A 57,671-nucleotide genomic window follows, 5' to 3' on the forward strand; every position below is an offset into this window, starting at 1 on the left:
GTTGAGTCTTTTGATTTAATACCAAAAAATCCAGCTCTCCTAGCGTTATCGCGCCAGAAATGATCTGAATACTATGTCCAAGTAATTGATAATGGTGGTAATCACTATCGAGTAACCAAAACCATAATAAATTTTCAAAACGTAAGCCCAAACGAGTACTTTTAAGTCTAGCGAGAAAGTCAATCAAAGGCTGGGGGGAAAGATCAAGTTCGAATAAGCGAGGTTCATACTTTTGATAAAGTGATTGCCAGTGCGTAGAATCATGCAACTCAAAAGCATTTTTTATTATTAATTCTTGCGGGAGCTTTGCCAAAATACTTGGACTGGCGATACTAAAAGCGAGTTGTCTAACGATAGGGGTTTTAAACTGTAACCAAGGTTCAAAATAAGCAACAGCTTTAGTCATCATTTAACCCAATCACAGAAATAAGTAAGCTAAGTTTAAGAAAGCAGATAAAAAACACTTTATACTAGCATGCTTGTGTTGACGTATTGGTTAATTGCTAAATGAAAACTTTGTTTTGGCGGAGTCTAGTTGTAATTTTTATTACGCTAGGAATTATTGGCGCGATATTGCCAGGAATGCCAACAACAGTCTTTCTTATTTTAGCCGCATGGGCCGCATCTAAAGGATGGCCTCAAATGGATGCTTGGTTATTGAATCATCCTAAATACGGACCGACATTGCGTAACTGGCGTGAAAATGGGACTGTTCCCCGTAAAGCCAAATGGATTGCAAGTATCATGATACTGTTGAGCGGTATTTTAATGCTGTTTACCAATGCTCCCTTTCTCGTCAAAATTTTTACTGATGTCACTATGTTTATTGTTGCTGCCTGGCTATGGATGCGTCCCGAACCACGATAGGAAAAGGGCATTTACTGATTATTTAGGCATATAGTAAATGCTGCCCATTTGAATATTTTAAGTTGAAAACAAAAAAAACTACTGAAAAATACAAGAAATAGAGAATACGCTATGGTGAAATAATAGGATTCATCTAATACCGAGATAAAAATGGCGCATACACTTGAGCAAGCAGATGTTGTTATTGATTTAGCACAACAAACTTTAAGTTTACCTAAACATAATAAGTTTTATGTGATCTCATCTGGCAAAAATGGTATTGGAGAACAAGAAAATAGTGGGAAAACCCCACGCGGATGGCATCGAGTTGCACAGAAAATTGGTAAAAATGCGCCACAAAATTCAGTATTCATTGCGCGTCAGCTGACAGGCGAAGTTTATGACCAGCAACTTGCTCAACAATTCCCTCAAAGAGATTGGATTTTATCTCGTATTTTATGGCTAGATGGTTTAGAGCAGGGTTTCAATCACGGAGAGGGATGCGATACATTTAAACGATATATCTATATTCATGGTACTCCTGATACTGAACCAATGGGAATTCCAATGTCGCATGGTTGTATCAGAATGAAGAATGACGAAATTATCGAGTTGTTTGATCTCATTTCTGAAGATGCCTTGGTCTATATTTCTGAACATTCGTTAGAAAAGGAAGTTCTAAAATGGAAATAAGTGCTTAAATAAAATACGGAAATATCGGTTTTTTCAAAGAATTACTTATTTTTTAATCATTCGTACGCTTTTTTAGGAAAAGATTGGGAAAAGCGTTTGACAGGCTGTAAAGATTCTCTATAATGCACCTCACAAACGATGAAGACGTTAAGGGCGCTTAGCTCAGTTGGTAGAGCGTCTGCCTTACAAGCAGAATGTCGGCGGTTCGATCCCGTCAGCGCCCACCAAGCCTTTACGTTAAGACTCAAGTGCAGCGGTAGTTCAGTTGGTTAGAATACCGGCCTGTCACGCCGGGGGTCGCGGGTTCGAGCCCCGTCCGCTGCGCCACTTAAGTTTTAATAATCGTTTACCCCATAATTGCAAAATTATAGTGCAGCGGTAGTTCAGTTGGTTAGAATACCGGCCTGTCACGCCGGGGGTCGCGGGTTCGAGCCCCGTCCGCTGCGCCACTTTAAATTTGCATGCTAGGGTTGAGTTGAGTTTTTTACTCAGACAAAGTATTCTTTGTTACCTTGCTCAGGGCGCTTAGCTCAGTTGGTAGAGCGTCTGCCTTACAAGCAGAATGTCGGCGGTTCGATCCCGTCAGCGCCCACCATAATTTGTGACATTTACTTCTCTATAGAAGTAATACCAGTGCAGCGGTAGTTCAGTTGGTTAGAATACCGGCCTGTCACGCCGGGGGTCGCGGGTTCGAGCCCCGTCCGCTGCGCCATTTTCATGATACCTTTTCAAGAAAATATTAGTTTTAACAAGTATCTTAATACTTGATCTCTGATACGAGATGCCATTAGGGATATTGATAATTTTCCTTTTGTGCTTAGACAAAGTTTCGCTTTGTTTATACTCGCTCAGGGCGCTTAGCTCAGTTGGTAGAGCGTCTGCCTTACAAGCAGAATGTCGGCGGTTCGATCCCGTCAGCGCCCACCATATCTCTTCTTAAAAAGCTCAAATCATTGTAATCAAATTGAAATTATCTTATTATTTGCGTCAATAATGATTCTAATATTGAAGTAATTTATGAGAAATCCATATCAACGCAAGGCTGCGTCGAAATCTCAAACTACAATCACAAATACATCTCCAAAAGATGCTTATCGTCAATTTATAGAAAATATTGTTATGCAACGTCAAGTGATTGCTTTGTATCACGATGGTTGGGCTTTGTGTGCGACACCTTCAGGTCAGCATGCCTTATCTATTTGGCAGAGTAAGGGATTGGCTAAATTATTGATGAAAGACAGTTGGGCGAATTATTCAGTCCAAGAAATATCATTAATGAGTCTAATACAGAAGATGATTCCCTTTTTAAAAGAGAACAATACGATTTTATCTCTAGACTTAACACCAGAAGGCAATAACCTCCTTGTTGCCCCTGATGCATTTTTATTAGATATCAAAAATTTTTTATATCAAGTTTATTTACAACGCCCAGAAGTGTTCGCTGAGCTAAAATTACCTTTACCACGAGAAATTAGATTGCATAATTAAATGCAATCAATTTTAGGTGATAGGTGCGCATCAATATTCATTGAGTGCCCAACCACTGACATAAGCAAAATACTCTCTGAGCCAAGCGTTGTAGCGAGTTTCCAAAGGTGTTGTTGCCCCAAGCATTGTGATATTTGTATAACCTTGTTTCTTTGCAATTGCAGCTGCACGTAATGTGTGGAAGTCACTGGTGACGATCGCGATAGGTTGTTGAATCATGATATTTCGTGCGTTTAGAAGCAGTTGGCTATTTTTTAAGTTCAGTTCGGTACTAGTGCTTTGTTCTTCTAAGATAATTTGTGATGCTGGGATGCGATAGTGTTGTTGAAGATATTGAGACATCGCTTTCGCTTCACTGATTGTCTCGCCAAAATCGACTCCACCTGAAACGACGACTTTCGCGTTTGGCTGGGCAAGGGCGATTGGAGCTGCTCGATCTAGGCGTTTTGCTAGTGTAGCTGAAGGTTGACCATTTTCAATGCCGCTACCTAAAACAATAATGGCTTTGACTGGTGCAATATTCTGAGCTTGCGTATTGTTTTTAGACAGATAATTAAAAAAATAGCCTAAGCTAATTAACCAAATCCAAAAACATAACCACCCAAAACGCCAAACTGAATGCCAGCGGAAATGGTAAAAAAAGAAGCGTTCAATATGATAGTAAAATGCAGCATAAATACAAAAAAACAGTCCGAGTAGGAAGGGGATAACCGTTCCAATATGAATTTTCTTCAATGCAATCAGAATTGCCCCATCCAAAAATAATACTGAACCAATGAGGGCTAAAAAAATACGAACCCAAGTACTTATTTGCATAATCTTAATCGTTGTCGATTTGAACGCTGCTAAGTTTATGCAAAATTATGAGAAAGGCAAATCGTAGAGTAAAAAAACGAGTGAAAGTTCACTCGTTTTTATAGGGCTTATAGTGAATTAATAGACATCTCGGCGATAGCGACCTGATTGGCGAAGTTGATCAACTGTTTCGTCACCTAAAATGTCAATCAGTGCTTGTTCAACACCTGATGCCATTCCTTCAATACTACCGCATACGTAGATAACAGCTCCTTGATTGATCCATTTGCTGAGTTCATCCGCATTTGTACGTAAAAGATCTTGTACATAAATTCGTTGTTCTTGGTCTCTTGAGAAGGCTAAATCAACACGTTTTAATGTACCCATATTTTTCCAAGCATCAATGGTTTCTTTATAGAAGAAATCACATTCACGTTGGCGTTCACCAAAGATAAGCCAGTTTTCAACGTAGTTTTGACGATTACGCTGCTGTAATAGACTCATCAGACCAGCAATGCCTGTTCCATTACCAATACAAATAATTGGTCGGTTGTCGTCAATTAAGTGGAATGATTCATTGGTCCGAATACGTAAAGCCACTTTCTCTTTAAGCTGAGCGAATTCTGTAAGCCATCCAGAACCTAAGCCTAAGTGACCCTGAGTATCGCTTTTTTGACGCACGACAAGACGAAGAACTTGCTGAGAAGGAATACTTGCAATCGAGTATTCACGCGTAGGAAGGCGAGGAAGTTGTTCAACCAAAGTTTCAAGATTGGTAAATGGTTTTATTTCAACACGTAGATTCTTATCCCAAAGTGTTTCTTCAATCGTTTGATTCGATGATTTTACAAGTGTTTGAGCGGGAATCTGATGTTTTTCTAAGAAAGTCTGGATTTCCGTTCTAGCATTAGCAGGTTGAATTTCTGCAATATCACCAGCGTGCCAAGTGATATCGTAAGGTGCTGTTAATTCAATGTTATATGCGGGTTGTCCTAAACTATTTGGATTTAAAACAGAACGTTCGGTGAGTGTCCATTGATCAAATACTTTTTCGATGTTCATCGCATGAAGTTCATGCTGAGTCACGTCTGAGAGAGCTTGATTCCAGCGCTGGATGTCTGCAGCGTTAGCATTATCGACTTCAATTAATTCAAATAGTGATTGTGCATTGGATTGTTTTAACCATTGATCCACTGCATGACCAAAACTGCAATAGCTATCTGAATATTCTTTAGATCCAAGTGCTAAAACAGCGTATTGCATGTTGTTCAGATCTAATTTTTGTTGCATCAATTTTTTACTAAAGCTGGTTGCAAGATCTGGAGCTTCACCTGTTCCATACGTACTGATCACAAATAGCATTTGTTCAGCTTGGAGCAAGTCCTGTTCTGTGAGCTGTTGAATCGGTTTTACGGTTGTTGGTTGTTGAGCTTCTTGCAGGCTAGTTGCTGTACGCCATGCGAGTTGTTCAGCTACACCTGTTTGAGATGCATAAGTAATCAGCCAAGGCTTTGCATTTGGGTCAATTTGCTGTGTATTCAGCGATTGGCGAGCGGCTTGGGTTAATTTTTTCTGCTTGCGACGTTTAAGATAAAGCATCCAACCTGTTACAAAGAACAGTGGCATTGCCAATGATGCGAGCATCGCAATAAATTGATAAGTTGAACCGAAGAAACTACCACGATGTACAGGTAGCATACTGCTCATAATTTTTTCATTAAGCTTTTTATCTTCATATAGTTCAAATTTCTCGAACTTATTGTCTTGGTAATTGTATACAGCTTGGTTACGTGCGCGTTCGTGCTGTGGAATTGCATCGACAAATGATAATTCGATTTTTGCATTATCATGTTTTGGAATGTTCAATGTAAGGCTTGAATATTCACGTCCGATTTGTGCATTTACGCCTGTCCAAGTTTGGGTCAGGATAGTATTCACCTGTTGTTGAGCCAATTCAGGTTGTTTATTTTTTCTATTCTTAGGTTCATTCTGTTGTTGATTGCGCTGTGGCTGCTCAACCCCCATGACTTTAAACATACCAGCTCGCCACCAGTCATAAGACCAATATAAGCCTGTACATGCAAATAACAGGTAAAAAATAATGACCCATGTTCCAATGACTGCATGTAAATCCCATATAAAGTTGCGTCCTTTTAATTTTGGTTTGATAAAAAACCATTGTTTAAAAGAATGCTTTTTAGGGAATCTTAAGTAAATTCCACTGAGTACAAAGAAAATCAGTATCAGTGTAGATGCACCTGTAATCTGTGCACCAAATTCACCAGCGGTTAAATTGCGATGGAGTCGTTGAATAAACTGTAAAGTATCTCGACCTCTGATTTCAGGCAGAACTTCTGCTGTGTATGGATTGACCATCATATTATAGCCACGACGCGCACCTTCTTTTTTAATGTTGATGGTGGAGGAGGCTGTCGGATCAGAGGCGATGGTAATGCTATTAATTTCAATCTCTGGTTGCTGTTGATTGAAATGTTGATAAAGCTGAGCAGGGGTTAATTTAGGTGTAGTTGCAACTTCAACAACATAGCTGTCTTGATTGAGCCAGTTTAGAATTTGTTGATCGTATGAGTAAATTGCGCCAGTGACTCCCATAAGAGAGAGAATCAAACCTGCGGTAACCCCTAAAAACCAATGGATTTGGAAGAAGACTTTTTTAATCATGGTTGAAGAATGAAAAGATGGTTAAGTTCATGTAAAAAATTATAACTCAAGATTAAGAATATAATATGGATTTTGTAGGTAATATTGATTTTGATTCTCATTTATTTTAACTTTTTAATAATTATCAGACACAAATGCTTATACGTATATCATCTATGTGTTTTAAGGGGGCACTTTTAAAAGATAGAGGCTCTATTTATGTCAGCAACATCAATTTGATATTTTGCCAAAATTTTTTCTAATTGCTCTGCTCCATGTTCTGCTGCATATCGACATTCTGCTTCAGAAATAGGCACTGCTAAAAGCCAAGCTACAGTTTTGGTTTCTAAATTCAACGTTTTAACTGATCTTCCCAAAGAAATGGATCAGTAAAGAATAGATGTTGCATTGTCTGAGAGCAGTCATACATACTTAGAATATTAGGAAAAATTGAAGTAGGGTAGCAGGGCCACTGTGAATTTATGATACAAAAAGCAGCCGTGCTTAAAACATTCGCAAAACTCTCTGAATCATTTAAACAAATTCCAATGATTTCCACGCGTATATCAAGCTTATTCGAGCCAACCAAATTTGGAAAATCAGATAATCCTATTGTTGCGTAAGCTGTAAGTTCTGGACTCAAACAACCTGTACTAATAAAGATATCGATAAAGTTTTCTTTAGGTTCATCCCAGTATCTAAAAATACTTGGTGTACCATTGAATACATGAGTTAGAGTTTCAGCAATTTTTTTATTTTCAAGAAAATTCTGTTGCATAGTTATGTTATGAATATTAAAGCTTTAAATATTGATTGGAAGAATGCATGATTTATAAAATAATTAAAAGTACCTAGAGATTAATTTTAATGACATAAAAAAAACCTCTCATTTTGAGAGGTTTTTTTTTAATTAGAAGTTAAATTGACTTCGGTGCGCCTACAACTTCATTTAAATGTTTACGTACAGTATTGAAAGAGAAGTTCTTAGAATCCATACGCTTTGGCAAGATATAAGCACCTTGTTGTTCTTCGCCTTTAGGAGTTTTTACTTTAAAGTTCACCAAAATGAAATCTGGAGAGCTATACCACTCGTAAATATCTTTCCAGCCAATCGTTGCTGTACCTTCTTGTAGTCCAACTTTTTGACGCATTACGATGCCGTGTGGTTGTACGCCTAAACGAATACCTTTAATTTCCTGAACCGGAAATTCATTCATTTTGCGTTTTACATACCACTCGAGACCAAATCTTTTTACTAGGTAGAAGAGGGCTACAGAGATGATCACGACCCAACAAATAACTGTTGAATAAGTCGAATAATATTTAATGAGTCCAGCACCGATCAAAGAGAGAGCAACGAGTGCAATCATGATCATCCATGTTTTGCGACTAAATTTGTTAGTACTACGCCAAATCATAAGTTGGGCTTGACGTTGTTCAACTTCAGAAACTTCGTAAGGAACAGGTTGTAGCGTATAAGCGTATAGCGTTTTGGCGGTCATAGTATAAAAAATGAGTTTAGAACTAGGTTAAGTTTAACACCAATTAGCATGCAAAGATATTATGCAAATGGCTGATAAGTTAGAGAGAAGCAAACTCAGTGCCATCCTCATTTGGCTCATGATGTAGACTTTGTTTAAGCATACTTAAACGAGGCAGAATACTGAGCATTAAAGAAAGTTGCTGCAAGATAATCAATGATTTTTGATCATTTTCATCATTACGGCTTAGGCGCTGTCGGATCGTACTCAACATATTTTGTGCTGATAAATCAGGTACTTCATCTCTTAAGAGCGCACCTTGAATATCATCGAGTGCTTGATCCAGTAAGGAAAGAACTTCCTGATCTTGAATTTGTTCACGATGTGCTCCGAGTGCTGCAACATAACTCAGGAACGTATGGCTCAGACATAGAAACTCAAAAGCCAAAGTCTTTTGTGTTGGGTCAATATTGGGTTCAGTGGCAAGTGTGGAAATTAAAGAGGCAACTTCGGCATCATTATTATGCGCAGCTCGTCTGACGACACGATAGTTCAAGGCGTTATTACGACCTTGGTGATATTGCATTACGACTTCAGCTAAATATTGGCATTGAGCTTGTAACGATCTTTGGATAGTACGTGGGAGACGACGGAATTTCCAATCGGGCCAGATAAAGCTGACACCAAACCATGCCAATGCACAGCCAATAACAGTATCGACGAATCGAGGTAAACCCGCAGCAAAAGCAGAACCATCAAGATTAAAATTGATCAGTGCCAGAATGGTAATAAAGGCAGTGGCCTGAGCATACTGTTTACTGCGTAGCTCGAAAAATAACACACCACTCAATACCAGCATGACTAATTGACCTTCGAGGGAAGGGATAAAATAAATCACAGCTAAACCAACGATGATGCCGATCAAAGTACCAATAATACGAAGATAGAGGCGACGTTTGGTGGCGTTGAAGTTTGGTTGGCAGACAAATAGTGCCGTTAATAGAATCCAGTAACCATACGAAATATTTGTCAGTTGAATAAAGACATAGCCGATAAATAACACGATCGATAAACGAACCGCATGACGGAATAGCACTGACTCAGGCGATAAGTGTTGTTTAATCCGAATAATGATGTCATTTACACCTTTGAGATCATCATCTTTGAGTTGGTTTTCAGCTTGTTGTGCATTGATTAACTGTAAGTTACGTTCGGTCTCAAGGTTTTGTAGTTGAGCATCAATTGATTTGAGGTTTTGATAAAGTGCAAATAATGCATTAATCCTGACCTGATCATAAAGATTATCTTCGCGGAGCTTTTCAAGTGACAGTCGTAAGTTTTCAAAGCTGTGCTTAAAGCGTTTGTTATGGGTATATCGTGTTCGATGTCGGATACATTGAGCCAAGTCCTGACATGCTTTTCCTTGAATAGTTAAAATACGCTGGAAGCGGAACAAAATATCACTGTGCTGAAAGACTTTGGCAAGCTTTTGATAGTCAATGTGGGCAGAGTCAGCACGTTCATGAATATCTTGGGCAACAAAATAATATTGCAGACTACGACGCGTATCTTTCTGTCCTCTGTCACCCTTGAGCCGAGTAACTAATGCGACACGCAGATTATTAAAAAGGGAAATTAATTTTCCATTTTCCAAGGCCAAATCAATCATACTTTGCTGGTAACTTGCAGGTGTCATATCGACATCAAACAAATTGGATTTTGCAAATAAAAAGCTACCCAAGGCATTGTATGAAGATGAAAGTTGATCTTGTAATTGTCGTACTGGGAATAGTAAAAAACTAATGGTTGAGATCAGTCCATACCATGCTGCACCAATCACCAATAAGGCAGGTTGAAGATACCAATCTTCAAATAGATGAACACCTAGCATGGTATATACGGAAACGACTAAACACCCATAAGCAATGGTTGCATAACGTCTGCCGAGAGAACCTAATAAAATCCATCCAAGACAAGAGGCAATCAATCCAATTGCAAAAGCAAAGGGATAAGGGAATAGCAGTTGAACAGAGGCAGCTGTGATGAAGAACCCAATATAAGTATAAATCAGGTTCATGATTCGTACTGAAAAGCGATCATCGATATCGCTAATACCTGCTGCGACGACACCAAGTGTAAGAGGAATGGTCGCCAATTGAAAATCAAGCAAATAGGGTACAAAGGCAGTACCTATAAAGGCGATTAACATCCGCACGTTATACATAAACGTGGTGTTATAGGTGAGCTGTTTAAATCGTCCGAACCAAGGATTCAAGTGCTGTCCTTTTTGTATTTGCAATTGATATATAGGAGGACTGGTAACCTTTTTAAAGTGTTAGCAGGCTTTTAATATTATGCACAAATTAGGACGAGAATGTTAAGCTAAGACGATCAATAAACTTGAAAAGTGCAGCATTATGAAGGTTGAGCAATCTAATTCACGACAGTATTCAACAGCTTGGATTATGTTGCTTGCACTTTTAACCGCTTTAGGCCCTTTATCAATTGATATGTATTTACCCGCATTGCCACAAATGGCAGATGAATTTGGGGTAAGTACACAAATGATTGCCAATACTTTACCTGCATATTTCTTAGGGCTTGCGATTGGACAGTTAATTTATGGGCCAGTCAGTGACCGTATTGGACGCAAAACACCTTTATATTTTGGTTTAGCGCTTTATGTCGTTGCAAGTTTAGCTTGCGTTTTTGTGACTAACGAATGGGCGTTAATTGCAGCACGTATTTTTCAGGCACTGGGTGGTTGTGTCGGTGTGGTGATTGCTCGTGCTGCTATTCGTGATCGTTTGGATGTACAAGGATCAGCGCAGGCCTTTTCTAGCATGATGATTGTGATGGGGCTTGCACCAATTCTTGCACCGATGTTTGGGGCGTGGATTTTAAGCTTTTTCCCATGGCAGATGATTTTTGCTGCCTTAGCGATTATCGGTGTGATCTGCTGGTTCTGTGTGCATTTCTTTTTTAAAGAGTCGCTGCCCGTAGAGCGACGTTTAAAATTGTCTGCTTATCAGGTCACAACTTTATATGCAGCAATTCTGAAAGATGAAAGCTTTAGAGTGCCAATGTTTGCTGGTTGCTTAACGGGAGCTGCATTATTTTGCTATATCAGTTCAGCATCAGCTGTTTTCATGGGGCAATACCACTTATCTCAACAACATTTCTCCTATGCATTTGCGCTCAATGCCGCTGGGATTATGTTGATGTCATCATTAAATAAACATTTAAATACGCGGATGGGGATTTTCCCACGCTTACGCTTAGGCGGATCGATTCAGTGTTTTGGTGCTTTAGTGGTGGTTAGTGCAGGCTTAATGCATGACGCGCCGTTATGGTTTTTGATGTCTGGTTTGTTCTTAGTGGTTTCAGGAATTGGTTTGACTGGCCCAAATGCGATGGCTTTGGCAATGTCGAAACAGGGTGCCCGAGCTGGAACTGCGAGTGCGATCATGGGCAGTATGCAATTTGCCTGTGGTTTGCTTGGTGGGGTGATTTTGAATTTTCTTATTTGGAAAGCATCGCTGAATATGGGCATCATGATGCTGCTTTTTACCAGTGCTGGTTTATTTGCAATCTTTAAGGTTGGAAAACAGCAAAACAGTATCTCTGCTTAGAGATACTGTTAAAAGAGATTTAATCCATAAATACAGTGAAATCTTCTACAGATAATCGAGGTGTAATGAAGGTATTTACAATATGGTCGGGATCTGCATAACCTAAAGCAATAGTACACACTAATTCTTCATCATCAGGTGCATTCAGCACATCTAAAACGATTGGATGAAAATGGTTCCACGCCGCTTGTGGGCAAGTATCCAATCCACGAGCTTTTGCTGCAATCATGACATTTTGAATCATCATGGAAATATCCATTTTTGAACCAATCCCCATGGCTTTATTGACTGTGAAATAAAGTGCAACAGGCGCATCAAATAATTGGAAATTGCGTAATTGCTGTGCCGCCATTTTCTCTTTTTCACCTTTTTGGATGTTCAGTAAGCCATAAAGGCCCCAGCCATTTTCACGGCGACGATCAATAAATGGCGAAATCCAAGTCTCAGGGTAGTAGGCAAAAGTTTCTTTATACTGATCAGAAAGTTCGGGCTTTTGATGTAGTTCAATTTGTGCTGCACATACACGATCAATCATCTCAGCACGTTTTTGACCTGTAACGACATAAACTTTCCAAGGTTGCGTGTTCGTTCCAGAAGGTGCTCGGCTTGAAACTGCCAAAATATCTTTAATCGTTTGAACGTCAACAGGCGTATCTAAAAATGCGCGTACAGAGTGACGTGAAGTAATGGCATCATCAACGTGGCGGACTTGTTCCGTGTTCATAAAAGCTCCTCATCTTTTCTGATCTTTCTCACTGCTTGAGACTATAAAGGAATTCATATTTTTTGCGGATGATTTTTTAGTCGTAGACTTGGGTTTGGGTGAAAAGTAAGCATTTGTACGCGATTCATACAGCATGAAAATAATTTTTTAGAGGGTGTTTTTGTTATGTGAAAAAGAAATATATTTATAACACAATGAAATAGAAATGATATTTACTTGGAAGTGTGAGGCGTAGTACTTGCGACTCAAATAAAAAAATACACACAATATTCCAAATTTATGCATAATACGCCCTTTTTAAAAAATTGATTAGGCTTTCCTTACTGTTAGGGTGAGGGGAATTTTCTATGACAAGCATACAAAATTTACCCAATTTTATGCTTGTGGAAAATGTTGAAATATACACCAATACAGGAGCTTCTCATGAGTTTATCTCTCATCCGTAAGCCGTTCGTAATTCAGGGATTGGCGTTTACCGTTGCTGCCTTAATGATGAACAATGCTCAGGCCGCTAGTGAGCAAGAACAGATTCAACAACTTCGTGATGAAGTAAAAGAACTACGCGCTTTACTTGAACAATATGTTCCGCAATCAAAACAAAAAAATGATCTTCCTCAAGTTGCTGCAACACCAGCGACGACTGTTGTAAACGCACCAAATTCTCAAGCGGTTGCTGTTACTGAATCATCTCAGAAATCACCATTGGGCTTTAGCACTGCTTCGGGCGCACAAGTTCAGCTCTATGGATTCTTACGTGGCGATGCTTCTTATCAAGCCAAAGGTGGTGATGGCATTTTCAACCGTATCAACAAGGTTGATCTTGAAAATAATGAGAAAAATAGCGACCGATTCTACAGCACTGCGACAGTGACTCGTTTTGGCCTAGATTTCAAAGCACCTGTCCAAGGTGCAGACGTTGGTGGTAAATTAGAAGTTGATTTCCGTGGCGGTAGTAGCAATGACACGATTCGTATTCGTCATGCGTATCTCACATATAACGACTGGTTATTTGGTCAAACAACATCAACTTTCTTGGCAACAGACGTACAGCCAGAAATGCTTGATTTTAACTCACCATTAGGGATTGGTACTTACCGTACGCCTATGGTTCGTTATAGTACTCAATTAAACCCTACAACAACTTATGCTGTTGCCTTAGAAAAAGGTAATGATGACAATCGAGCGCCTACTTTGACGACGAAATTGAAATATGATTTTGCCGAAGGTAAGGGGACAACATCAGCGCGTGCGTTATTGACAGAAGCTCGCAGTAAAGAAAGTTTTGCTAACGATGATAAACAACTAAGTGCGAATGAATCTGCACTCGGTTGGGGCGTTGCAATTGGTGCAAAATATAAATTCACTGATTCATTACAGGCGATGATTGATTATTCGCATGTTAAAGGTGACAGCAAATTCTTGCTTTATACCAACAATGCTTTCAATGTAAATCCAAATAATTTTGATTTAAATTTGAATGAATTTGATGCAGTTACCGTTGGTACGACGTATCAGATTACGCCAAAAGTTCGTAGTACTTTGGCGTATGGCGCAATGTTTGCAAATGATAGTAATGACTTTGCTCAACAAGCTTTTGCAGATACAGCGCAAAACAAGACACTACAACAAGGTTGGTGGAATGTGATGTATTCACCTGTTTCACCTATTACGTTCGGTCTAGAATATGTTTATGGCGAACGTAAAACCTTTAATGGTCAAAAAGGTAAGGATAACCGTGTAGGAGCAATGGCTCGCTATAACTTCTAACCTATCCTGTAGGTGTAATCATCCGTGAAAACAAATCAGGTTAAATAAAGCTGAGTTCTTACAAAGAACTGTATGTTTTTTATTAAGCTGATTGAGTTTTCACTCATTTTGAGAGTTACTATTTCATTGGCTGTAGGATGGAAAAAACATCTGAAAAACGAATGAAATAAACGGAAGAAGATATGGAATTTACTTTCAATGGTTTTTATACCCTAATATCGGCGGTGATCGTCTTATTATTAGGGCGTTTTCTCGTTAATAAAATTGACTTCTTAAGACGTTACAACATCCCTGAGCCTGTTGCTGGTGGTTTAGTTGCAGCGGTAATTTCATTACTTGTGCACTCGATGTGGGGCTACAGTATTGTTTTCAGCAGTCAATTACAAACGAGTTTCATGCTAGTTTTCTTCGCTTCAATTGGTCTCAGTGCCAATTTCATGAAGCTAAAAGAGGGTGGGATCGGCTTAGTTTTATTCCTGATCTGTATCGCATCATTCATCATCGTACAAGATGTTGTCGGGATGAGTCTTGCATCGTTGTTAGGTATTGATCCTCTGATTGGTTTGATTGCAGGTTCAATCACGTTGACAGGTGGTCACGGTACAGCGGGTGCTTGGGGCGAAATTCTTGAGACTCAGCATGGTATCCAAGGCGCTTTGGCATTGGGTATGGCGAGTGCGACATTTGGTTTGATTATCGGTGGTGTGATCGGTGGTCCTTTAGCGAAATTGTTGATTAATCGTTATGGACTTGCTCGTGAGCAAACACCAGCGCAAATCAAAGATCGTGATACGCATCTTGATAAGCATCCTGAAGAGCTTGCGCCATTTGAAAATCCACATCAAGTCCGTTTAATTACTGCTGATAATGCGATTACAACGCTCGGTATGTTTGCTGCATGTTTAGCATTTGCTGAATTTATGACAGGTTATAGTAAAGGAACATGGTTCGAGTTACCGACTTTCGTTTGGGCGCTTGGCGGCGGCGTTGTTTTACGTAACATCTTAGAAAGCCTATTGAAAGTAGATATTTTTGACCGTGCAATTGATGTATTTGGTAATGCGTCATTATCACTTTATTTGGCAATGGCTTTGCTTTCATTGAAATTATGGCAATTGGCTGATTTGGCTGGCCCGCTTGTTGTGATTCTTGGTGCGCAAACACTGACGATGGCACTCTATGCTGCGTTTGTGACGTTCCGTGTGATGGGTAAAAACTACGATGCAGCTGTCTTGGCAGCGGGTCACTGTGGTTTCGGTATGGGGGCAACACCAACAGCTGTTGCAAACATGCAGGCCATCACAAATATGTATGGCCCATCGCATAAAGCGTTCTTGATTGTTCCATTATGTGGTGCATTCTTCGTCGATCTAATCAATGCGACAGTGATTCAATTAATTTTGAAATTCTTTATCTAAGTCGGATCAAAAGCCCCATGCGGGGCTTTTTTGATTCATCCATTGTTATCGTATATGTACTTGATGTGCATGTAATTTTTTAAGCGAATAAGTGATGAATGAACAATTAAATGCCACGCTGATGTCGTGGGTACAATTCTTGAATGATCCGCTTTGGAATTTCTTGGTCGTATTGTTGGTTGCGGTTGGGGTGTTTTACACATTAGCGACGGGTGCAGTACAGCTTCGTTTATTCTTACACAGTATCCGTGTGATGAAAGGGAGCCGTAAAGAAGCGCAAGATGAACATGGGATTACTCCATTTCAGGCTTTCGTAACAGGTTTGGCAAGCCGTGTTGGTGTTGGTAATGTTGCAGGTGTCGCGATTGCAATCGCGATTGGTGGTCCTGGTGCTGTGTTTTGGATGTGGGTGACTGCTTTCCTTGGGATGAGTTCTGCATTTGTTGAATCATCACTCGCTCAACTATTTAAAGTGAGAGATCATCAAAACAAGCAATTTCGTGGTGGCCCTGCGTACTACATCACCAAAGGCTTAAAACAAAAGTGGTTAGGGATCGTTTTTGCGCTATCACTCATTTTAGCGTATGGCTTTGTATTTAATGCGGTACAAGCAAATGCAATTATTGGTGCGACCTCACATGCATGGGGTTGGGATAAAGCCAATTTTGTATTGGGTCTCGGCGGACTTGATCTCGAAGTGTCATGGGTTGGTATCGTATTAGTCGTGATGACAGCACTGATTATCTTTGGTGGGATTAAGCGTATCGCTAAAGTTGCTGAAGGGATCGTTCCTTTCATGGCATTGCTTTATATCATGGTCGCTTTATACATTGCGATGACTAACTTACCAATGTTGCCTGAGATCTTTAAATTGATCTTTACCAAAGCATTTGAGTTTGAAGCTGCAGCTGGTGGTTTCTTCGGCGCAATGATTTCTATGGCAATGATGATGGGGATCAAACGTGGTTTGTTCTCTAACGAAGCTGGTATGGGTTCTGCGCCAAATGCTGCTGCTGCGTCTGATGTGAAACACCCTGTAAATCAAGGTTTAGTACAAATGCTTGGTGTATTTGTCGATACTTTTGTGGTGTGTTCATGTACTGCGATTATCATCATGGTGTCTGGTCTATATCACGAAGCAGGCTTTGAAGGCGTAACATTGACGCAGAAAGCATTAGAGAGCCAAATTGGTAGCTGGGGCGGTGGTTTTCTTGCCATTATTCTGTTCTTATTTGCCTTTACTTCAATTATTGGTAACTATGCTTACGCTGAAAGTAACGTACAGTTTATTAATAACAATCCAAAGATCATGTTCATTTTCCGTGTCTTGGTTTTGGCAATGGTTTACTTCGGTGCGATCACAAGTGTACCGTTAGTTTGGTCAATGGCAGATCTTTCGATGGGCTTGATGGCGACCATAAACTTAATTGCGATCTTGTTATTAACGCCAATTGCATTAATTTTGTTGAAAGATTACACCTCTCAATTAAAACAAGGGATCAAAGAACCTGAGTTTAAAATTGATAATCATCCTAAATTAAAGCAAAAAGTCGATTCAGACATTTGGTAATAATTGAAAGCCCCTAAACAGGGGCTTTTTTTATAGTGAAGAAAACATTAATAAAAAAGTGATACAACTTTCTTTGTTTAGTCGAGCTAAAATTAAAAGAGAAATAGATTAAATTTGGCAAAGATTGTATATGAAACAGCTTAAACTTTTTGTGCTAGGGCTTTCCGTCGTTTTGGCAACAGGTTGTCAGACCACTTCACATTTACGACCTGTTGTTGAAGATGCCCAAGCACAAACTGCTGTTATGCCTTTTGCCTCAATTAAAAAACAAGAAAAACGCCCTGTTATCGCTTTGGTATTAGGTAGCGGCGGTGCGCGTGGTTACGCACATATTGGTGTAATTGAAGTTTTGGAACAACAAGGCATTCGTCCTGATTTTATTGTTGGAACGAGTGCAGGAAGTATTGTTGGCTCAATCTATGCCAGTGGTAAAAGTGCTGCCGAATTACGTGACATTGCACTTAAATTAAAAGCCAATGATGTACGCGATGTCAATGTCAGCTTAAAAGGCTTTTTTGATGGCAAAAAAGTCGAAGATTATGTGAATGATCAAGTTCATAATATTCCACTTCAAAAATTAAAAATTCCAATGTATGTCGTTGCAACTGAGCTTAAAGACGGAAGCAAGACGGTATTTAATTATGGTAATACGGGTCAGGCAGTGCGTGCCTCGACTTCAATTCCTAGCATGTTTGTTCCGACCAAAATTCACAATACTGAGTATGTTGATGGTGGATTGGTTAGCCCAGTACCTGTTGAGGTTGCACGTGAGTTAGGCGCAGACGTGGTGATTGCAGTGGATATTTTGGCGCAACCTATTCACACAGAAACTACCAATGTTTGGGGCTTATTCAATCAAAATATTAATATCATGCAAGGACGACTAGCAGAAGAAGAACTAAAAGATGCAGATGTGGTGATTCAACCTGACCTTCGTGAAAAGGCGCATATCTTTGATGTCAAAGACCGAGAGAACACCATGCAAGCAGGTGTGGATGCCGCAATCCAAAAGCTTTCTGATATTCAATGGGTGATTCAAAACAAGAAAAATGTGGCTAATGGTGATCAACCTGAAGTTGCTTTAAAAGTGAATCCTGCAAGCGCTCAATAAAGCTTTAACTGTTTAGGTAAATCAACCCATATCATGAGTTCGTTAACCTAAACAGATTGTTTTCTCAAAACAAATTGTAAAAGCTGTACAAAATGCTATGAAAATATTGAGAAAACATGTAAATAACTACAAATTACTAAAGTTTTTATCAGACATATTTAAGTTTGAGGTAATAGGATGACGCCTGACGTCAATTGCTACGCAACAAGGATTGTTAAGTTCAATGTTTAAATCTTTTTTTCCTAGCCCACGCCTGTTCTTTATTTCAGTGATTGTGTGGCTGTCACTCAACATGCTGCTTTGGTACACAGGTGGGCATGGATGGGGTGAATATCTTGGTTTTCCAAAAGGCTATGCCGAAGCAGAATTACCAATTGGTGTAAGTCGTTTTTGGTCGGCTTCATTCATTTGGTTCTATTTATGGTTCTTAGTTTCTACGGCTTTGTTTGCAGGTTTTTGGCGTTTCTTTTCAGATAATAAATGGCAGAAATGGTCGATATGGGGTTCCGCATTTATTTTGTTTAATATTTGGTTTGGTGTCCAAGTCAGTGTTGCGATCAATGCTTGGTATGGCCCATTCTGGGATATGATTCAAAAGATGTTAAGTGATGGTGGCGGTAATATAGCTGATCTCTATAATGGAACTTTAACTTTCCTTTATATCGCAATGGTTGCTGTCACGTTTGCTGTCGTTAATGCATTTTTCACCAGTCATTATGTCTTTCGTTGGCGTACTGCAATGAATGAATATTACACCGCGAACTGGGAAAAGTTACGCCATGTCGAGGGGGCTTCGCAACGTATTCAGGAAGATACTATGCGTTTTGCCACGATCGTTGAAGACTTAGGTGTTGAGTTAATTAAATCAGTGATGGTATTGATTGCCTTTTTACCGTTGTTATTTCAAATCTCTCAGAAAGTTCCTGTATTGCCAATTGTTGGTGAAATCGAACATTCATTGGTATGGGCAGCGGTCGTTTGGGCGATTGTAGGAACTGTTGTTTTGATGTTTGTGGGGCAAAAATTACCTGGGCTACAATTCAATAATCAGAAAGTAGAAGCTGCTTACCGTAAAGAATTGGTCTATGGCGAAGATCATGAAAATCGTGCTGATCCACTCACATTAAAAGAGTTATTTGCTCGTGTGCGCGTGAATTATTTTAGGTTATATTTTCACTATGCTTATTTTAACCTTGTCGCTATCTGGTATAAACAACTTGATATTTTATATAGCTTAGTCGTGCTATTCCCAGCAATTGCAGCAGGTAAAATGACTTTGGGTTTGATTAACCAGATCAGTAATATTTTTGATAAAGTTCGTGAGTCTTTCCAGTACCTCATCAGCTCGTGGAAAACCATTATTGAATTGCTTTCGATTCATAAACGCTTAAAAGCTTTTGAATCTATTTTGGATGAATAAATCCATCAAATAAAGAAACCTGCATCAAGCAGGTTTTTTTATGGTTTAAAGTAAACAAATTCCAAGTCCAGCGCCTACAGCCATGACCCATAAAGGATGTATTTTCTTAAATACACCAAGAAATGCAGTTAAAATGACGATCACAACTAACAATAGATTTTGTGCTGAAGCATCCGCAATTAACCATGCACTCACGAGAACCAACCCGACCGTAATGGGTTTTAAGGCTTTTTCAAAACGTGCCCGTAATGGATTGGCTTTAAATTTTTCCCAGAATTTTAGTGCATAGATTGTGATAACTGATGATGGGCCGAACTTCGCCAATGAAGTCACTAATAAACCTGCTGGCCCTGCGACGTGCCAACCGACAAGGGGGACGATCATCATATTCGGGCCGGGTGCGGCTTGAGCCATCGCAAACAGCGAGCTAAATTGCTCTGCGGTCATCCACTGGTGTACCGTCACCACTTGATGTTGCATTTCTGGAAGGATGGCATTCCCTCCACCAAAAGCCAGTACAGAGAGCTGTGTGAAAACGATCACTAGCGTTAATAAGATCATGATTTCTTCACTCCAAGTACACATATATTAATCGCAAGTAAGATGACTAAGGTCAGCGCTAAAGGCAGTTTGATCAGCAGCATAAAAACAAAGGTCAGTACAATCGTGAAAATGGTGAGATAGCTTTTTAAAATTGGTCGCAACATTTTCAGTCCTGTTGCAAATAGCAAACCTGCGGCGGCCGCAGCTAAGCCTTGAATCATATGTTGTACCGCGGCTAAGTAAGCAAATCGTTCATAGACTTGATAAATAATCAGTACGATCGCTGTTGGTGCAGAAATCAATCCTAGAACAGAACAGATCGCGCCTTTAACACCTTGGAACTGCATGCCAATTGCAACTGACATATTGATAATATTACCGCCGGGTAAGAGCTGGCAGACACCAAGTAAATCCGTGAATTTACTTTCATCAATCCACTTTTTCTCTTCAACAATGATACGGTGTGCTAAGGGCAGTACCCCACCAAATCCCATCAGCCCCAATTGCATAAATCCCGTGAAAAGAGCCTTGCAATCAGGCGCTGTTGAAACTGTTTCACGCTCTATTGATATTGCTTGGGCTTTCATTGGGACTTATTCCTCTTCATCGGTTAATGAGAATAGGATGGTGGAATAGTGATATATTTACAAATGCTATTTTTGCTTGCATCTATACTTAAAAGGTATGTTTAATGGATATTCATAAGCTCCATGCATTTGTTGCTGTGGTCGAAGAAAGTAATATTTCTAAAGCTGCTGTGCGATTGCATATGCAACAACCGCCATTAACACGATTAATTAAAAGTTTAGAAGAAGAACTTGAGACGGCACTGCTAAAACGACTACCTAGAGGCGTTGAGGTTACAGAGGCAGGCAAAGTCTTATATCAAGAAGCCATTACGATTTTGGCACATGCTCAGTCAATTCCGAAACGAGTTAAAAATATTGCACAAGGTCTCGAAGGTCAGATCAATATTGGCTTTACCAATTCAGCAGGATTACATCCATTTTTACCCGCAGTGTTGCGGCAATTCCGTGAAAAATTTCCTAACGTCGCGATTCATTTGGAGGAAGAGAGTAGTAGCGCTTTAACTGATGCAGTGATTAATGAAAAACTTGATATCGTATTTCTGCGTAAACCAGCACCTAAACATGCTGCCGTGCAAACGATGCATGTGCTTGATGAGCCATTAATCGTTGCACTGCCAAGTAATCACCCTTTAGCAATGCAAGAGGGCGTGATTCGCTTACCTGATTTAGAACCTTATGAGTTTGTACTTTATCGCCGTTTAGCGGGGCAAGACTTGTTTGATAATATTTTGGCAAATTGCTATCAAGCGGGCTTTAGTCCTAACATTGTCCAAGAAGCACCACGATTAACATCCAGTCTAAATTTAATTGCAGCAGGGATTGGGCTTTCAATCGTGCCAGCATCTATCCAAGACTTTTGGAATAAACAAATTATTTACCGTCCTTTGGAAGCCAAGAAACCTTGTATTGCTCCAATTTATGCAATTTACAGAGCCAAAGATAATAATGTTCGAGTGGCACATTTTTTGGATTTACTTAAAGCGAGCCAAGTATTAGAAAATAATTTTAATATTAATGCGTAAAGTGATAGAAGTTTAAAATTGGTCCAACCAAATGTTGTTGAGATTTGTCTAAGGTGACTTTGATTTCTCGAAAGTTAAAATCACCATCATCACGATATTTCGCTACGCCATGAGTTTTGTTATTCAGCTTCGGAATCTGATAACTAAAGAAAGCGATGTGTTTGGATGGATGTACCACATGAATTAACTTTTGTGTGTCTTTATAACCGCCAAACTCATTCTCAATGCTTTCTTTTAAAAGGTTTGGAAAATAAAGAGTTGCGTAGGGCATACCGCAACCAACACAAATTGAAGAATCATATAGTTCAATGGCTTGTTTTTGATTTGTGCTCATCAACAATGCTGAACCTGTACCATTTGCCCCTGCATTTGCTTCGATATCTTGCCAGTCTTTTGGGACGAGCAAAGCACCAATTTCAGGGAGTCTGACCAATTTAAGTTGCTTTGCCAGATTAGCATCTAGCTTAAAATCAAAATGACAGCTTTTTGCTGTACACGATTTAAAGTCTTTTAACAGTCCATCATCGACGGGATTAGGAGCGGTAACACCATAAAAGGGAACGCGAACATCATTGCTAAAGGAGACTTCCCCCAATGCATATATTTGATTCATTGCTTGGCGTTGTTTTATCGTATTTGAAAATTGAGGAAAAATTGGTTCAAAGTGACTGACTTCAGCGTGAGTTATTGCGGTAGACAGCAGTAATAAAATCGTGGAAATAGAGCAGAATAATTTCATTTTTTTATACGGTAATTTGGGTTTGAATTAAAATTAGCATATTCTTGAATACAAGAACCTACAACGTGAATAATTTAAACGTCTTAAAATATTTTGACTGAAAAATAAAATAGATTAGACCGAGAAATAAGTCTTATGAAAAATATCATTTCAATATGCTGTTTGATGTCCATTAGTGCCACAGCTTTTGCACAGGAGATCAAAGGGATTTCATTTACGCATGAAGATTGGGAGATTTATTGTAGTAACACGGGAACATGCCAAGCAGCAGGCTATTCTGATGAATATAGTCATGATCCTAATGAACCCGCATCATTATTGTTAACCCGACTCGCGGGTGCTAAGCAAGCCGTCAAGGCTGAATTTGCACTGGGAAGTATTGACGAGCAAGCACAGCTTGCAGGAAAACTAAAAAATATTCATTTCTATGTCAATGGTAAAGATCTCGGAGCCGTCTCAGCGGATGGCGCTGATTTTCCGATTATGGGGAAACTCACTGCCGCTCAGGTCAATGCATTACTACAACAATCCAAACAAAAAACGGAAATTGTGTTTAAGAACCCAAATGTCCAATGGCAAATATCAGATAAAGGTATGACCGCTGTATTATTAAAAATGGATGATTTTCAAAAGCGAGTTGGAACAGTTGGAGCTTTGGTTAAAAAAGGCAAAATGGATGAGTCTAAAGTCCTATCAGCACAACCAAAAATTATTGTAAAACAAGTGAAGACCAGTAATAAACCATATCTCACTTTGCAGTCGAACAATAAACGCTATGCATCTATTCATCAAATGTTAATGGCTGCCCAGCCTACACCCAAGGAAGATGAGTTTTGTGGAGGTCTCTATAATGGCGATGAATATGAGCCACAAACGATTGAGTTATATAAACTGGGAAATAAAAAAGTATTGGCAATGACGATCTGTTGGCGTGGAGCATATAACGAAGGATATGGCGCTTGGGTACTCAATGAGTCACTTACTGGTAAAGCAACTTTCGTGACTGAACATGCGTCAGAATTTTATCAAGGTATTATTAGTAGCTCTCAAAAAGGACGTGGTATTGGAGACTGTTGGAGTGTTGCTGAATGGGTGTGGGATGGGGAGAAGTTTGTGAATACCAGAGATATGTGGACAGGCATGTGTAAAGGGCTTACCGCTGGTGGCGTTTGGGAACTTGATCGCATTGAAGCGATTGTAAAATAATATTTTATTTATCTAAAAATAGCCTAAGGAATGATGATGCTGAACAATAAAATTTATTTAAGTGGGCTTATTTTAGCTGTTTCATTGAGTTGTTTTAGTTCCTCAATTTTTGCTGCACCGTTGCAGATTTTAGAATTTAAAAAAGGTCAACTCAATCAAGCTGAACAAAAACAGATCTGTGAGCAACTTAGTGATGTTTGCCAACAAAAAACGCCGCTTCGCAGTCTGAAAACGGCTGATCAAAAGTTATGGTTATTGTTAGGTGATCAGATCTCTCAGTTTTATCCATCTGCAACTGGCCTGAAATTGAAAAATAAGTGGCATGTAGATTTAGCGAATGATGAAGAAAATACTTCAGATTGGCCTTTTATTTTCCCTAAACTTTTTCCAATGACTGAAAGCCGTTATGCAATTGCTATCATTGAACGTTCTTCTGAAATGTATTCAGGTGGTGGGGCAGGGATTGAGCGTGCTAGTTTTTACGAATTAAAAGATTCAGGGCTGACACATCGCTTTATTGAAAATTATCCTTTTAGTTTTAATCGCATGATTCGGGCATGTTTTTCTGAGCAGGAATATAAAAGTTCTCAAGGCAAATGCCATGATGAAGATCGTCTCAGTTTAGATATTCGCCCGATCAAACCAATGTTGTGGCAATTCCGCTATCGTTACAGTTTGGATGTATCACCTGTATCGGATTCGGGGGAGAAGTCATTTAAAGGCAGTCTTAATCTGAATATTGATCTAAACAAAGCACCACAGCAGCCAAATATTCCTGCAAATTGGGATTATCAAGGACAAGGTTAAGTCCGAGTTTTACATTTTGCCTAAGTTTTAAAGGTTTGGGCTTACGCAATTTACAGCGTCATAACAGATGATCTAGCGAGTACATGCTACAAAGAGACAGATTGCATTTTGGAACTGCGCTTATGTCTCGTGTTTATATTTCTGCTCGCCGTAAGATTTCTCATTTGAGTCGTTCTGTGTTGATGGCTGCAGTTGTGTTGGGAACAACTCAAGTAGCAATCGCAGGGCCAACAGTGGATCAACTCAGTGATTGTTTGGTAAAAGCAACGACAGCAGAAGATAAAACCACGGTGTTGCAATGGACGTTTACGGCTTTAGCAGCTCATCCTGATTTAAAATCTTTTAGTAATGTTACGCCTGAGCAAAAGAATCAGTTAGATCAGAAATTGGCACAAGTTTTACAGCGTGTGATTGTGGAGCAATGTTCGACACAGACTAAGGCGGTGATTCAGGCTGAGGGGATTCAAGCGGTTGGTGAGGCTTTTCAACAGTTAGGTCAGAGTGCGGGGCAGGATATTGTCAAAGACCCAGCGGTCAGACAACAGTTACAAGGGACGTTGCGTTATATTGATTTAAATAAATTAGTGACGACTTTTTTAACACCTGATATTTGGAATAAGTTGGGCGTGGTAAGGTAGTGAAGCCTTTTTTAATAGAGTGATTTTTTAATCACACATAAAAAACCTTAAAAATTGAACCTATCATAAGTTTTCAAGTTTGGTGATAGGGGCTACTTTTTTGATGGTCATATTTAATATTAAAAAATACCTTTAGGGAATATTTTTTGAGCGTTGGTTTGATTAATAAAATTATAAAAACTTTCTTCCTCCTCTGTCATAAAATTTAGATCTAGAGGGGTGTTTGAAAGGTTTTTTGAAAATACTTCTTTTATCATGGGGATGTCCTCATAATTTTTATAAATTATGAGGACATCAAGATCAGCCCAATTTTCACTATATAAGTAGGAGCCGAATAAATAGATATAACAATCGATTTTTAGTATTTCAAGCTCTTTATGTAAGTTACTAAATTCTAGCATTTATGACTTTGGGTTTACTAAAAAAGAAAATAGGCTAGCCCATAATCCGATTTTTACTTCTTGACCATGATAAGTATAATCTTTCCAATGTGCATTTGGATTCGCAGCAAGAACAAAATCAAATGGTGCATAAAGCTCATGAATTTCATTTATTCTTTCTTGTGTAATAGCATACTCATTAATAAATACAAACGTAATATCTCGACCTTTATGACGTTTAACAGAAACAGTTCTATTAGATATGAGTTGATAGCTTTTTACGTTATAATTATTTCCTAAGTTTTCCATTATGTATTCAGAGTCTTTGTTAATAAAATTTGAATAGATTGTTTCTGTGTCATTCAATAATCTAAATAAATCACTACCTGTGCCAAAGCTGATATTATTTTGTTTTAATAATTTAATAGCTTCTTCATCAATGAAGAAATTTTTTTTGTTACATAATAAAAAATCAAAATTATGAGTTTTTAATAGGGTTTGAAGCATTTTACCTGATAATTTTTGATTGAAATTTGAAAGGCAAAGAAGTTCAGGGCGACTGTCTTTAGTTGTTATTTTGATTAGATTTCCTTCTTTCTTAACGTTTTCAACATTATCGTGAGCCTTTAGGCTGTCTAACCAAGTCATGATTTAATCCTTAAAAATTGTAACTACATCTTGGGGGAATCTTCTATTCGGTAAATAACCAGATTCATGACAGGATTTAAAATCTGTAACATGATCTTCGTATTGATTGTATAAATCACGTTCCTCTACTGTCATTAATAATAGATTCTCAGAACATATATCCCTAATTTTTTGATGGTTAGGTAACATTATCTGTTTTACTTTTTTTCTCCACTCATCAGTTGCATTACCTTCTTGATTATAAAATGCGTCGTTATTTTCGTGTGGACCAAATTCTATGAAAATCTGATGATTGCGATCCCAAATAGGTTTAAGTTGAATATAAAGACGAGCTCTTTGAGCAGCTTTTCTATTTTTGAATTTTTTATAGGCTAAAATAATTAACGGTAAAACTATCGAACTCGTAATAAATAATATTATACCTATAAGCCAACCACTCAGACCCACATTAGCAATTTGATCTTCTGTTAAAATCTTATCCATATAAAAAATCCCACATGAAGTGAGGTTTTTATCTCATAAAAACAATTAATTAGTCAATCATCAATCAATCAATTTCTTCATGAGTTCATTCACTTGAGTTGGATTGGCTTTACCTTTTACAGCGAGTCTATCGTAGGTTTTTTACATTTCAAAATTGCTCAGCTTTTAAGCGCGCTTTTTAAAATACCATTTTCACCAAATAATTTTTCACGGTATTCTGCTTCGAGTTGTTCTGTCTGCATATCCAATGGATCGAAATGTTGATCTCTCACATCAAGCATTTCTATAAATGTGCGAGAAAAAATACCCAAACGATTTACACCACCAAATGCCAAATAAAATGCATCTTTCAGTTCTTTGGCTGAAAACTTAATATCCTTACGTTTTAAAGTCTGTATCCAATAATCAAAGGTGATTGGCGCAATAAAGCGAGCTACCCGAATCAAAGCAATTCTTCGATTTCTAACCGTATTACCACCAATCGCTTTCAGTGCTTCAAAAGCAACAGATTTATGTTCTAGTTCTTCAAGCGCATGCCATTCCCAAAGATTTCGACTTTCTTGAGTGGTTTTCTGTTTGATTAATGGATCAGTTAACAGTAGGCGAGCAAGAGTAGCTGTGAAATGTTCCATTACTACAGTTGCCGCTAATTGCTCAGCTTTGGGAAGTTTACGAAATTTATCCAATCTTGCTTTGGTTAAGGCTTCAATTTCGACTACTTCTGGATAATTTGATTGAATCAGATGCTCATTCAGAGATTTATGTTCTCGACTATGAAAAGCTTCTTGCGCAATAAAATTACGAATATCTTCGAGTAACTTTTCATCCGTAATTTGATCACGAACATTCCGTACGCTCTCGATGAAGAACATTTCACCCGGTGGAAACATCGCAGATAAAACCACAAATAGAGAGGTCACAACAGCATTATCTTCATAGTAAAAAGTAAATTTTTTGTTTTTATCTAAAGGAATAATCACATTACGTCGGACGATTCGTTGTAGAGATTGCACTGATATATTCATCTTTTTTCCTTGTCATCTGTAGAAGATAATTTGAACAAAATTTAGTATGTATATAGAATCTATCAGTGAATTTATACGGAAAAAAGACGGATTTAAGAGTGAGATTTTTATAATGGTAACTATAAGAAAACCAAAACAAAGTAGGTCTAAAAACACTTATAAATCTATAGTAGATGCAGGATTTATATCAGTAAAAAATAATGGATTAGATCACACTACTGTGCTCAAAGTCTGTGAGATTGCAGGTGTAGGTTCTGGAAGCTTTTATGAATATTTTAAAAATAAAGAAGCCTTGTTTGTAGAGATGCAACAACACTTTATTGCTGAGCTGGCTAAGGTGATTTACGAGGTTATTCCAACCATTCAGGAAATGGAAATTCCTGAAGCAATTCGATCTATTTTTTTACATATTGGTGAGTTTTTAGCAGCTGATGAGAATAAATATTTTTATTGGCTGAGCGTTTCAAGTAAATATAGTACCGAAGCCAGTCATGTAAAAGCAGTCAAGGCAATTAATACTCTAGCGATTGAATACGCAGTAAAACATCCTGAGGTACTGAAAATAAAAAATCTAAAATTGATGGTTTATGTTTTAATTAATTCCAGTGTTGCGCTGACAATGAATTTCTTTTCATCTCAAAATATGGGTTTCACTTTTGAAGAGTTAATTGATTGTCTGATTGATATTACGATGTCCTATATTGATGATGATCGTAATAAATTAAAAATATAAAAAACCCGCTCTTAAGCGGGTTTTGTTAGAAATTAGATCAGTTTAACCAATCAATTTCTTCATCAATTCATTCACTTGAGCTGGGTTGGCTTTACCTTTAGCAGCTTTCATGACTTGACCAACAAGACCGTTAAAGGCTTTTTCTTTACCAGACTTGTACTCTTCAACCATTTTTTCATTGGCTGCAAGCACTTCTTTGATAATCGCTTCAATCGCACCTGTATCGGTTTCTTGCTTTAAGCCTTTTTCAGCAATAATGTCATCCGCAGATTTTCCTTCTGCTTCCCACATAAAGCCAAATACTTGCTTCGCAATTTTACCGTTAATGGTGTTATCCACGATACGTGCGATCATGCCACCCAATTGCTCAGCAGAAACAGGAGAGTCTGCTAAATCTAGGCCTGCTTTGTTTAAAGCACCTGAGAATTCACCCATTACCCAGTTTGCAGAAACTTTACCTTGCTTCGCACCACCTGCGGCAGCCACAACAGCCTCGTAGAAGTCCGCCATTTCGCGTGACAGCGTCAAGACGTGTGCATCGTATTCAGTCACAGCAAAGTCAGCAATAAAACGCTCACGACGCGCAGCAGGCAATTCTGGCAGTGCGGCGCGTGCCGCTTCGATTTGCTCGTCAGCAATGATCACTGGCAATAAGTCTGGATCTGGGAAGTAGCGATAGTCGTTCGCTTCTTCTTTCGAACGCATTGAACGGGTTTCCATCTTGTTCGGATCGAACAATCGGGTTTCCTGATCAATCTCGCCGCCGTATTCCAAAATTTCCATTTGGCGTTCAATTTCAACATTGATCGCTTGCTCAATGAAACGAAATGAGTTGAGGTTTTTTAACTCGCAACGCGTACCAAAAGGTTGACCCGGACGACGGAGTGACACGTTACAGTCGGCACGGAATGAACCTTCTGCCATGTTACCGTCAGAAATACCTAACCAACGCACCAGCGTGTGAATCGCCTTGATATAGGCAACCGCTTCTTCCACCGAACGCATATCAGGTTCAGAGACGATTTCAAGCAAAGGTGTGCCAGCACGGTTTAAGTCAATCCCAGACATGCCTTCAAACTGATCATGGATGGATTTACCAGCATCTTCTTCAAGATGAGCACGAGTCACGCCAATACGCTTCACAGTGCCATCTTCAAGTTGGATATCGATATGACCCAAGCCCACAATCGGATTGTCCATCTGGCTAATTTGATAGCCTTTTGGCGAATCTGGGTAGAAGTAGTTCTTACGTGCAAATACAGATGCTTGGTCGATATAGGCATCGATACCCAGACCAAAGCGAATCGCAAGATCAACCACTTCGGCATTCAATACAGGTAATACACCCGGCATTGCCAAATCAACAAGGCTGGCTTGAGTATTCGGGTCTTGACCAAATTCAGTCGATGAGCCTGAGAAAATTTTAGACTTGGTCGCCAACTGCGTGTGGATTTCAATCCCGATAACGACTTCCCAACCGTCAATTAACTTTAACTTTTGAGCTTCAGCCATTATGCATTCTCCTCAGCAATTGCCGCACGTTTGGTATGCCAGTCTGTGTTTTGTTGATATTGATGCACAATCGACAACAATTGTGACTCTGACCAGTAGTTACCAATCAACTGTAAGCCCACAGGCAAGCTGTCTTTATCAAAACCAACAGGTGCGTTGATGGCTGGTAGACCTGCCAAGTTCACAGCAAGGGTATAGATATCGCCTAAGTACATTTCAGTTGGACTGAGGTTCGCACCGATTTTGTATGCAGTGGTTGGTGCAGATGGCGCTGCAATCACGTCAACATTTTCAAATGCTTTCAAGAAGTCTTGCTGAATCAAACGACGTACTTTTTGTGCTTTCACATAGTAAGCATCGTAGTAACCTGCAGAAAGGGCATAAGTACCAATCAAAATACGACGTTGTACTTCAGCACCAAAACCTTCTGAACGTGAACGTTTGTACAAGTCCATCAAGTCCACAGGGTTTTCACAACGGTAGCCATAACGTACGCCATCAAAACGCGATAAGTTAGAAGATGCTTCCGCAGGTGCGATCAAGTAGTAAGTTGGTACATAGGCTTCAGTCATGTTGAGATCAATCTCAACCAAAGTTGCTCCCATTTCTTCTAACTTTTTCAACGACTCTTCAACGCGTGCTTTCACGTCAGCATCTAAACCAGCGACATTAAAGTATTGCTTTGGAATACCAATACGTAAGCCTTTCACAGCTGTGTTGTTTAGGTTAGCCACGTAGTCATCGACTTCTTTATTGACTGAAGTTGAGTCTTTGGCATCATGACCCGCGATCACATTCATTAAATATGCACAGTCTTCTGCAGAACGTGCCATTGGGCCGCCTTGATCCAGTGATGATGCATACGCAATCATACCGAAGCGAGACACACGACCATAAGTCGGTTTTAAGCCAGTTAAGCCACAGAATGAAGCAGGTTGGCGAATTGAACCACCTGTGTCTGTACCCGTCGCAATCGGTGCTAAATCAGCAGCGACAGCCGCAGCCGAACCCCCAGATGAACCACCCGGTACATGATCAAGTGCCCAAGGGTTGCCCGTTGCGCCAACATAAGAGCTCTCAGAGGTTGAACCCATTGCGAATTCATCCATGTTCACTTTACCCAGCGTTACAAGACCAGCTGCTTTGGCTTTTGCCACAACAGTTGCATCGTAAGGTGAAATAAAGTTGTCGAGCATTTTTGAACCAGCAGTGGTTTTAATCCCTTTGGTACAAAAAATATCTTTATGCGCAAGTGGAATACCTGCAAGTGCATGTGCATTGCCTGCTTTGAGTGCAGCATCAGCAGCATCGGCTTCAGCTAATGCTTGTTCTGCTGTAACCGTCACATAACTCTTTACTTTTGCGTCAATTTTGGCAATACGTTTTAAATAATGTTCAATCAATTCGCGTGATGAAAATTGGGCTTGTTTTAAGCCTTCAGAGAGCTCACGGATGGATAAACGATGTAAATCTGTCATATGAAAAATTTCTTTACATTCTAAATATAAAATATGAGTTAATTGAATAAAAATTATTCAATTACGCGAGGTACGAGGTATAAACCTGCTTCTGTAGCAGGGGCTACCGCCTGATATTCATCACGGTGATTGCTTTCAGTCACCACGTCTGCGCGTAAAGGCTGAGGGTTGTCAAATGGGCTCTTTAAAGGCTCAACATCATCGGTATTAATGCCTTTTAAGCTTTCCATCATGCCAAGGATTTTATTTAAACTTTCAGCATATTCAGCTGATTGCGCCTCGTTTAAAGATAAACGAGCAAGGTGTGCAATCGCTGAAACGGTCTGTGCATTTAAGTCCGTTGTCTGCTGAGCATCTGATGATGTAGACATAACTTTACCTAATTCAGTATCAAAAAATTGCAAAATATCGTGCGTTATAATAAGCGATTGACTTGTTCAAAGCATCACATTTCGTTAAAGTTGCCACCTTGCATCCATACAAAGTTTAATTGGGAACGTCCCCGTGATTCTAAAACGACTAATTGGCCTGTTTTCGCCGGATTTAGCCATTGATTTAGGTACTGCAAATACGCTTATTTATGCACCAGGCCGTGGCATTATATTAAATGAACCTACTGTTGTGGCGATTCGTCATAGTGGTTCGCAAAAAATTGTTGCTGCTGTAGGTCTTGATGCTAAACAAATGTTAGGTCGTACACCAGCGAATATCTCTGCAATTCGTCCGATGAAAGACGGTGTGATTGCTGATTTCGAAGTAACTGAGACCATGTTGAATCAGTTCATCGGCAAAGTACATGAAAAGCGTTTGTTCCCACCAGCGCCGCGTGTTGTAGTTTGTGTACCATGTAAATCAACTTTGGTTGAGCGCCGTGCTATTCGTGAAGCCGTATTTAATGCTGGCGCACGCGATGTCCGCTTGATCGAAGAACCTATGGCTGCTGCGATTGGTGCAGGTATGCCAGTTGAACAAGCGTGTGGTTCGATGGTTGTTGATGTTGGTGGTGGTACCACTGAAATTGCAATCATTTCATTACAAGGTTGTGTATACGCTGATTCTTTACGTATCGGTGGTGATGTATTTGATGAACAAATCATTAACTACGTTCGTAAAGCACACGGCTGTGTTATTGGGGAAACCACAGCTGAAGTGATCAAAAAAGAAGTAGGTATGGCTGTTAACGACGGTAAAACACTTGAAATCGAAGTGCGTGGTCGTAACTTGGCAGAAGGTGTACCTCGCGCAATTACGGTAACTTCTGACGAAATTACCCAAGCGATTGCTGACCCATTGCAAAGCATCGTAAGCGCTGTTAAATCAGCACTTGAACAAACACCTCCTGAACTTTCTTCAGATATCGCTGAGCGTGGTATCGTGTTGACAGGCGGTGGTGCATTACTTCGTAACTTGGATAAGTTACTCGCACAAGAAACTGGTTTACCAGTGATTGTTGCTGATGATCCTTTAACTTGTGTCACTCGTGGTGGCGGTAAAGTTTTAGAATTCTTTGACAACCCAAATCACGACATGCTTTTTGTTGGTTAAATCATAAGGACTAGGCGGTGCAACCGAATCTTTTTTCAAGACAACCGCCATCTTTTCGCTCATTTGTCATTGCGGTCATTACATGCTTGGTTGTGCTTTTCTTTGATTGGCGCATGCCTTATGTAGTCAAACCAGCAAGGGATGTGCTTTATGCAGCGTATAATCCAATTTATGCGCTTGCGAGCTATCCTGTACTGTCGCGAGAATGGCTCAACCAACAAACCAAATCAGAAGCTCAATTGCGTCGTGAAAACACGGCAATGCAAGCTGAGTTATTACAAGCACAAGTCCGTTTACAAAAGCTTTCTGAGCTTTCAGCTGAGAACAATCGCTTAAGAGGTTTATTAGATACGCCATTAATTATCGATGGTCGTATGCAAATTGCCGAAGTGATTGGAACGGATGCTGATCCATTACGCCATATCATTATTATTAACCGCGGTGCAGTTGATCACTTAAAAGTGGGGCAAACTGTACTGGATGATAAAGGGATTATGGGGCAACTGGTTGATGTTTACCCGCATAGTTCTCGTGTCATGCTTCTTTCGGACAAAGAACATTCTCTATCTGTACGTTTAGAACGAACTGGAATGCGCGCTATTGTGTCTGGAACAGGCGATCTAGGTCAGCTGAAGATGGATTATGTTGCAACCAGTGCCAACGTCAAAGTGGGCGATAAAGTTTATAGCTCAGGTCTAGGTGAACATTTTCCAGCTGGTTATTTAGTGGGTACAGTGTCTAAAGTGAGTCGCCATACTTCAGGTGAGTTTGCTGAAATTGATGTTAAACCTGCGGCACAACTTGCCAGTGGTCATCATGTCGTCGTGTTATTCTCAGAGTCTTTAGCGCAGGAGCAACCTTATGCCGATCGCTAAATTAAACTACGAGAAACGTAAAGATCCATTATTGATGATCATTATATCGATCATAGCAGGGTCTGTGCTGATGGTGTACCCAGTGTCATATGAGACAGCGGGTTGGCGGCCTTCTTTCATGTTAATGATCTTGTTGTTCTGGATACTTTACCAGCCTATTTGGTGTGGTGTCTGGTTTGCATTTGGTATGGGGATCTTTGTTGATCTACTTTTGGATGCACCATTAGGGTTAAATGCGCTGAGTTTTGTACTCATTACCTTTGCAACACGTTATTTTATTCGTGAGCGACGAATTTTGACTTTTGGTAATTCTTGGGTGATTGCTGCATTGGCTGTCATCGCACACATTTTATTTTTATGGGTGAGTCAAACCATTGCCGGTACTCATTTTTCGATTGCGCGACATTGGCAACCCGTGATGAGCAGTGTGTTAGCATGGCCATTGGTTTATTATTGTTTACATAAATGGCGCATATAATTTTAGCTTCGAGTTCGCCTCGTCGCAAAGAACTCCTTAAACAATTAGGGCTAGTATTCGAAACCTTTAGTCCTGATGTAGATGAGTCTGTTTTAGTGGGTGAATCTGTTGAAATTTATGTTGAGCGTTTAGCACGTCTTAAAGCTGAAACTGTGTTAGAAAGTTATCCTGATGCTATTGTGATTGCAGCAGATACAAGTTTAAGCTTTGCTGGACAGATTATTGGGAAGCCTGAATCAAAACAACATGCTTTTGATATTTGGAGACAATTGTCCGGACAATGGCACGATGTTTTTTCAGGTGTTTGTGTTGCAACAACGAGGGAAAGACGAAGCATCGTCGTTCAAACACAAGTACAGATGATGCAATTAAGCCCAATAGAAATGGAAAAGTATTGGGCAACAGGTGAGCCAGTCGGAAAGGCTGGGGCATATGCGATACAAGGAGTAGCGGGGCAATTTATTCCTCAAATTCGGGGGAGCTACAGCAATGTTGTTGGCTTGCCTTTGTATGAGACAGCACAGTTATTAGAAAGCGTTAAAGCATCAAGCTGACACTTTCGGGTATAAGAATTTTTATAAAGTTTTGAGTTTGTTATGGCAGAAGAGTTGCTGATTAACGTCACGCCGATGGAATGTCGTGTGGCTTTGATTGAAAATGGTACGGTCAATGAACTATTTGTTGAGCGGACTGTAAAACGTGGTTTAGTGGGAAATATTTACAAAGGTAAAGTTGTACGCGTACTGCCGGGTATGCAAGCTGCTTTTGTTGATATTGGTTTATCTCGGACAGCTTTTCTGCATATTAATGATATGGTGTGGCCACGTTCGCAGCCCACGCCGAATGTTTTTGAACTCCTGCATCCGGGGCAGACGCTCACTGTTCAAGTCATGAAAGACATGCTAGGAACGAAAGGGGCTCGGCTTAGTACAGATCTTTCAATTCCTTCTCGTTATCTTGTATTGATGCCTTATGGTAATCATATTGGTGTTTCTCAGCGTATTGAACAAGAAGAAGAGCGTGATCGTCTCCGTGGCATCATTGAGCGTATTCAGTCTGAACATAATTTACCAGGCAGTGTCATTGTTCGTACTGCTGCTGAAGGTGTGGATGAAGCATCTATTGAACAAGATATGTGCTATCTCAGTAAGCTTTGGGAGTTTATTCAGCGTAAGCAAAAAGAAGTTGCAACACCTGAATTAATTTTTGAAGAATTGCCTTTACCTCAGCGTATAGTTCGTGATCTTGCCAGTAATGAAACTGCGAAAATTTATGTCGATTCACGTGAAATTCACGGAAAATTAAGCGAATTTGTGGATGAGTTTGTCCCAACAATACAAAATCGTTTAATCCATTATCCGGGTGAAAAACCACTTTTCGATTTATATAACGTCGAAGAAGATATTCAAAAAGCTTTACAAACACGAGTTGCGCTCAAGTCTGGTGGCTATCTAATGATAGATCAAACAGAGGCGATGACGACGATTGATGTCAATACTGGCTCTTACGTCGGCGGGCGTAGCCTAGAAGACACTGTATTTAAAACCAATATGGAAGCAACTCAAGTGATTGCGAGACAACTACGTCTACGTAACTTGGGTGGCATCATTATTATTGATTTTATTGACATGCAGGAAGCTGAGCATCGTGAAGAAGTGATGCGTCAGTTTGAAAAAATGCTTGAACGAGATCATGCGAAAACTAAAATCACTCAGGTTTCTGAGCTGGGTTTAGTGGAAATGACACGTAAAAGAACGCGTGAATCATTGGAACATTTGCTTTGTGAATCATGTCCAACCTGTCAAGGACGTGGTTATGTCAAAACAGCAGAGACAGTATGTTACGAGATATTTCGAGAAATCTTGCGATATGCGCGTGCATTTGATTCCAAGGGTGGCTTTACTGTCGTTGCTCATCCAGCAGTGATTGATCGCCTGTTAACAGCAGAAGCCCCAGCTGTCGCGGATTTAGAACATTTCATCAATCGTGTGATTAAATTTCAAGTGGAAAATCTGTATACGCAAGAGCAATACGATATCATTTTAAGCTAAAGTTGTAACAAGATTTCGCTTAAGCCTTGTTACAACTGAAATTTTACTTTCTATCACGAATTTTAAATACTAGATCTATAGAATTAGCCACAGACATCTTTGAGTGTCTTAGCGAAAATATAATGAGGTATATAATTATGAATGTTAGTGAAAGATTAGTGAATCACGGTTTTAAACATGTGTTGGACAGCAACCCTGTGAATACATGTTATATGGTTGATAGCCAAGGTAAAGAAGTTCAAATTACCACTGCAATGATTCGCTCAGCATGTCATCAGCTCTTACAGCGTTGTCGTACAATTAAGAAGTAAGGGGCTAACGAAAGCCCCTTAATTTTTTCTCTATCAATTTGCTACTTTTTCTCGTGGCAATTCAGAGATAGCAAGTTCAAAACGTTGGATCTCTTCTTCCAAGTGTGTCAGTAAGTTTTGCATCTTTGGTAAAGCATTACGACATGCGATCAAACCGACTTCTAACTTGTCCAAATAACTAGTCATCGTGATATTCAATGCCTGACCGTCCATTACGATAGAGGCAGGATAGAGTGCATCTAGCTTCGCACCATTCCAGTACAGCGGTTCACGTGGGCCGGGAACATTTGAAATGACAAGGTTAAATGCTTGACGCTTAGGTAACATACCTGACGCAATATTCAATCCCGCTGGTCCATAGACAACTGCACTGTAGTTGAGAATTTCATTTGCAGTCATTCGGCTAAAACGTTGCTTCGAGTTTTGCACGCTACGACGAATAATCTCTAAACGTTCAATAGGATCTTCAATGTGAGTTGCTAGATTTGCCAGAATCATAGTAATACGGTTGCTGACATCAGAATCATCAGTACGTAATGAAGCAGGTACCATCGCGATTAACGGTTTTTTCGGCAGACTGTCTTGATTGATAAGATATTCACGTAATGCACCAGAACAAACTGCTAATACAACGTCATTAAGTGTTACGCCAAGCGTTTTAGCGATTAGACGAAAACGTTCTAACTCAAAAGATTGTGCTGCAAAACGGCGAGATGAACTAACACGTTGATTTAAAATTGAAGGTGGTGCTTGGAAGGTAGAAACATAATCAGGGTTTTTACCAATTTCTTTGAAGATGGTCTGAGATAGCTCTTGCATGACTTTAGGCGCAACTTCAAGCTGAGACTTGATGCCATCCATAATGCCTTTGATTTTACTTACTGTTGGCGGCTTTGGTGCTTTTAAACGTTTGCCACGTTTTCCTTCTACACACCACAACGGTACAACGTGTTTTTCATTTGGATCTTTTGAGAGAGACTTTTCAATCAGGCGCATACCTGCAACGCCATCTACCATCGCATGATGGATTTTAAAATACATCGCAAAACGATTGCCTTCGATACCTTCAATGATATCGCAAGTCCACAATGGTTTTGCACGGTCAATTAGAGAGCTATGTTGTTGAGAAATATAGACTAATAATTCACGAATACGCCCTGGATTCGGTAATGCAATATGGCGAAAATGATGATCAATATCAAACTCTTCGTCTTCTCCCCAAAAGAGGCCGTTGAGTTGATTATTAAATGGAGGAACAGGGATACTTTTAGATTGGCGAATATCCTGAACGAGATCATGTACGAACGTTGATGATGCATTTTCTGGAATCTCGAATAAAAACAAGCCACCTACATGCATAGGTTGTTGCCTTTTCTCTAAAGACAGAAAAATAAAATCAATAGGGTGTAAAGGGCGCATAGCAGATATAGCCTCTCATTGCATTTTTTATAAGATACTTGTAGGGTCTGATGACGTTTCAACCATGCCTTGCGTTATAGGCTAAAACCACACAAATGAGGCATGAAATGGCGATTCCCTTGTCAAATTTCATAACGAAGTTTGGGGCAGTTTTAGCCATAACCCTATGGGACAGGGATATTTTTTGCCGCTACTGCGTTATGTCTTGCTCATTTAGAATGGTTAAATTTCGCAAAACATGCCTTGTATCGTCTAAAAATATCCTCTGTCGCAAGCATCTGTGAAATGTCAGCAGACCCTATAATTCTTATTAGAATTATTGAACCGTGCTTAGAAGTATATACGGTTTAGTCTGGTTAAAATATGGCTTTGTACACAGCAGTCAGGAAAAATAAAACCACTGATGTTTCAGTGGTTTTTAAATATTACAGTAATAATCTATTATTTTTTTAGGTTTCCAGCGTGCAATCCGCATTCCTTATGCGTCGCTTCTTCCCACCACCAGCGACCTTCACGCTCATGCTGATTTGGTAGGACTGGACGTGTGCAAGGCTCACAGCCAATTGAAATAAAACCACGCTCATGCAAAGGGTTATATGGAATTTCCATCATGCGGATATAGCTCCATACATCTGCGCTACTCCAGTTTGCTAGCGGATTGTATTTGATTAGTTGCTTACCTTCACCTGAAAACCCTACATCAGCTTGTACGACTGGCACATCGCTACGCGTTGGGCTTTGGTCTTTACGTTGACCTGTAATCCAGCCATCAAGTGTTGCAAGTTTTTTGCGTAAAGGTTGTACTTTTCGAATACCACAACACTCTTGGTGACCATCTTCAAAGAAACTGAACAATCCTTTTTCATTTACAAATTTTTGAACGGCGGCAGACTCGGGGAAGCAAATTTCGATAGTAATGTTGTAGTGCTTACGAACTGTTTCGATAAATTGATAAGTTTCAGCATGTAACCGACCCGTATCTAAACTAAATACACGAAAAGGTTTACCGATACGTGATGCAATATCAATCAGCACGACATCTTCTGCACCAGAAAATGAAATTGCAATTTCACCTTCTTGATGGAGTGCGAGTTCTAAAATTTCTCGTGGTGATTTGTCTGCATATTCAGCAGCGAGTGCATCTACATGGTCAATAGTCGGAATAACAGTCATGGATGTTCCTGGCGATAGGCTTGGGCACAATTTTAAATCATTCTAAGCAAATCAGTTTGCTTGTCCTTGATTTTAATCTTGCAGAATAAAATGATTTTATTCAACAATAGCGCAAAAATTGAATAATCTTAGTGCTATGATACAGCAATTTTTAACCAACATTGGAAGCATTCATGGAAATCGTATGCCTAGATCTTGAAGGGGTGTTAGTTCCAGAAATCTGGATTAATTTTGCTAAAAAAACAGGGATTAAAGAACTTGAAGCGACCACACGTGATATTCCGGATTACGATGTGCTAATGACACAGCGCTTAAATATCTTGAAAGAGCATGGTTTAGGGTTAAACGATATTCAAGCGGTGATCGCTGATATGGGGCCATTTGAAGGTGCTAAAGAGTTTGTGAATTGGGTTCGCACTCATTTCCAGTTGATTATTCTTTCTGATACGTTTTATGAGTTTGCTCACCCATTGATGCAGCAATTAGGTCAGCCAACGATTTTCTGTCATAAGCTTGAGACAGATGAAAATGGCATGATTACAGCTTATAAACTACGTCAACCAGATCAAAAGCGTCAGGCAGTAAAAGCATTACATGGTTTAAATTTCCGTGTGATTGCAGCAGGTGATTCTTATAATGATACAACGATGCTTGGTGAAGCGGATCATGGTTTTCTGTTTGATGCTCCAGATAATGTGATTGCAGAATTCCCGCAGTTTCCAGCATTGCATGGCTATGCAGCATTAAAACAAGCGATCCGCTCTGTTTCTCAGCGTAATATTCCAGAATAATGAATTTTCCCTAGCTTTCTCGTAAGAGAATTAATGGGAAATTAAAAATAAAAGGCGCTTGTAGCGCCTTTTATTTTTAGATGAAAATTAGAATTTATATCCAATTTTCAAACCATAAGCGATCGCATCATTATTTTTGAATTCGGCAACATGCTCTGGTGTATTAAACTGAGACCCAGACTGAGCTTTCGCATCTCCTAGCCAGAAGTACTTTACACCACCCGCAATAAAGTAGTTTGGCGCAGGGCTATATTGCACGCCAACACCAACATTCCAATAGCCTTCTGTTGGACCAAGTGTTGTAACAGGGTTGCCAGCACCAGAATCCCAACCTACGGATACATTACCAGCCCAATGATCATTGACCTTACGACCTACACCAGCAGTGATTGAATATTGGTCGTCAGTATATGCTACAAGGTCAAAACCGTCTTTTTTCCCTGTTTTATTAACGATAGGAGGAAGAACAGAAGCGGCGCCAAATTTATAAGGACGAATTGCAAAGTCTTTCCAGTTCACCCAACGAACGTTTGCGAACGCAACAGTATTTTCCATGATTCCCGTTTGAAAATCGAGGTTAACCGATTGAGGTGTCGTGATTTCAGTTGTACCTTGAGCATTGTTAATTTGATTTAACATCGCATCAAAAATGGGACTGCCTGTAAAACCTGCAATTCCATGATTTTCATATGCATTCATTTCATGCTTGATTTTTGCACGGTAAGTTAAAGAGGTTTTTAGTGCAATTTCAGGAATTTGATAAGCTATGCCTGCTAACCAGCCAACTGCTTCATCTCGACCTGTTTTAAAATCGTAACCACTATAAGCACTATAGCTTTCACCACGTAATAATACTGTTGCATCAAGTGTTTGATAAACTGCACCTGCATATAGGTTCCAGTTTTGATTTGGTTGATAACCAAAAAGCAAGTTTAGGTTTTCAGTATCAACAGTTACAGAAGTTCCACCTCGAAAGGGCAACGGTCTGCTTTCAATAAAGTTACTTTGACCCGTGTATTGAGCATCTGCACCGTATGGTTGGTCGTAAATAAGGCCGATAGAAAAATGTTCTGTGGCTTGAATTTTTAAGGCTGCATTTGGTGAGTAATAGTGATTTGCCATATCACCTGTGTTGTTTTGAGAGATGTCTTTACCAGAAACATTTGGATCAAGTACGGTAATACCTGCTTCAAAATAGTTATTTGGCTGCAAGAATGCTGCAATTGATTGTCCTGAGCGATCCAGTGCTGCGGCAAACGTTGTCGTTGTTGGAACTAAGCTAAGTAGAAGAGCCGTTTGAATAGCATTCAGCTTCATTAATATGTTCTCTCAAATCACTTTGTAACAAGAATGGCGCGAAAAGTAACATAATTTTTATTCGCTTAAATATTTTACAAATGTCAATAAATGAACTGATGAAGTCACGAAAAATGCTTGAGTGATAGGTATTTATATTGAACGTAAGGGAAATTAAGGATGAAAGGATATAAATATTCAGATTCTAATGCTATTCAAAAAACCTAAAGGTAATTAGGTACTTTGAACACAAAAAAAGACCATCAATTGATGGCCTTTTTTGTAAAGCTTTGCTTAGTTAGAAGCGGTAGCCCATTTTTAGACCATAAGCGATTGCTTTATTGTCTTCGAATTTAGCTACGTAGTCATTACTACCTGCTTGAGCACCTGTCTGAGCATCTGCATCACCTAACCAGAAGTATTTTACACCACCAGCGATGAATGTAGCTGGAGTTGGGCTATATTGAACACCTACGCCAACGTTCCAGTAACCTTCCGTTGGACCTAGAGTTGTTACAGGGTTACCAGCACCTGAGTCCCAACCTACAGAAACGTTACCAGCCCATTTGTCATTTAACTTACGACCTACACCTGCATTTACAGACCATTGGTCATCAGAATATTCAACTAAATTGAAACCATTTGGACGATTTACTGCTTCACCTACTTCTTTTGAAAGTAGACCAAATTTGTATGGTTGAATTGAGAAATCTTTCCAGTTCACCCAGCGTACGTTTGCAAATGCAACAGTGTCAGCCATGATACCTGTTTGTAGGTCTAGGTTTACAGATTGCGGCGTTGTAATTTTGGTTTTTTCAGAACTATTATTAATTACATCAATTGCATCGGCACGGCCTAGAAGCGCTAAAGCAGGTAATGTAGGAAGTTCTTCATTAATATTTACTTTGTGGTCGATTTCAGAGCGATAAGTGATTGCTGCTCTTAATGCGATTTCAGGAATTTGATATGCTGCACCAGCTAACCAACCTGTACCTGTTGTTTCTTTGATATCGGCATCGTAACCGTTATAGATACTGTAAGCTTGACCACGAAGGCTTACATTACCTTTAACTGTTTGAAGTACTGGACCTGCATAGAAGTTAAAGTTTTTAGTTGGTTGATAACCAAAAATGAAAGATAGGTTCTGTGAGTCTACCTCAACTTTGGTGTTACCCTTGCCTAATAGGCCATTAACCTGTTGTAAGCCTTGATCAACGATATTGGTAATGCCTTGTTTAACACCAGCATCAATTTGATCTTTAACTGCAGGTACATTGTTGTATGCTGTTAATGTATTCATCAGTTGTTGCTGACCAGCAGGGGTGCTTAAGTCGACACCTTGAGCTGTTAAAGCAGCGCCAACACGTTGTTGTGCTGAAAGGTTGTTGAACTGTGTGTCGATGGTTGATTGACGAATAACTTCTAGACGATCAGCGGCTAAAATAGTATCTGTTGGGCTAGATACGAATACGTTGTTCCCAGTATAAGCAGCATCAGCACCAAATGGTTGATCGTAAATTAAACCGAATGAAATTTTATCAGTAAGTTGCAGTTTTAAAGCAGCGCTTGGGAACATGTAATCATCGCCCATGTCGCCGATTTTGCGTTGAGTTGTCGATTCTCCAGCTTCTCTTCCTTCTACTGTAGGATCTAGAACCGAAAGGCCAGCTTCAAAATAGTTACCTGGCTGAAAAAAAGCAGACATAGATTGACCAGAACGGTCTAACGCTGCTGCAAAAACTCCAGTTGCAGGTAGCGTTGCTAAGATCATGGCAGTGCTAAGATGTTTTAATTTCATTTTAAATCTTTCCTTGAACTTCAAGATTTTTTAAGTGAAGAAGCTATGATTCGCTTGCCAAACTAATTATTAAATGTATTTGGCTATAACTTCATGTAACAAAAATACCATAATTAAAATAAGAGTAAATGTTCTAAATGAACTATTCAGTACGATTGATTACATGAAAATGATTAAAAAAAATGCTATAAATATTTATATACATATGTGTTTTTATTGGTAAAATGATGAAAAATATAAAATATTAATTTAAAAACTGAGGTGTTTTTTTTGGCTTTTTTGTAGAAAATATTTTTTTTAGGGTCAAAGATTTTTTGTAAAAAATGAGGTTTTTTTCTCCATTATTTGCGAAAAGTAATAACTTGGCATTTATGCAGTCTATCTTTCACTCTATTGAGTATATTTTATTAATGCATATTTTTAGAAGAAATATCAACGGATTTAAACAGCTTTAAATTTTATTCTTACAGATTGTTGATTTTATGAAGGATAGAGACTTTTTGTCTCTACCCTGATGTACCTATCTTACTTATTTTAGATTTGGATCACCTTTTTTCAAGAAGAAGCTCAATGCGAGTTTTTGTACCCATGTGCCGTACGGAGGGTAAAATAATTGTGTTGGGAAGAAACGGTGGCGAATAAATACTGTTTTTGCATGAGATAGCTCTTTAAAGCCTTCTTCTCCGTGGTAAGTGCCCATACCTGAGTTGCCAATTCCGCCAAATGGCGCATCGTGATTAACAACATGCCATCCCCAGTCATTGATTGTGACGCCACCTGAATGTGTTTGTCTTAAAATGTAATCACGTTCACTGCTGTCATGGGTAAAGCAATAAAGTGCCAATGGTCGTTCACCATTCTGAATATAAGCAATTGCATCGTCTAGGCTGTCATATGCAACCACCGGAAGGATAGGCCCGAATAGTTCTTCTTTTAAAATACGCATTTCTGGGGTGCAGTTGAGAACGATATGCACAGGCATGCGACGTGCATCTTGTTCAGGATTGTATTCGCCACAAGGGATAATTACAGCACCTTTTTGTTCTGCATCCTCAAGTATTTCAAGCAGACGCTTAAAATGTCGATCATTCACAATTGAAGTGTAGTTGCTATTTGAATGGATATTTTGACCATACATCGCAGTGAAATTGGTTTTACATGCTTCTGCAAATTCACTCACTTTTTCTTTTGGAACAAGTGCATAATCAGGTGCTACGCAAATTTGACCACAGTTGGTCGCTTTGCCATGTAAGATTCGCTTAGCCGCATCTGCAAGTGGGTAGTTTCGACTTACAAGAGCAGGCGATTTACCGCCTAGCTCCAGTGTAACGGGTGTTAGATTTTCCGCTGCAGCGCGCATTACTACACGGCCGATTGCTGGCGACCCAGTAAAAACAATATGGTTAAAGGGTAAAGTGGTAAACAATGATGGATCAGTAATTTCTTCTCCAAAGACGGCAACTTCATCTTCTTTAAAGACTTCAGCAAGCATTCTTTTGATCACGGCATTGGTTGCAGGTGTGATTTCTGGAAGTTTAATCATCACTCTATTGCCTGCCGCAAGTGCAGCTACCAATGGCCCTAAAGCGAGATAAACAGGAAAATTCCAAGGCACGACAACGCCTACTACACCTTTTGGTTGATATTGAACGCGAAGGCGGTTAGATAAAAATAATAATTCAGTGCTGCGTTTGCTTGGACGCATCCATTTGCGCAAATGGCGAATAGCATGTTCAGCCTCCAAAACAGATCCAAGTAAATCGAGGAGTTTTGATTCATCAATTGACCGTGAGCTAAAATCGGTATTGATTGCTGCTGCGATGACATCTTGATAGCGAATAATTTGTTTTTTTAGATTAAAAAGTTTGCTTCTTCTTGAGTCCAAATCAGGGTAAGGCAGTGCATTGAAGGCGGCACGTTGCTGATTGAAGATAGTCTGTAAAGATTCACTTTCTGCTTTTTCAAATTCTGTGGAGTGTGGATAATTCATTTTTCATTCCTTCCATGCTTTCTATAACTTGATTTTTCTTGAGTTAAGGATGAGGTCATGCTCAATTATGACATAAGGTCTAATCTAAGCAGAGTATGTCGAACAATTTTCTTAATGATATTGAAAAAATGTAAATAATTCAGGTGCTTTTTGAGTGTTTATTTAAATATGGGAATCCTGAATTATAAAAATATATGAATTTCATATTATGTTTATTTTTTAGTCTTTATCTTGAGGTGATTTATTTTAATTATCTTGATAGCTATTTTCTAATGAATAATATTTTCAAAATTAAGAAGATTTTAAAGTTTAATAAATAATAATCATTATATTTTTATATTTATTTTGCTAATTATATATATTGGTTTAAGTATTTAATTTTAGTTTTTGCTACAAAAATAAGCGCTTTTTGCACCATGATGTTGCATTGTTTTTATAAATATATGGCATTTTTTTACGTGATTTTAGCTTGTATTTTATCTTTTGGTCTAAGTGTATAGATACTATATTCATATAAATCATTTGGTTGTCAGTGTTGTTGTGATTTCTTAAAATTGTTTCATTTTTCATGTGAATGGTTTTTGTGATTATTATAATTAAATTAAATGAATTAATTAATTTTAAATCGCATAGAATCTCGGCTGGGTTAGGAATTAACCAGTCTCAAAATATTATGCTAAGGATTGCTTAAAATGCTTACTTTTTTAGGTATTAGCATGATCATGTGCTTTATGTACTTGATTATGTCGAAACGTCTTAGTGCATTAGTTGCATTAATTTTAATCCCATTTTTATTTGCAATCATTGCTTGGGGATTAGGTTTTTATTTCGATAGTTTGAGCCATATTCAATTAGCTGAACTAGGAAATACCATGCTTGATGGTATTAAAAAACTTGCTCCGACTGGCGTCATGTTGCTGTTTGCAATTTTATATTTTGCATTAATGATTGATACAGGGTTGTTTGACCCGTCTGTAAGATGGATCTTAAAGAAAGTAAAAGGTGATCCACTTAAAATTACTCTAGGGACAGTCTTCCTTACTTTACTGGTCTCTTTAGATGGTGACGGTTCAACAACCTACATGATTTGTGTTGCGGCGATGATGCCTTTATACAAGCGAGTCGGGATGAATCCATTAATCATGACTTGTTTGATGTTGCTGTGTAGTGGTGTGATGAATTTAACCCCTTGGGGTGGTCCAACAGCCCGCGCTGCCAGTGCATTGCAAGTTGATGCGAGTGAAGTCTTTATTCCGATGATTCCATCGATGGTGATTGCTGCTGCTTGGTTATTCTTCTTAGCATATTTATATGGCATGTATGAGCGTAAACGTTTAGGTGTTGTTGAGCTTATCGATATTAGTCATGCGGATGATATTTCGATTTCTAAAGACCCAGAGGCGCAGCGTCCACATCTGCGTTGGTTTAACGGTATTTTAACTGTGGTATTGATGGCATCTTTGGTAAAAGGGATTTTACCGATGTCGATCTTATTCATGCTTGGTTTCTGTATTGCTCTAGTGGTGAACTATCCATGTGTGAATATGCAGAAGAAGCGTATCGCAATGCATGCGGATAGTGTATTAGCTGTTGTTGGTGTAATTTTCGCGGCAGGTGTATTCACTGGTATCTTGTCTGGTACGGGTATGGTTGAAGCAATGTCTAAAGGTTTCGTTGCTGTGATTCCACCAAGTATGGGACCCTATTTAGCACCAATTACTGGTCTATTAAGTATGCCTTTGACGTTCTTTATGTCTAATGATGCATTCTATTTTGGTGTGTTGCCAATTTTAGCAGAAGCAGCTTCTCATTATGGTATTCCTGCGGTTGAGATTGCACGAGCGTCAATTATTGGACAACCAGTTCATTTGCTATCTCCTTTAGTACCTTCAACCTATTTGCTCTGCGGTCTTGCTGCAGTAGATATGGGCGATCATCAGAAATTTACATTGAAGTGGGCATTTATCACATGCTGTGTACTCATGGGTAGTGCATTAGTGTTCGGTGTTTTTCCATTTTATAGCATGTAATTCAAATCATTACGGTACTTTTGCATAATTTAAGAATGTAAAAGTACCCGTATCTCTGTTCAATTTAATACACATTTTTTATTTCTGCTTTAACCAGCAGGGAGTTTCTCTTTTTAATTTTTAGATGGTTAGGATGACTCAAATGAAGATGAAAATTGCATTGGCAACTATTTTAAGTATTGCGACAGGTTCTAGCTTTGCTGCACCAAAGTTTTATGGAGAAATTGATGCAAGCTTAGATTATTTACCTGAAATAAATGCAAATTCAGCCAATCATGATGTTTGGAAAGTAAATAGTAATAGCTCTTATCTTGGAATCAAGGGTGAAGAAAAATTATCAGAGCATTTAAGTGCAGTCTATTTAGCAGAGTGGGCATTTTACGCTGATGGAGACAAAACAGATTGGTCGCAACGCAATCGTTTTGTTGGTTTGAAAGATGAGCGCTTTGGTACGGTGAAGCTGGGTAAACACAATACACCGTTAAAAGAGCTATCAAGTCCTGTTGATAGCTTTAATAATTACATCAGCAATAAAGCCGATATTACCAGCATCATGCCGGGTGAAAATCGGGTCAATAATGTTGTGGTGTATGATTCACCAGAGTTCAACTTGAATGGTGGAAACTTAGAAGCAACAGTATTGCTCGCATCTGGTGAGGGTCAAGGTATAAAGGATGATGGGCATGGTGGTGTTAATGTTGCTGGCCGTGGTTTAGGTGATGCTTGGTCGGCTGCTGTAAGTTATACGCATCCGTTATTTTTGATTGGTTTAGGTTATGACAAAGCGATTCCAAGTGATTTCTTGGGAGATGGTTTACTGAATTCTAAAGATCGAGAAACACAGGTGGATGAGGTTTTTGCTGCGGCAAATACGGTTCGATTGATTGGTCGTTTGAAGCCGATGCAAGGCTTAACTTTAAAAGCATTATTTCAAAATTCAAAAGTTGCGGACAAGCAGGGGAATGATCAAGGCGCAGCAAATATTGATGATTCACAAGGTTGGTTAATTGGTGCAGAGTATAAACTTGCTCAGCATGCGAAATGGACTGTTAAAGCCCAATATAGTCAGAACTCGACGAGCTTTAAAAATAACGATGCCGATTATGATGCGAAGCAGTTAATGGTTGGTACGGATTACGCATTTAACAAACAAGTGAAGCTATATGGATATGCTAGTTATTCAACCTTTGAACAAGCAAATGCTAAAGATAAGCAGCCTGTTGTTGGTAGTGGGTTAGAATTTAAGTTTTAAGCGCACAGTTGTTTATCTCCGTAAATAGAGGAAATATGCTCTATTTACGGAAAGATTTTGTAATTTTTTCAATGTTTAATACAAATTTTGGTGTAAGAAAATAATAGGAAAATTAATATATTATAAATTCATAAAGTTTTAATCTTTCTTACCTAGATTGTTAGCAATGAACTCGTCCTAGGGAAAAGGGATAAAGCTGATGAGCTTTGAAGATTTAAATATTTATTTATTCCATAGCGTTAACTCCTTTGCAACACACTCATTAGCTTTTGATAAAGTAATGATATTCCTCGCAAATGACCTGAATACTGTTTTTATTAGTTTTCTGGTGTTTCTATTGGTTATTCAATGGAAAACGTATCGCTTATTGTTTGCTAAAACCTTATTTATCGTTTTGTTATCAATTGCTTTTAGTGATCTGATTGAGATGTTCTATCACCATCCACGTCCGTTTCAGTTGGATTTGGGGCATAAGCTGATTGGTCACGGGGCAAGCTCTTCTTTTCCTAGTCAGCATACCCTCACAATTGCCGTGATTGCATTTACTTATCTGATAGCTGGTTATAGAGCGATTGGTATTGTGGGGCTATTTGTTGGTGTGATTGTTGGCTTGGCGAGAGTTTATGTTGGCGTGCATTTTCCTTTCGATGTTATTGGATCTTTTGTGATTGGTTTCTTACTGGTTGTATCTACCAATTATGTCATCAAAGGTTTATTGCTTAGACGACGTAAAATCAATTTGGCGGTTGAATAAGACTTTTTATTATTCGGAGAGTGATCACTGAAATCTTTAGAAATTTAGTTCTGCTATTTTTTCAGGGGAAATCCTATAGTCCAGAATTGTCTGGATTAGATTGTTTGGAGTTAATACTCTAAAATATATTGACAGTATGCGTGTTTAGACTATAAATTATTTTTAGTTCTAATTTGGAACTAAGTCTGATTCTCTTTAGCAATTTTTATGGTTTATGTGATTGCTAATAATACGAAATATGAGACTTTATTCGCCAGTATGCTACGACGGGATCATATTTGCTTGCCAAAGTCTTATCAGTAAGGAAAGTCATGATGTCAAAACAAGTGAATACGATTACTGTGCGTCAAACGCAATTCAAACCTGAGAAAATTGAAGCGCATTATACTGAATCGACTTTGATGTCTCATTTTCTCACAGCATTATCAATGAGCTTTCCACAGGGTGAGCGGTTTTTTGTGGAAACCGTTCGTAATGTGCGTGATCAAGTGAGTGATGAACAACTTCAAAAAGACATTTCAGGTTTTATTGGTCAAGAGGCACATCATGCACGTGCCCATGAACAATTCAATCAACTGGTGCAAAGCAGCGAATATCATCTAAAAAAATTTGAAAAAGCGTATGAACAGGAAATGATTCGTTTGCGAGGGCTGAGCCAGCGTCGCCAATTGGCTGCAACCGTTGCATTAGAACATTTTACGGCAATGATGGCGGGGTATATGCTTAAGTATCCTGATGTTATGTTCAAAGGTTTATCTGAAAATATGAAAAATCTTTGGCTTTGGCATGCTGTTGAAGAAATTGAACATAAACATGTGGCATTTGATGTATATCAACAGGTTTTTGATAATCTAGCTCAGCGCCGTCGAAGCATGAGAACCATTACCTTAGGGTTTATTAGCAGCACTGTAATTATGACAAGTCATCTAGTATGGCAAGATCGTAGAAATACACTGTATCAGCCAAAACAAATTTTAAAGAATGCGAAAACGCTAGTCGGTCTAACACAAATGATGTGGCGTTTATTACCTGATTATTTGGCATTTTATAAAGTTAGTTTCCATCCCTCGGAGATTGACCAACAAGACTTGTTGAGTAAAGCAAGAGAATTGTTGGTGAATTAATTTACTAAAACTACATTCAAAAACGAGTTTATTCACTTTGTTGTTTGATGCTTTGAAGACATCAATACTAAGTTGGTTCTAAGAAGGAGTTAGGAGGCAATTACTCTTTTATCCTTTGAACCATTCAAGAGGATAAGTATTGAATGGTTCGTTAATTGCTTTTTGATTGTTTGAGTCAATAATAATTTACACGATAAAATGGTGCGCTCAGCGGGACTCGAACCCACGTCGGTCGCTTAGGAGGCAACTGCTCTATCCAGTTAAGCTATGAGCGCATAATTTAATGATTATAAACAAAAAAGTGACTGCCTTAGCAATCACTTTTTAATAAATCGATCAATTATTTAGTCAGTTTTCTTTTTATTTAAAACATTAAATAAAATAAACATGAGCACAATCCAGATCGGAATCATCAGTACAGATTCTTTAAAGCCTTGCTGCCACATGATGTATAGAACAACTGCAATAAATGCTAAAACTAAATAGTTGCTCAAAGGGGACCATAACGCAGGGAAACTGGTTTTTAAACCTTTCTCTTTCGTCATTGCTTTGAATTTTAAGTGCGTTAAGCTGATCATTGCCCAGTTCAGAACTAGAGCACCCACCACGATATACATTAAATGACCAAGAGCATCTTCTGGAACAAAGTAGTTCAATAACACACAACCAAAGATCAATAATGCAGAAAGCAAGACAGCTGGTACAGGAACACCTTGCTTATTTACTTTCGCAAAAACTTTCGGTGCATTGCCTTGTTCAGCTAAACCAAACAGCATACGGCTATTTGCATACATACCACTGTTATAAACCGAGAGTGCAGCTGTTAGAATAATAAAGTTAAGTAAATGCGCAGCCCAACCAATCCCCATTTGACTGAAGATCATCACGAATGGGCTCTTGTTTAAACCACCTAAATCAAGCTGATTCCAAGGCACAAGCGATAATAAAATTGCGAGTGAACCGACATAGAAAATCAAAATACGAACCACAACTTGGTTAATCGCTTTTGGAATTGTTTTCTTTGGATCATTCGCTTCAGCTGCTGCCATACCAATTAGCTCAATACCACCAAAGGCGAACATGAGGAAGGCAAGCATATAGAATAGCCCATCAAAGCCATTCGGGAAGAAACCGCCGTGTGACCATAAGTTGCTAAATGACGCTGTTGAGTTTGCATCTGCGGTAAACAATAAATACAAACCAAAAAGAATCATAGCAACGACAGCCGTGACTTTAATGATTGCTAACCAAAACTCAGATTCACCGTAGAATTTCACATTGGTGAGGTTGATCGCAGTAATGATGACAAAGAAGAATAATACTGACTGCCAAGCCGCAATATGAGGCCACCAGTAGTTGATATATTTCGCTACCGCCGTGAGCTCACTCATGGCAACGAGAATATATAAAACCCAATAATTCCAACCTGATAAGAAACCAGGAAATTTACCCCAATATTGATAAGCGAAATGGCTAAATGAACCTGCTACAGGTTCTTCAACGATCATTTCACCGAGTTGACGCATGATTAGAAAAGCAATCAAGCCGCCAATCGCATAACCCAAAATAATAGATGGTCCAGCAGACTGGATGACTTGCGCAGAACCTAAAAATAAGCCCGTACCAATAGCCCCACCCATCGCGATGAGTTGGATATGGCGGTTTTTTAGTCCACGCTGAAGTTTAGAAGAATCGTTGTTCAAAGGACTGAGCTCGACGAGGAATAAGTGGATTATTCTAATAGATTGAAAGATTTTCGCCTAGTAAAAGTACAGATGAGCTATGACTGGAAAGTTGTTTTTAAAATTCATTTAAAATCTTATATTTGAGTGAATAGTAAACTAAGGACTGTATTTTATTTATACACTTAAATGAGGGCTTTGTTTAATTAACCTTGTTTAGTCGTTTAAACGCCATTGTTAAATTTACAGAATAGACTCAATATCAAAGACATATTTTGTTCACGATCGATGATCTAAAATCAATTGGTCGTATGGCATTTTCGATTGCTGTGCAGTAATTTAGACTCAAAATTTACTTGCACCAAGTACATGATAGAAGGATGAAATTGACATGAGCTCAGTACCGCAAATTAAAGTCCCTGCAACCTATATGCGTGGTGGCACAAGTAAAGGTGTATTTTTCAAATTAGATGATTTACCTGAAGCGGCACAAGTAGCAGGCAAAGCTCGTGATCAACTTTTACTTCGTGTCATTGGCAGTCCTGATCCTTATGGTAAACAAATTGATGGAATGGGCGGTGCAACCTCTAGTACCAGTAAGACGGTGATTTTGGCAAAAAGCACGCAGCCGGAACACGATGTTGACTATCTTTTTGGGCAAGTTTCAATTGATCAGCCATTTGTCGACTGGAGTGGAAACTGCGGTAACTTAACTGCTGCAGTGGGTTCATTTGCGATTTCTAATGGTTTAGTTGATGCTGATCGTATTCCAGAAAATGGCATTTGTACGGTGCGTATTTGGCAGAAGAATATTCAAAAAACCATTATCGCGCATGTACCAATAACCAATGGGCAAGTACAAGAAACAGGTGATTTTGAGCTTGATGGTGTGACATTTCCCGCAGCCGAAGTTCAAATTGAATTTTTAGATCCTGCTGATGATGGCGAAGAGGGTGGCGATATGTTCCCTACAGGCAATGTCGTCGATCAGCTTGATGTGCCTGAAGTTGGTTCATTCCAAGCCACCTTTATTAATGCAGGTATTCCAACGATTTTCTTGAATGCTGAAGATATTGGCTATCAAGGTACTGAATTACAAGATCATATCAATGGTGATTCGGCGGCATTAGCGCGTTTTGAAAAAATTCGTGCTTATGGCGCAGTGCAAATGGGCTTGATTAAAGATATTTCTGAAGCAGCAGCGCGTCAACATACACCTAAAATTGCATTTGTTTCAAAACCAAAATCATATACATCTTCAAGTGGAAAAGCTGTTGACGCTACAGATGTTGATTTACTGGTTCGTGCGCTTTCAATGGGTAAATTACACCATGCCATGATGGGCACAGCTGCGGTTGCAATTGGAACGGCAGCAGCGATTCCCGGAACTCTCGTTAATTTGGCTGCTGGCGGTGGCGAACGCGAAGCTGTTCGTTTTGGTCATCCATCTGGAACATTACGTGTAGGCGCTCAGGCTGACTTGATTGATGGCAAATGGTCAGTCAAAAAAGCCATTATGAGCCGTAGTGCGCGGGTATTGATGGAAGGCTGGGTACGCGTACCAGGTGATACGTTCTAATCAAGATTTATAGTCGATAAAACCTCCTTTTTAGGAGGTTTTATTATTTTGAATGGATTAAAAATACAAACACAATTTAGTGAGATAAATAGTGTTATGATGTCGCCACTTTGGCAAGTTCTGTCATTTATTCTTCCATTTAAATTCCAGAGGCAATCGTGTCATCTATTTCTCAAGTTAATGCGGATGTTTTAAAACAAGCTCAACAACGTATTCAACAAGATTTATTGACAGCATTGGCTGCATTTTCGATTCCAGAACCCTTAAAAGCCGCAGTACATCATGCAGTGATGTTGGGAGGGAAGAGAATCCGTCCAGCACTGTGTTATGCCGCAGCTGCATTAAAACCAAATCCTCATTTTGCTGCTGCTCGACGTGCTGCGGTTGCAGTTGAATTGATTCATTGTTATTCACTGGCACATGATGATTTGCCTTGTATGGATAATGACTTGCTGCGTCGTGGTCAGCCGACTTGTCACGTTGCTTTTGGCGAAGATACCGCTTTATTGGCGGGTGATATTCTGCAATCCATGGCGTTTGAGATTCTAGGTAGCCGTTTATTCGATGAACAAGGGCAGGGCACTGATCCTGCAATTGTACTAAAGCAGATGCAAATTTTAGCGACAGCCAGTTCAAAAATGGTTTGTGGACAGGTTTTGGATTTACAAGCTGAAGGCAAACAGGTCGATCAAGCCGAACTTGAAAATATCCATCGCAATAAAACAGGTGCATTAATCCAAGCGGCAATTATGATGGGTGCAGTCACGGTTTTCGCTGGAACTGATCAAGCAATTCCAAAGCTACGCCAGTTTGGGCAAAGTATTGGCTTAGCGTTCCAAGTTCAAGATGACATTTTAGATATTACGGCAAGCACCGAAACACTTGGAAAAACTGCGGGTAAAGATGAGCAGGTGCAAAAATCCACCTATCCTGCGTTAATGGGATTAGCGCAAGCACAAGCTTATGCGCAAACATTACATGATCAAGCCTTTGAAGCTTTGGCATTCTTTGGTGAAGACGCAAAAGATCTCACTGCAATCTCTCAATTCTTATTGGCACGTCAAAGTTAATTTAAGGCATGTTATGAATATTCAATCTTTACGTATTGTTGGCACACTTGAAGGTATTTCATTTTTACTTTTACTCGGCATCGCAATGCCAATTAAATATATTTGGGGAAATCCAATTTTCGTAAAATATATTGGTATGGGGCACGGTGTCTTATTTCTGTTATTCCTCGTGATGTTGTTTGTGGTATGTCATCGCATGAAATGGTCTTTATCAGTCTTTAATATGGGGTTGATTGCGGCAGTATTACCATTTGGCCCATTTGTATTTGATCGTAAGATTAAGCAGCTTGCTGATCAGAATTAAATTAAAGCGACTTATTTAAAAATCTAGAGAATAAAAAAGCCATGGAGAACCATGGCTTTTTGCATACAGAACGATAATTAAAATTAACGTCCCATAATTCCGCGAATCGTGTTCAGTACATCGGCAGGGAGTACGACAGTCTTGGCATTGTTTGATTTTGCCATATCTTGCATTGCTTTCACGTATTGTTCACCGAGTAGGTAAGCAACTGGAATTTCTTTATCACCTACCGCACTTGTAACCATTTCAATGGCACGTTGTGAAGACTCGGCAAGAACAACCTGTGCTTCTGCATCACGACGAGATGCTTCAAGACGACCATCTGCTTCCAGAATCGCAGCTTGTTTTTCACCATCCGCTTTGGTCACAGTCGCACGACGCTGACGTTCAGCAGCAGCTTGTGCTTCCATCGCAGCCTGCATGGTGTGTGATGGTTGAATATCCTGAATTTCAACTGTTTTAAGGGTAATCCCCCAGTCTGAAATATCATCAGAAATGGCAGCTTTAAGTTTAGCTTTGATGTGATCACGAGATGAAAGTGCATCATCCAAGTCCATTTCACCTACGATAGAACGCAATGAAGTTTGAACAAGGTTTTGAATTGCCCAAGTATAGTTCTCGATCCCGTACACTGCTTTTTCTGGTGTCGTGATATTAATATACGCTACAGCATTGGCAATAATGACGGCATTGTCACGAGTAATCACTTCTTGAGAAGGGATATCTAAAACAATATCTTTGGTTGTGATTTTATAAGCAACTTCATCAATATACGGAATGACAAAGTTAAGACCTGGACGTAAGGTAGTATGGTATTTACCTAAGCGTTGTACAATCCATTTATAACCTTGGGGAACAATACGCACCCCTTTAAAAATAGTTGTACCAATAAAAGCGAAAAGCGCTAATACAACAATAGTACCGACAGACATTGAAAACCCTCTTTGTGTTTATGCGGAGCTATGCGGTTGAACGACTAAATCATTACCCAAAATATCAATAACTTGAACGCGATCCCCAACTTTTACTTCGGCTGTTGAACGGCAGTTCCATTCATCAGAACCCAAGACAGGCATCGGAAAGCGTACAATAATTTGACCATGATCGAGTCCAGTATGGATGACCATGCCAACTTGTCCAATGGTTGATTCACGAGACAAACCAGCTTTGGTTTTATCGATTGAAAGTGGTTTTATAAACTTAAACCAAAGAATCGTGCATAAAATAGATAAAATTCCCCAAGTAATTACTTGGGTTGTAAATCCCATCATCGGGAAAAGCCACAACAAAATGCAGACCATAACGGCTGCAATGCCAAACCATAAAGCGGCAAAAGCTGGCAAAATTAACTCTGAAAGAATGAGTAAAATCCCTAATACAAACCAGTGCCAAGGCTCAACTACAAATTCCATAGATTTGCTCGTGTGATTAAAGTGAGTAGAGGTGAATAAATATTCACCTCTTGCACTCTATCAGATCATTATCTTTATGAATATACAAAGATTGTTTTTTTAGAATTTTGGTCTTGGGGCAGGTTTAAATGCTGCTGGAGATTTCTTAAAATTAGTAATTGCGCTTTGAATTGCCGTGATTTTTGCTTGCGCAGCTTTCTCACCTTCTAGAATGGCTTCATTACTTGATTTAAGGTCGAGCACACCTAAATGTCCGACTTTAGGTTGAATCACAATCGTCGCTTGGTTGAGTTCTTCATTAATACTTTGTTGTCCCATAATATTAATGGTTTGATCGAGTAATCCCCACATACTCAGTGGTTTGTCACCCGTTGGACGTGCTGAAATATCCACAGCAATCACAATATCAGCGCCCATATCTTTTGCCGTTTTTACAGGAATTGGACTTACTAAGCCACCATCCACGTATTTGGTGCTGCCAATCATGGTTGGAACAAATACATTTGGGATACTGCATGATGCTCTAACTGCTTGTCCTGCATTACCTTTGATGAATTCAGCCTTTCTACCATTATCTAATCGGGTTGCTACTGCTGCAAAACGAATTGGAAATTTTTCAATCGGCTTATTACCAACCTGAGCATTGACATAGTTTTGTAGTTTTTGTCCGAGGATGAAGCCTTGGCTATTCAAAGTAAGATCGCGGATATCCGACTCTTGGAGTTTGAGCGCTAGATTTTGCATTTGATACGGTGTTTGACCACTTGCATAAATGCTCCCGACAAAGCTACCCGCACTCGTGCCTGTTACGATTTTTGCTTTAATGCCGTGGGACTCTAATACTTTGATCACACCAATGTGAGAGAACCCTTTCGCACCACCACCACCTAAAGCCAGTGCAATCACTGGTTCACGTGCTTTTAATGTCGTTGTGGGCGGTGTTTTTTTCGTTGCTTGATCACAGCCGAATAAAGCAAGGCTAAGCAGTGCCAAACAAGAAAGTCGAGCAATTTTCATAACAGTTGAAGATAAAATAGACAGAGGAGATGGGCACATCAGATCAGATTTGCCCTTAACTTTCTAGTTTTTTTTCACAAGTTTTTGTAATGGTTCAGCCAGCCAATGTGGGTTTTTCGGCGAAAAATGACCTTCATAAAGACTCATAATTTTTTCTAAATCTTGTTGATAGTGACCTGTTGGGGTAAAAGCCCCTAAGCTATAAATCGTTTTATGGTCGTAATCGAAAGAGAACATCACGATTGGAATACCCGCTGCATGAGCAATATGGTAGAAACCACTTTTCATTTTCTCTGCTTTTTTACGTGTT

The 57,671-nt window shown here is 39.2% G+C and carries 54 protein-coding genes, 7 tRNA genes and 1 pseudogene (2 of these 62 running past the window's edge); 34 read left to right on the plus strand and 28 right to left on the minus strand.

What is annotated here, in order from left to right; genetic code table 11:
• Nucleotides 1-406, minus strand: partial view of a DUF1853 family protein gene (locus IO68_RS31295; protein WP_023014132.1) — the 5' end (the start) only. 455 nt of this gene lie to the left of the window's left edge; only the first 406 of its 861 coding nucleotides appear in the window; the start codon lies at nucleotides 404-406; the stop codon falls past the left edge of the window.
• Between the two features lie 101 nt (nucleotides 407-507).
• Between IO68_RS31295 and IO68_RS31300 the strand changes: the two genes are divergently transcribed.
• The 9 genes from IO68_RS31300 (at nucleotide 508) to IO68_RS31340 (ending at nucleotide 3,027) form a co-directional block, all read left to right on the plus strand.
• Nucleotides 508-867 carry a YbaN family protein gene (locus IO68_RS31300; RefSeq protein WP_023014133.1) on the plus strand — a complete coding sequence of 120 codons (360 nt, stop codon included), beginning with the start codon at nucleotides 508-510 and terminating at the stop codon, nucleotides 865-867.
• Nucleotides 868-1,017: 150 nt separating this feature from the next.
• Nucleotides 1,018-1,539, plus strand: coding sequence for a cell wall-recycling L,D-carboxypeptidase ElsL (gene elsL / locus IO68_RS31305; protein WP_023014134.1), 522 nt, complete (start codon nucleotides 1,018-1,020; stop codon nucleotides 1,537-1,539).
• Between the two features lie 151 nt (nucleotides 1,540-1,690).
• Nucleotides 1,691-1,766: transfer RNA gene (locus tag IO68_RS31310), tRNA-Val, on the plus strand.
• Nucleotides 1,767-1,789: 23 nt separating this feature from the next.
• Nucleotides 1,790-1,866 (plus strand) — tRNA-Asp (locus IO68_RS31315).
• Nucleotides 1,867-1,911: 45 nt separating this feature from the next.
• Nucleotides 1,912-1,988: transfer RNA gene (locus IO68_RS31320), tRNA-Asp, on the plus strand.
• Nucleotides 1,989-2,058: 70 nt separating this feature from the next.
• Nucleotides 2,059-2,134, plus strand: a tRNA-Val gene (locus IO68_RS31325).
• Nucleotides 2,135-2,174: 40 nt separating this feature from the next.
• Nucleotides 2,175-2,251: transfer RNA gene (locus IO68_RS31330), tRNA-Asp, on the plus strand.
• Nucleotides 2,252-2,390: 139 nt separating this feature from the next.
• A tRNA-Val gene (locus IO68_RS31335) sits at nucleotides 2,391-2,466 on the plus strand.
• A gap of 90 nt (nucleotides 2,467-2,556) precedes the next feature.
• Entirely contained in the window at nucleotides 2,557-3,027 is a 471-nt protein-coding gene (locus IO68_RS31340) for a DUF2750 domain-containing protein (protein WP_007483982.1), read from the plus strand.
• A 30-nt stretch (nucleotides 3,028-3,057) separates the two neighbouring features.
• Here IO68_RS31340 and IO68_RS31345 read toward each other — a convergent pair whose 3' ends face one another.
• The 5 genes and pseudogenes from IO68_RS31345 to yccS all read right to left on the minus strand — a co-directional run bounded on the left by IO68_RS31345 (nucleotide 3,058) and on the right by yccS (nucleotide 10,239).
• On the minus strand, nucleotides 3,058-3,843 hold the full coding sequence (locus IO68_RS31345; protein ID WP_023014135.1) for a YdcF family protein: 786 nt from the start codon (nucleotides 3,841-3,843) through the stop codon (nucleotides 3,058-3,060).
• Nucleotides 3,844-3,960: 117 nt separating this feature from the next.
• Complete coding sequence (locus IO68_RS31350; RefSeq protein WP_023014136.1) at nucleotides 3,961-6,504, minus strand: PepSY domain-containing protein; 2,544 nt, start codon at nucleotides 6,502-6,504, stop codon at nucleotides 3,961-3,963.
• Nucleotides 6,505-6,680: 176 nt separating this feature from the next.
• Nucleotides 6,681-7,261 (minus strand): annotated as a pseudogene (locus tag IO68_RS31355) (suppressor of fused domain protein).
• A gap of 139 nt (nucleotides 7,262-7,400) precedes the next feature.
• Nucleotides 7,401-7,985: a YcxB family protein gene (locus IO68_RS31360; RefSeq protein WP_004877141.1), complete on the minus strand. Its 585-nt coding sequence runs from the start codon at nucleotides 7,983-7,985 to the stop codon at nucleotides 7,401-7,403.
• 79 nt (nucleotides 7,986-8,064) lie between these two features.
• Nucleotides 8,065-10,239, minus strand: coding sequence for a YccS family putative transporter (gene yccS, locus IO68_RS31365; protein WP_031234930.1), 2,175 nt, complete (start codon nucleotides 10,237-10,239; stop codon nucleotides 8,065-8,067).
• Nucleotides 10,240-10,381: 142 nt separating this feature from the next.
• Here yccS and IO68_RS31370 point away from each other — a divergent pair, with 142 nt between their 5' ends.
• The gene (locus IO68_RS31370) at nucleotides 10,382-11,596 is read left to right on the plus strand and encodes a multidrug effflux MFS transporter (protein ID WP_023014140.1); all 1,215 of its coding nucleotides are present in this window, start codon (nucleotides 10,382-10,384) and stop codon (nucleotides 11,594-11,596) included.
• A gap of 19 nt (nucleotides 11,597-11,615) precedes the next feature.
• Here the strand turns inward: IO68_RS31370 and IO68_RS31375 are convergent, their stop codons facing one another.
• Nucleotides 11,616-12,320, minus strand: coding sequence for a nitroreductase (locus IO68_RS31375; RefSeq protein WP_023014141.1), 705 nt, complete (start codon nucleotides 12,318-12,320; stop codon nucleotides 11,616-11,618).
• Between the two features lie 423 nt (nucleotides 12,321-12,743).
• Here IO68_RS31375 and IO68_RS31380 point away from each other — a divergent pair, with 423 nt between their 5' ends.
• The 5 genes from IO68_RS31380 (at nucleotide 12,744) to sbmA (ending at nucleotide 19,606) form a co-directional block, all read left to right on the plus strand.
• Nucleotides 12,744-14,087, plus strand: a complete 1,344-nt coding sequence (locus IO68_RS31380; RefSeq protein WP_023014142.1) for a DcaP family trimeric outer membrane transporter — start codon at nucleotides 12,744-12,746, stop codon at nucleotides 14,085-14,087.
• Nucleotides 14,088-14,269: 182 nt separating this feature from the next.
• Nucleotides 14,270-15,505: a sodium/glutamate symporter gene (gene gltS / locus IO68_RS31385; protein WP_023014143.1), complete on the plus strand. Its 1,236-nt coding sequence runs from the start codon at nucleotides 14,270-14,272 to the stop codon at nucleotides 15,503-15,505.
• Between the two features lie 94 nt (nucleotides 15,506-15,599).
• Nucleotides 15,600-17,075, plus strand: coding sequence for an alanine/glycine:cation symporter family protein (locus IO68_RS31390; protein ID WP_004877129.1), 1,476 nt, complete (start codon nucleotides 15,600-15,602; stop codon nucleotides 17,073-17,075).
• Between the two features lie 130 nt (nucleotides 17,076-17,205).
• Entirely contained in the window at nucleotides 17,206-18,186 is a 981-nt protein-coding gene (locus IO68_RS31395) for a patatin-like phospholipase family protein (RefSeq protein ID WP_023014144.1), read from the plus strand.
• Between the two features lie 223 nt (nucleotides 18,187-18,409).
• A complete protein-coding gene (gene sbmA / locus IO68_RS31400; RefSeq protein WP_004877125.1) occupies nucleotides 18,410-19,606 on the plus strand; it encodes a peptide antibiotic transporter SbmA in 1,197 nt (398 codons plus the stop codon).
• A 45-nt stretch (nucleotides 19,607-19,651) separates the two neighbouring features.
• Here the strand turns inward: sbmA and IO68_RS31405 are convergent, their stop codons facing one another.
• Nucleotides 19,652-20,167 (minus strand): chromate transporter, encoded by a 516-nt coding sequence (locus IO68_RS31405; protein WP_023014145.1) that lies wholly within the window; start codon nucleotides 20,165-20,167, stop codon nucleotides 19,652-19,654.
• Nucleotides 20,164-20,736, minus strand: a complete 573-nt coding sequence (locus IO68_RS31410; protein ID WP_023014146.1) for a chromate transporter — start codon at nucleotides 20,734-20,736, stop codon at nucleotides 20,164-20,166. The genes IO68_RS31405 and IO68_RS31410 overlap by 4 nt, the downstream gene beginning before the upstream one ends.
• Nucleotides 20,737-20,840: 104 nt before the next feature.
• Between IO68_RS31410 and IO68_RS31415 the strand changes: the two genes are divergently transcribed.
• On the plus strand, nucleotides 20,841-21,761 hold the full coding sequence (locus IO68_RS31415; protein WP_004877120.1) for a LysR family transcriptional regulator: 921 nt from the start codon (nucleotides 20,841-20,843) through the stop codon (nucleotides 21,759-21,761).
• On the opposite strand, the gene IO68_RS31420 is transcribed toward IO68_RS31415, so the two are convergent.
• Nucleotides 21,751-22,500: a DUF4850 domain-containing protein gene (locus IO68_RS31420; RefSeq protein WP_023014147.1), complete on the minus strand. Its 750-nt coding sequence runs from the start codon at nucleotides 22,498-22,500 to the stop codon at nucleotides 21,751-21,753. The genes IO68_RS31415 and IO68_RS31420 overlap by 11 nt on opposite strands.
• 135 nt (nucleotides 22,501-22,635) lie before the next feature.
• Between IO68_RS31420 and IO68_RS31425 the strand changes: the two genes are divergently transcribed.
• The 3 genes from IO68_RS31425 to IO68_RS31435 all read left to right on the plus strand — a co-directional run bounded on the left by IO68_RS31425 (nucleotide 22,636) and on the right by IO68_RS31435 (nucleotide 25,151).
• Nucleotides 22,636-23,706, plus strand: coding sequence for a DUF1176 domain-containing protein (locus tag IO68_RS31425; protein WP_031234931.1), 1,071 nt, complete (start codon nucleotides 22,636-22,638; stop codon nucleotides 23,704-23,706).
• Between the two features lie 36 nt (nucleotides 23,707-23,742).
• Nucleotides 23,743-24,513 (plus strand): hypothetical protein, encoded by a 771-nt coding sequence (locus IO68_RS31430; RefSeq protein WP_023014149.1) that lies wholly within the window; start codon nucleotides 23,743-23,745, stop codon nucleotides 24,511-24,513.
• Between the two features lie 122 nt (nucleotides 24,514-24,635).
• On the plus strand, nucleotides 24,636-25,151 hold the full coding sequence (locus IO68_RS31435) for a hypothetical protein (RefSeq protein WP_023014150.1): 516 nt from the start codon (nucleotides 24,636-24,638) through the stop codon (nucleotides 25,149-25,151).
• A 119-nt stretch (nucleotides 25,152-25,270) separates the two neighbouring features.
• Here the strand turns inward: IO68_RS31435 and IO68_RS33965 are convergent, their stop codons facing one another.
• The 4 genes from IO68_RS33965 to IO68_RS31455 all read right to left on the minus strand — a co-directional run bounded on the left by IO68_RS33965 (nucleotide 25,271) and on the right by IO68_RS31455 (nucleotide 27,687).
• The gene (locus IO68_RS33965) at nucleotides 25,271-25,408 is read right to left on the minus strand and encodes a hypothetical protein (RefSeq protein WP_161626790.1); all 138 of its coding nucleotides are present in this window, start codon (nucleotides 25,406-25,408) and stop codon (nucleotides 25,271-25,273) included.
• 144 nt (nucleotides 25,409-25,552) lie between these two features.
• Nucleotides 25,553-26,179, minus strand: a complete 627-nt coding sequence (locus IO68_RS31445; protein WP_023014152.1) for a hypothetical protein — start codon at nucleotides 26,177-26,179, stop codon at nucleotides 25,553-25,555.
• A 3-nt stretch (nucleotides 26,180-26,182) separates the two neighbouring features.
• Complete coding sequence (locus tag IO68_RS31450; protein ID WP_023014153.1) at nucleotides 26,183-26,662, minus strand: hypothetical protein; 480 nt, start codon at nucleotides 26,660-26,662, stop codon at nucleotides 26,183-26,185.
• Between the two features lie 158 nt (nucleotides 26,663-26,820).
• Nucleotides 26,821-27,687: a metal-dependent hydrolase gene (locus IO68_RS31455; RefSeq protein ID WP_023014154.1), complete on the minus strand. Its 867-nt coding sequence runs from the start codon at nucleotides 27,685-27,687 to the stop codon at nucleotides 26,821-26,823.
• A gap of 112 nt (nucleotides 27,688-27,799) precedes the next feature.
• Here IO68_RS31455 and IO68_RS31460 point away from each other — a divergent pair, with 112 nt between their 5' ends.
• Nucleotides 27,800-28,420, plus strand: coding sequence for a TetR/AcrR family transcriptional regulator (locus tag IO68_RS31460; protein ID WP_031234932.1), 621 nt, complete (start codon nucleotides 27,800-27,802; stop codon nucleotides 28,418-28,420).
• A 42-nt stretch (nucleotides 28,421-28,462) separates the two neighbouring features.
• Here IO68_RS31460 and gatB read toward each other — a convergent pair whose 3' ends face one another.
• From gatB to gatC, 3 genes are read right to left on the minus strand one after another with little or no spacing between them, the layout of a single operon-like run.
• The gene (gene gatB, locus IO68_RS31465) at nucleotides 28,463-29,932 is read right to left on the minus strand and encodes an Asp-tRNA(Asn)/Glu-tRNA(Gln) amidotransferase subunit GatB (RefSeq protein ID WP_023014156.1); all 1,470 of its coding nucleotides are present in this window, start codon (nucleotides 29,930-29,932) and stop codon (nucleotides 28,463-28,465) included.
• Nucleotides 29,932-31,410 (minus strand): Asp-tRNA(Asn)/Glu-tRNA(Gln) amidotransferase subunit GatA, encoded by a 1,479-nt coding sequence (gatA, locus tag IO68_RS31470; RefSeq protein WP_023014157.1) that lies wholly within the window; start codon nucleotides 31,408-31,410, stop codon nucleotides 29,932-29,934. Before gatA ends, gatB begins: the two co-directional genes overlap by 1 nt.
• 53 nt (nucleotides 31,411-31,463) lie before the next feature.
• The gene (gene gatC / locus IO68_RS31475) at nucleotides 31,464-31,781 is read right to left on the minus strand and encodes an Asp-tRNA(Asn)/Glu-tRNA(Gln) amidotransferase subunit GatC (RefSeq protein ID WP_004877106.1); all 318 of its coding nucleotides are present in this window, start codon (nucleotides 31,779-31,781) and stop codon (nucleotides 31,464-31,466) included.
• A gap of 133 nt (nucleotides 31,782-31,914) precedes the next feature.
• Here gatC and IO68_RS31480 point away from each other — a divergent pair, with 133 nt between their 5' ends.
• From IO68_RS31480 to IO68_RS33910, 6 genes are all read left to right on the plus strand, one after another.
• On the plus strand, nucleotides 31,915-32,955 hold the full coding sequence (locus IO68_RS31480; RefSeq protein WP_004877105.1) for a rod shape-determining protein: 1,041 nt from the start codon (nucleotides 31,915-31,917) through the stop codon (nucleotides 32,953-32,955).
• A gap of 17 nt (nucleotides 32,956-32,972) precedes the next feature.
• A complete protein-coding gene (gene mreC / locus IO68_RS31485) occupies nucleotides 32,973-33,830 on the plus strand; it encodes a rod shape-determining protein MreC (RefSeq protein WP_004877103.1) in 858 nt (285 codons plus the stop codon).
• Nucleotides 33,817-34,308, plus strand: a complete 492-nt coding sequence (gene mreD, locus IO68_RS31490) for a rod shape-determining protein MreD (RefSeq protein ID WP_004877100.1) — start codon at nucleotides 33,817-33,819, stop codon at nucleotides 34,306-34,308. The genes mreC and mreD overlap by 14 nt, the downstream gene beginning before the upstream one ends.
• On the plus strand, nucleotides 34,296-34,862 hold the full coding sequence (locus IO68_RS31495; RefSeq protein ID WP_023014158.1) for a Maf family nucleotide pyrophosphatase: 567 nt from the start codon (nucleotides 34,296-34,298) through the stop codon (nucleotides 34,860-34,862). The genes mreD and IO68_RS31495 overlap by 13 nt, the downstream gene beginning before the upstream one ends.
• Before the next feature lie 42 nt (nucleotides 34,863-34,904).
• On the plus strand, nucleotides 34,905-36,359 hold the full coding sequence (rng, locus tag IO68_RS31500) for a ribonuclease G (RefSeq protein WP_004877097.1): 1,455 nt from the start codon (nucleotides 34,905-34,907) through the stop codon (nucleotides 36,357-36,359).
• 137 nt (nucleotides 36,360-36,496) lie between these two features.
• Entirely contained in the window at nucleotides 36,497-36,670 is a 174-nt protein-coding gene (locus tag IO68_RS33910) for a PA1571 family protein (protein ID WP_004775299.1), read from the plus strand.
• Between the two features lie 33 nt (nucleotides 36,671-36,703).
• Here the strand turns inward: IO68_RS33910 and IO68_RS31505 are convergent, their stop codons facing one another.
• On the minus strand, nucleotides 36,704-38,089 hold the full coding sequence (locus IO68_RS31505; RefSeq protein WP_004877095.1) for a WS/DGAT/MGAT family O-acyltransferase: 1,386 nt from the start codon (nucleotides 38,087-38,089) through the stop codon (nucleotides 36,704-36,706).
• A 441-nt stretch (nucleotides 38,090-38,530) separates the two neighbouring features.
• Nucleotides 38,531-39,262, minus strand: coding sequence for a phosphoadenylyl-sulfate reductase (locus tag IO68_RS31510; protein WP_023014159.1), 732 nt, complete (start codon nucleotides 39,260-39,262; stop codon nucleotides 38,531-38,533).
• 173 nt (nucleotides 39,263-39,435) lie between these two features.
• Between IO68_RS31510 and thrH the strand changes: the two genes are divergently transcribed.
• Nucleotides 39,436-40,053, plus strand: coding sequence for a bifunctional phosphoserine phosphatase/homoserine phosphotransferase ThrH (gene thrH, locus IO68_RS31515; RefSeq protein WP_023014160.1), 618 nt, complete (start codon nucleotides 39,436-39,438; stop codon nucleotides 40,051-40,053).
• Between the two features lie 87 nt (nucleotides 40,054-40,140).
• On the opposite strand, the gene IO68_RS31520 is transcribed toward thrH, so the two are convergent.
• The 3 genes from IO68_RS31520 to IO68_RS31530 all read right to left on the minus strand — a co-directional run bounded on the left by IO68_RS31520 (nucleotide 40,141) and on the right by IO68_RS31530 (nucleotide 45,137).
• Nucleotides 40,141-41,370: an OmpP1/FadL family transporter gene (locus tag IO68_RS31520; RefSeq protein WP_023014161.1), complete on the minus strand. Its 1,230-nt coding sequence runs from the start codon at nucleotides 41,368-41,370 to the stop codon at nucleotides 40,141-40,143.
• Between the two features lie 277 nt (nucleotides 41,371-41,647).
• Complete coding sequence (locus IO68_RS31525) at nucleotides 41,648-43,147, minus strand: outer membrane protein transport protein (protein WP_023014162.1); 1,500 nt, start codon at nucleotides 43,145-43,147, stop codon at nucleotides 41,648-41,650.
• A 529-nt stretch (nucleotides 43,148-43,676) separates the two neighbouring features.
• Complete coding sequence (locus IO68_RS31530) at nucleotides 43,677-45,137, minus strand: coniferyl aldehyde dehydrogenase (RefSeq protein ID WP_023014163.1); 1,461 nt, start codon at nucleotides 45,135-45,137, stop codon at nucleotides 43,677-43,679.
• A gap of 692 nt (nucleotides 45,138-45,829) precedes the next feature.
• Between IO68_RS31530 and IO68_RS31535 the strand changes: the two genes are divergently transcribed.
• The 4 genes from IO68_RS31535 to IO68_RS31550 all read left to right on the plus strand — a co-directional run bounded on the left by IO68_RS31535 (nucleotide 45,830) and on the right by IO68_RS31550 (nucleotide 50,297).
• The gene (locus IO68_RS31535) at nucleotides 45,830-47,167 is read left to right on the plus strand and encodes a CitMHS family transporter (protein ID WP_023014164.1); all 1,338 of its coding nucleotides are present in this window, start codon (nucleotides 45,830-45,832) and stop codon (nucleotides 47,165-47,167) included.
• 142 nt (nucleotides 47,168-47,309) lie between these two features.
• Nucleotides 47,310-48,419, plus strand: a complete 1,110-nt coding sequence (locus IO68_RS31540; RefSeq protein WP_023014165.1) for a porin — start codon at nucleotides 47,310-47,312, stop codon at nucleotides 48,417-48,419.
• A gap of 199 nt (nucleotides 48,420-48,618) precedes the next feature.
• The gene (locus tag IO68_RS31545) at nucleotides 48,619-49,173 is read left to right on the plus strand and encodes a phosphatase PAP2 family protein (RefSeq protein ID WP_023014166.1); all 555 of its coding nucleotides are present in this window, start codon (nucleotides 48,619-48,621) and stop codon (nucleotides 49,171-49,173) included.
• Nucleotides 49,174-49,487: 314 nt separating this feature from the next.
• Nucleotides 49,488-50,297, plus strand: a complete 810-nt coding sequence (locus IO68_RS31550) for a metal-dependent hydrolase (protein ID WP_023014167.1) — start codon at nucleotides 49,488-49,490, stop codon at nucleotides 50,295-50,297.
• Nucleotides 50,298-50,496: 199 nt separating this feature from the next.
• Here IO68_RS31550 and IO68_RS31555 read toward each other — a convergent pair.
• Both IO68_RS31555 and IO68_RS31560 read right to left on the minus strand, forming a co-directional pair.
• Nucleotides 50,497-50,572 (minus strand) — tRNA-Arg (locus tag IO68_RS31555).
• A 69-nt stretch (nucleotides 50,573-50,641) separates the two neighbouring features.
• Nucleotides 50,642-52,000, minus strand: coding sequence for an amino acid permease (locus IO68_RS31560; protein WP_031234933.1), 1,359 nt, complete (start codon nucleotides 51,998-52,000; stop codon nucleotides 50,642-50,644).
• A gap of 370 nt (nucleotides 52,001-52,370) precedes the next feature.
• Here IO68_RS31560 and prpF point away from each other — a divergent pair, with 370 nt between their 5' ends.
• The 3 genes from prpF to IO68_RS31575 all read left to right on the plus strand — a co-directional run bounded on the left by prpF (nucleotide 52,371) and on the right by IO68_RS31575 (nucleotide 54,932).
• The gene (gene prpF, locus IO68_RS31565; RefSeq protein ID WP_023014169.1) at nucleotides 52,371-53,558 is read left to right on the plus strand and encodes a 2-methylaconitate cis-trans isomerase PrpF; all 1,188 of its coding nucleotides are present in this window, start codon (nucleotides 52,371-52,373) and stop codon (nucleotides 53,556-53,558) included.
• A gap of 158 nt (nucleotides 53,559-53,716) precedes the next feature.
• A complete protein-coding gene (locus tag IO68_RS31570) occupies nucleotides 53,717-54,628 on the plus strand; it encodes a polyprenyl synthetase family protein (protein ID WP_004877054.1) in 912 nt (303 codons plus the stop codon).
• 13 nt (nucleotides 54,629-54,641) lie between these two features.
• On the plus strand, nucleotides 54,642-54,932 hold the full coding sequence (locus IO68_RS31575; protein ID WP_004877052.1) for a DUF3817 domain-containing protein: 291 nt from the start codon (nucleotides 54,642-54,644) through the stop codon (nucleotides 54,930-54,932).
• An 83-nt stretch (nucleotides 54,933-55,015) separates the two neighbouring features.
• Here the strand turns inward: IO68_RS31575 and IO68_RS31580 are convergent, their stop codons facing one another.
• The 4 genes from IO68_RS31580 to IO68_RS31595 form a co-directional block, all read right to left on the minus strand.
• Nucleotides 55,016-55,864 carry an SPFH domain-containing protein gene (locus IO68_RS31580; protein ID WP_004877049.1) on the minus strand — a complete coding sequence of 283 codons (849 nt, stop codon included), beginning with the start codon at nucleotides 55,862-55,864 and terminating at the stop codon, nucleotides 55,016-55,018.
• Nucleotides 55,865-55,882: 18 nt separating this feature from the next.
• Complete coding sequence (locus tag IO68_RS31585; RefSeq protein ID WP_004877046.1) at nucleotides 55,883-56,344, minus strand: NfeD family protein; 462 nt, start codon at nucleotides 56,342-56,344, stop codon at nucleotides 55,883-55,885.
• A gap of 99 nt (nucleotides 56,345-56,443) precedes the next feature.
• Nucleotides 56,444-57,361 (minus strand): patatin-like phospholipase family protein, encoded by a 918-nt coding sequence (locus IO68_RS31590; protein ID WP_023014170.1) that lies wholly within the window; start codon nucleotides 57,359-57,361, stop codon nucleotides 56,444-56,446.
• 63 nt (nucleotides 57,362-57,424) lie between these two features.
• Nucleotides 57,425-57,671, minus strand: partial view of a lysophospholipid acyltransferase family protein gene (locus IO68_RS31595; protein WP_023014171.1) — the end only. It continues 380 nt past the right edge of the window; the window shows 247 of its 627 coding nt (coding positions 381-627); its start codon lies off the right edge, out of view; it ends in the stop codon at nucleotides 57,425-57,427.

This window comes from Acinetobacter sp. COS3 (assembly GCF_000475335.1).
Lineage (GTDB): Bacteria > Pseudomonadota > Gammaproteobacteria > Pseudomonadales > Moraxellaceae > Acinetobacter > Acinetobacter venetianus.

Bases quoted from the DNA above. Each gene is read 5' to 3' on its own strand.
- IO68_RS31550 (WP_023014167.1), top strand. From the start codon at position 49,488: ATGTCAAAACAAGTGAATACGATTACTGTGCGTCAAACGCAATTCAAA.
- IO68_RS31540 (WP_023014165.1), top strand. From the start codon at position 47,310: ATGAAGATGAAAATTGCATTGGCAACTATTTTAAGTATTGCGACAGGT.
- IO68_RS31405 (WP_023014145.1), bottom strand. From the start codon at position 20,167: ATGATCTTATTAACGCTAGTGATCGTTTTCACACAGCTCTCTGTACTG.
- IO68_RS31495 (WP_023014158.1), top strand. From the start codon at position 34,296: ATGGCGCATATAATTTTAGCTTCGAGTTCGCCTCGTCGCAAAGAACTC.
- IO68_RS31545 (WP_023014166.1), top strand. From the start codon at position 48,619: ATGAGCTTTGAAGATTTAAATATTTATTTATTCCATAGCGTTAACTCC.
- IO68_RS31425 (WP_031234931.1), top strand. From the start codon at position 22,636: ATGAAAAATATCATTTCAATATGCTGTTTGATGTCCATTAGTGCCACA.
- IO68_RS31350 (WP_023014136.1), bottom strand. From the start codon at position 6,504: ATGATTAAAAAAGTCTTCTTCCAAATCCATTGGTTTTTAGGGGTTACC.
- IO68_RS31445 (WP_023014152.1), bottom strand. From the start codon at position 26,179: ATGACTTGGTTAGACAGCCTAAAGGCTCACGATAATGTTGAAAACGTT.
- mreD (WP_004877100.1), top strand. From the start codon at position 33,817: ATGCCGATCGCTAAATTAAACTACGAGAAACGTAAAGATCCATTATTG.
- IO68_RS33910 (WP_004775299.1), top strand. From the start codon at position 36,497: ATGAATGTTAGTGAAAGATTAGTGAATCACGGTTTTAAACATGTGTTG.
- IO68_RS33965 (WP_161626790.1), bottom strand. From the start codon at position 25,408: ATGATAAAAGAAGTATTTTCAAAAAACCTTTCAAACACCCCTCTAGAT.
- gatA (WP_023014157.1), bottom strand. From the start codon at position 31,410: ATGACAGATTTACATCGTTTATCCATCCGTGAGCTCTCTGAAGGCTTA.
- IO68_RS31585 (WP_004877046.1), bottom strand. From the start codon at position 56,344: ATGGAATTTGTAGTTGAGCCTTGGCACTGGTTTGTATTAGGGATTTTA.
- IO68_RS31505 (WP_004877095.1), bottom strand. From the start codon at position 38,089: ATGCGCCCTTTACACCCTATTGATTTTATTTTTCTGTCTTTAGAGAAA.
- IO68_RS31435 (WP_023014150.1), top strand. From the start codon at position 24,636: ATGTCTCGTGTTTATATTTCTGCTCGCCGTAAGATTTCTCATTTGAGT.
- rng (WP_004877097.1), top strand. From the start codon at position 34,905: ATGGCAGAAGAGTTGCTGATTAACGTCACGCCGATGGAATGTCGTGTG.
- IO68_RS31430 (WP_023014149.1), top strand. From the start codon at position 23,743: ATGCTGAACAATAAAATTTATTTAAGTGGGCTTATTTTAGCTGTTTCA.
- IO68_RS31535 (WP_023014164.1), top strand. From the start codon at position 45,830: ATGCTTACTTTTTTAGGTATTAGCATGATCATGTGCTTTATGTACTTG.
- IO68_RS31375 (WP_023014141.1), bottom strand. From the start codon at position 12,320: ATGAACACGGAACAAGTCCGCCACGTTGATGATGCCATTACTTCACGT.
- IO68_RS31340 (WP_007483982.1), top strand. From the start codon at position 2,557: ATGAGAAATCCATATCAACGCAAGGCTGCGTCGAAATCTCAAACTACA.
- IO68_RS31575 (WP_004877052.1), top strand. From the start codon at position 54,642: ATGAATATTCAATCTTTACGTATTGTTGGCACACTTGAAGGTATTTCA.
- IO68_RS31420 (WP_023014147.1), bottom strand. From the start codon at position 22,500: ATGAAATTATTCTGCTCTATTTCCACGATTTTATTACTGCTGTCTACC.
- IO68_RS31510 (WP_023014159.1), bottom strand. From the start codon at position 39,262: ATGACTGTTATTCCGACTATTGACCATGTAGATGCACTCGCTGCTGAA.
- IO68_RS31580 (WP_004877049.1), bottom strand. From the start codon at position 55,864: ATGTCTGTCGGTACTATTGTTGTATTAGCGCTTTTCGCTTTTATTGGT.
- IO68_RS31525 (WP_023014162.1), bottom strand. From the start codon at position 43,147: ATGAAATTAAAACATCTTAGCACTGCCATGATCTTAGCAACGCTACCT.
- IO68_RS31455 (WP_023014154.1), bottom strand. From the start codon at position 27,687: ATGAATATATCAGTGCAATCTCTACAACGAATCGTCCGACGTAATGTG.
- gltS (WP_023014143.1), top strand. From the start codon at position 14,270: ATGGAATTTACTTTCAATGGTTTTTATACCCTAATATCGGCGGTGATC.
- IO68_RS31395 (WP_023014144.1), top strand. From the start codon at position 17,206: ATGAAACAGCTTAAACTTTTTGTGCTAGGGCTTTCCGTCGTTTTGGCA.
- gatB (WP_023014156.1), bottom strand. From the start codon at position 29,932: ATGGCTGAAGCTCAAAAGTTAAAGTTAATTGACGGTTGGGAAGTCGTT.
- IO68_RS31370 (WP_023014140.1), top strand. From the start codon at position 10,382: ATGAAGGTTGAGCAATCTAATTCACGACAGTATTCAACAGCTTGGATT.
- IO68_RS31410 (WP_023014146.1), bottom strand. From the start codon at position 20,736: ATGAAAGCCCAAGCAATATCAATAGAGCGTGAAACAGTTTCAACAGCG.
- IO68_RS31530 (WP_023014163.1), bottom strand. From the start codon at position 45,137: ATGAATTATCCACACTCCACAGAATTTGAAAAAGCAGAAAGTGAATCT.
- elsL (WP_023014134.1), top strand. From the start codon at position 1,018: ATGGCGCATACACTTGAGCAAGCAGATGTTGTTATTGATTTAGCACAA.
- sbmA (WP_004877125.1), top strand. From the start codon at position 18,410: ATGTTTAAATCTTTTTTTCCTAGCCCACGCCTGTTCTTTATTTCAGTG.
- gatC (WP_004877106.1), bottom strand. From the start codon at position 31,781: ATGTCTACATCATCAGATGCTCAGCAGACAACGGACTTAAATGCACAG.
- IO68_RS31300 (WP_023014133.1), top strand. From the start codon at position 508: ATGAAAACTTTGTTTTGGCGGAGTCTAGTTGTAATTTTTATTACGCTA.
- IO68_RS31380 (WP_023014142.1), top strand. From the start codon at position 12,744: ATGAGTTTATCTCTCATCCGTAAGCCGTTCGTAATTCAGGGATTGGCG.
- IO68_RS31360 (WP_004877141.1), bottom strand. From the start codon at position 7,985: ATGACCGCCAAAACGCTATACGCTTATACGCTACAACCTGTTCCTTAC.
- prpF (WP_023014169.1), top strand. From the start codon at position 52,371: ATGAGCTCAGTACCGCAAATTAAAGTCCCTGCAACCTATATGCGTGGT.
- IO68_RS31390 (WP_004877129.1), top strand. From the start codon at position 15,600: ATGAATGAACAATTAAATGCCACGCTGATGTCGTGGGTACAATTCTTG.
- IO68_RS31520 (WP_023014161.1), bottom strand. From the start codon at position 41,370: ATGAAGCTGAATGCTATTCAAACGGCTCTTCTACTTAGCTTAGTTCCA.
- IO68_RS31460 (WP_031234932.1), top strand. From the start codon at position 27,800: ATGGTAACTATAAGAAAACCAAAACAAAGTAGGTCTAAAAACACTTAT.
- IO68_RS31345 (WP_023014135.1), bottom strand. From the start codon at position 3,843: ATGCAAATAAGTACTTGGGTTCGTATTTTTTTAGCCCTCATTGGTTCA.
- thrH (WP_023014160.1), top strand. From the start codon at position 39,436: ATGGAAATCGTATGCCTAGATCTTGAAGGGGTGTTAGTTCCAGAAATC.
- IO68_RS31590 (WP_023014170.1), bottom strand. From the start codon at position 57,361: ATGAAAATTGCTCGACTTTCTTGTTTGGCACTGCTTAGCCTTGCTTTA.
- IO68_RS31415 (WP_004877120.1), top strand. From the start codon at position 20,841: ATGGATATTCATAAGCTCCATGCATTTGTTGCTGTGGTCGAAGAAAGT.
- IO68_RS31450 (WP_023014153.1), bottom strand. From the start codon at position 26,662: ATGGATAAGATTTTAACAGAAGATCAAATTGCTAATGTGGGTCTGAGT.